This window comes from Acinetobacter sp. CY73 (genome assembly GCF_059515865.1).
In genome coordinates, this window is sequence record NZ_JCAKMZ010000026.1 from 1 (window position 1) to 53,053 (window position 53,053).

General features: G+C 39.0%; 48 protein-coding genes, 2 tRNA genes and 1 rRNA gene. 25 read left to right on the forward strand and 26 right to left on the reverse strand.

Annotation, left to right across the window (positions count from 1 at the left end):
- Nucleotides 1-472: 472 nt before the first annotated feature.
- Nucleotides 473-1,039, reverse strand: coding sequence for a peptidylprolyl isomerase (locus AC5YD2_RS12090; RefSeq protein WP_496126577.1), 567 nt, complete (start codon nucleotides 1,037-1,039; stop codon nucleotides 473-475).
- 358 nt (nucleotides 1,040-1,397) lie between these two features.
- On the reverse strand, nucleotides 1,398-2,468 hold the full coding sequence (locus tag AC5YD2_RS12095) for an alpha/beta hydrolase (RefSeq protein ID WP_496126578.1): 1,071 nt from the start codon (nucleotides 2,466-2,468) through the stop codon (nucleotides 1,398-1,400).
- 195 nt (nucleotides 2,469-2,663) lie between these two features.
- Here AC5YD2_RS12095 and AC5YD2_RS12100 point away from each other — a divergent pair, with 195 nt between their 5' ends.
- Complete coding sequence (locus AC5YD2_RS12100) at nucleotides 2,664-3,200, forward strand: hypothetical protein (RefSeq protein ID WP_496126579.1); 537 nt, start codon at nucleotides 2,664-2,666, stop codon at nucleotides 3,198-3,200.
- Nucleotides 3,201-3,599: 399 nt separating this feature from the next.
- Here the strand turns inward: AC5YD2_RS12100 and AC5YD2_RS12105 are convergent, their stop codons facing one another.
- A complete protein-coding gene (locus AC5YD2_RS12105) occupies nucleotides 3,600-3,863 on the reverse strand; it encodes a molybdenum ABC transporter substrate-binding protein (protein ID WP_496126580.1) in 264 nt (87 codons plus the stop codon).
- Nucleotides 3,864-4,601: 738 nt separating this feature from the next.
- Here AC5YD2_RS12105 and grpE point away from each other — a divergent pair.
- The 4 genes from grpE to AC5YD2_RS12125 all read left to right on the forward strand — a co-directional run bounded on the left by grpE (nucleotide 4,602) and on the right by AC5YD2_RS12125 (nucleotide 8,045).
- Complete coding sequence (grpE, locus tag AC5YD2_RS12110; protein ID WP_496126581.1) at nucleotides 4,602-5,135, forward strand: nucleotide exchange factor GrpE; 534 nt, start codon at nucleotides 4,602-4,604, stop codon at nucleotides 5,133-5,135.
- Between the two features lie 151 nt (nucleotides 5,136-5,286).
- Nucleotides 5,287-7,230: a molecular chaperone DnaK gene (dnaK, locus tag AC5YD2_RS12115; RefSeq protein ID WP_496126582.1), complete on the forward strand. Its 1,944-nt coding sequence runs from the start codon at nucleotides 5,287-5,289 to the stop codon at nucleotides 7,228-7,230.
- Between the two features lie 102 nt (nucleotides 7,231-7,332).
- Nucleotides 7,333-7,695 (forward strand): MerR family transcriptional regulator, encoded by a 363-nt coding sequence (locus tag AC5YD2_RS12120; protein WP_496126583.1) that lies wholly within the window; start codon nucleotides 7,333-7,335, stop codon nucleotides 7,693-7,695.
- 50 nt (nucleotides 7,696-7,745) lie between these two features.
- Nucleotides 7,746-8,045 (forward strand): putative quinol monooxygenase, encoded by a 300-nt coding sequence (locus AC5YD2_RS12125; protein WP_496126584.1) that lies wholly within the window; start codon nucleotides 7,746-7,748, stop codon nucleotides 8,043-8,045.
- 82 nt (nucleotides 8,046-8,127) lie between these two features.
- Here AC5YD2_RS12125 and AC5YD2_RS12130 read toward each other — a convergent pair whose 3' ends face one another.
- Together AC5YD2_RS12130 and tyrS are read right to left on the reverse strand one after the other, a co-directional pair.
- Nucleotides 8,128-10,065, reverse strand: a complete 1,938-nt coding sequence (locus AC5YD2_RS12130; protein WP_496126585.1) for an ATP-binding cassette domain-containing protein — start codon at nucleotides 10,063-10,065, stop codon at nucleotides 8,128-8,130.
- Nucleotides 10,066-10,215: 150 nt separating this feature from the next.
- A complete protein-coding gene (gene tyrS, locus AC5YD2_RS12135) occupies nucleotides 10,216-11,430 on the reverse strand; it encodes a tyrosine--tRNA ligase (RefSeq protein WP_496126586.1) in 1,215 nt (404 codons plus the stop codon).
- 81 nt (nucleotides 11,431-11,511) lie between these two features.
- Between tyrS and AC5YD2_RS12140 the strand changes: the two genes are divergently transcribed.
- Together AC5YD2_RS12140 and AC5YD2_RS12145 are read left to right on the forward strand one after the other, a co-directional pair.
- Nucleotides 11,512-12,639: an anhydro-N-acetylmuramic acid kinase gene (locus AC5YD2_RS12140; RefSeq protein ID WP_496126587.1), complete on the forward strand. Its 1,128-nt coding sequence runs from the start codon at nucleotides 11,512-11,514 to the stop codon at nucleotides 12,637-12,639.
- 145 nt (nucleotides 12,640-12,784) lie between these two features.
- Complete coding sequence (locus tag AC5YD2_RS12145) at nucleotides 12,785-13,642, forward strand: alpha/beta fold hydrolase (RefSeq protein ID WP_496126588.1); 858 nt, start codon at nucleotides 12,785-12,787, stop codon at nucleotides 13,640-13,642.
- A gap of 57 nt (nucleotides 13,643-13,699) precedes the next feature.
- Here the strand turns inward: AC5YD2_RS12145 and erpA are convergent, their stop codons facing one another.
- From erpA to dnaA, 8 genes are all read right to left on the reverse strand, one after another.
- Entirely contained in the window at nucleotides 13,700-14,035 is a 336-nt protein-coding gene (gene erpA, locus AC5YD2_RS12150; protein ID WP_496126589.1) for an iron-sulfur cluster insertion protein ErpA, read from the reverse strand.
- Nucleotides 14,036-14,176: 141 nt separating this feature from the next.
- Nucleotides 14,177-15,181 carry a putative solute-binding protein gene (locus AC5YD2_RS12155; RefSeq protein ID WP_496126590.1) on the reverse strand — a complete coding sequence of 335 codons (1,005 nt, stop codon included), beginning with the start codon at nucleotides 15,179-15,181 and terminating at the stop codon, nucleotides 14,177-14,179.
- Between the two features lie 287 nt (nucleotides 15,182-15,468).
- A complete protein-coding gene (locus AC5YD2_RS12160) occupies nucleotides 15,469-16,476 on the reverse strand; it encodes a putative solute-binding protein (RefSeq protein WP_496126591.1) in 1,008 nt (335 codons plus the stop codon).
- A 165-nt stretch (nucleotides 16,477-16,641) separates the two neighbouring features.
- Nucleotides 16,642-17,649, reverse strand: coding sequence for a putative solute-binding protein (locus tag AC5YD2_RS12165; protein ID WP_496126592.1), 1,008 nt, complete (start codon nucleotides 17,647-17,649; stop codon nucleotides 16,642-16,644).
- A gap of 262 nt (nucleotides 17,650-17,911) precedes the next feature.
- Nucleotides 17,912-20,380, reverse strand: coding sequence for a DNA topoisomerase (ATP-hydrolyzing) subunit B (gene gyrB, locus AC5YD2_RS12170; RefSeq protein WP_496126593.1), 2,469 nt, complete (start codon nucleotides 20,378-20,380; stop codon nucleotides 17,912-17,914).
- A 55-nt stretch (nucleotides 20,381-20,435) separates the two neighbouring features.
- Nucleotides 20,436-21,518, reverse strand: a complete 1,083-nt coding sequence (gene recF / locus AC5YD2_RS12175; RefSeq protein WP_496126594.1) for a DNA replication/repair protein RecF — start codon at nucleotides 21,516-21,518, stop codon at nucleotides 20,436-20,438.
- Nucleotides 21,519-21,539: 21 nt separating this feature from the next.
- On the reverse strand, nucleotides 21,540-22,688 hold the full coding sequence (gene dnaN / locus AC5YD2_RS12180) for a DNA polymerase III subunit beta (RefSeq protein ID WP_496126595.1): 1,149 nt from the start codon (nucleotides 22,686-22,688) through the stop codon (nucleotides 21,540-21,542).
- A gap of 105 nt (nucleotides 22,689-22,793) precedes the next feature.
- On the reverse strand, nucleotides 22,794-24,185 hold the full coding sequence (gene dnaA / locus AC5YD2_RS12185; protein WP_496126596.1) for a chromosomal replication initiator protein DnaA: 1,392 nt from the start codon (nucleotides 24,183-24,185) through the stop codon (nucleotides 22,794-22,796).
- 656 nt (nucleotides 24,186-24,841) lie between these two features.
- Between dnaA and rpmH the strand changes: the two genes are divergently transcribed.
- From rpmH to AC5YD2_RS12215, 6 genes are all read left to right on the forward strand, one after another.
- Nucleotides 24,842-24,976 (forward strand): 50S ribosomal protein L34, encoded by a 135-nt coding sequence (gene rpmH / locus AC5YD2_RS12190; protein WP_496126597.1) that lies wholly within the window; start codon nucleotides 24,842-24,844, stop codon nucleotides 24,974-24,976.
- 31 nt (nucleotides 24,977-25,007) lie between these two features.
- The gene (rnpA, locus tag AC5YD2_RS12195; protein WP_496126598.1) at nucleotides 25,008-25,400 is read left to right on the forward strand and encodes a ribonuclease P protein component; all 393 of its coding nucleotides are present in this window, start codon (nucleotides 25,008-25,010) and stop codon (nucleotides 25,398-25,400) included.
- A gap of 9 nt (nucleotides 25,401-25,409) precedes the next feature.
- Complete coding sequence (gene yidD, locus AC5YD2_RS12200) at nucleotides 25,410-25,730, forward strand: membrane protein insertion efficiency factor YidD (RefSeq protein ID WP_496126599.1); 321 nt, start codon at nucleotides 25,410-25,412, stop codon at nucleotides 25,728-25,730.
- 5 nt (nucleotides 25,731-25,735) lie between these two features.
- Nucleotides 25,736-27,493 carry a membrane protein insertase YidC gene (gene yidC, locus AC5YD2_RS12205; RefSeq protein ID WP_496126600.1) on the forward strand — a complete coding sequence of 586 codons (1,758 nt, stop codon included), beginning with the start codon at nucleotides 25,736-25,738 and terminating at the stop codon, nucleotides 27,491-27,493.
- Nucleotides 27,494-27,574: 81 nt separating this feature from the next.
- Nucleotides 27,575-28,939, forward strand: coding sequence for a tRNA uridine-5-carboxymethylaminomethyl(34) synthesis GTPase MnmE (gene mnmE, locus AC5YD2_RS12210; protein WP_496126601.1), 1,365 nt, complete (start codon nucleotides 27,575-27,577; stop codon nucleotides 28,937-28,939).
- 147 nt (nucleotides 28,940-29,086) lie between these two features.
- Nucleotides 29,087-29,449, forward strand: coding sequence for a NirD/YgiW/YdeI family stress tolerance protein (locus AC5YD2_RS12215; RefSeq protein WP_496126602.1), 363 nt, complete (start codon nucleotides 29,087-29,089; stop codon nucleotides 29,447-29,449).
- Between the two features lie 78 nt (nucleotides 29,450-29,527).
- On the opposite strand, the gene AC5YD2_RS12220 is transcribed toward AC5YD2_RS12215, so the two are convergent.
- Nucleotides 29,528-30,727, reverse strand: a complete 1,200-nt coding sequence (locus AC5YD2_RS12220; protein ID WP_496126603.1) for an MFS transporter — start codon at nucleotides 30,725-30,727, stop codon at nucleotides 29,528-29,530.
- 320 nt (nucleotides 30,728-31,047) lie between these two features.
- Here AC5YD2_RS12220 and AC5YD2_RS12225 point away from each other — a divergent pair, with 320 nt between their 5' ends.
- Nucleotides 31,048-31,743 (forward strand): DsbC family protein, encoded by a 696-nt coding sequence (locus AC5YD2_RS12225; protein WP_496126604.1) that lies wholly within the window; start codon nucleotides 31,048-31,050, stop codon nucleotides 31,741-31,743.
- A 213-nt stretch (nucleotides 31,744-31,956) separates the two neighbouring features.
- On the opposite strand, the gene AC5YD2_RS12230 is transcribed toward AC5YD2_RS12225, so the two are convergent.
- Both AC5YD2_RS12230 and hpt read right to left on the reverse strand, forming a co-directional pair.
- Nucleotides 31,957-32,208 carry a GlsB/YeaQ/YmgE family stress response membrane protein gene (locus AC5YD2_RS12230; protein ID WP_496126605.1) on the reverse strand — a complete coding sequence of 84 codons (252 nt, stop codon included), beginning with the start codon at nucleotides 32,206-32,208 and terminating at the stop codon, nucleotides 31,957-31,959.
- 208 nt (nucleotides 32,209-32,416) lie between these two features.
- On the reverse strand, nucleotides 32,417-32,944 hold the full coding sequence (gene hpt, locus AC5YD2_RS12235) for a hypoxanthine phosphoribosyltransferase (RefSeq protein WP_496126606.1): 528 nt from the start codon (nucleotides 32,942-32,944) through the stop codon (nucleotides 32,417-32,419).
- Nucleotides 32,945-33,412: 468 nt separating this feature from the next.
- Between hpt and AC5YD2_RS12240 the strand changes: the two genes are divergently transcribed.
- Nucleotides 33,413-33,886 carry a hypothetical protein gene (locus tag AC5YD2_RS12240; RefSeq protein ID WP_496126607.1) on the forward strand — a complete coding sequence of 158 codons (474 nt, stop codon included), beginning with the start codon at nucleotides 33,413-33,415 and terminating at the stop codon, nucleotides 33,884-33,886.
- 80 nt (nucleotides 33,887-33,966) lie between these two features.
- Here AC5YD2_RS12240 and AC5YD2_RS12245 read toward each other — a convergent pair whose 3' ends face one another.
- The 4 genes from AC5YD2_RS12245 to AC5YD2_RS12260 all read right to left on the reverse strand — a co-directional run bounded on the left by AC5YD2_RS12245 (nucleotide 33,967) and on the right by AC5YD2_RS12260 (nucleotide 38,263).
- Nucleotides 33,967-35,127 (reverse strand): glutathionylspermidine synthase family protein, encoded by a 1,161-nt coding sequence (locus tag AC5YD2_RS12245; RefSeq protein ID WP_496126608.1) that lies wholly within the window; start codon nucleotides 35,125-35,127, stop codon nucleotides 33,967-33,969.
- A gap of 3 nt (nucleotides 35,128-35,130) precedes the next feature.
- Nucleotides 35,131-35,499: a hypothetical protein gene (locus AC5YD2_RS12250; RefSeq protein WP_496126609.1), complete on the reverse strand. Its 369-nt coding sequence runs from the start codon at nucleotides 35,497-35,499 to the stop codon at nucleotides 35,131-35,133.
- A gap of 301 nt (nucleotides 35,500-35,800) precedes the next feature.
- On the reverse strand, nucleotides 35,801-37,117 hold the full coding sequence (guaD, locus tag AC5YD2_RS12255) for a guanine deaminase (protein ID WP_496126610.1): 1,317 nt from the start codon (nucleotides 37,115-37,117) through the stop codon (nucleotides 35,801-35,803).
- A gap of 90 nt (nucleotides 37,118-37,207) precedes the next feature.
- Nucleotides 37,208-38,263, reverse strand: a complete 1,056-nt coding sequence (locus AC5YD2_RS12260; RefSeq protein ID WP_496126611.1) for a Rieske 2Fe-2S domain-containing protein — start codon at nucleotides 38,261-38,263, stop codon at nucleotides 37,208-37,210.
- A 177-nt stretch (nucleotides 38,264-38,440) separates the two neighbouring features.
- On the opposite strand from AC5YD2_RS12260, the gene AC5YD2_RS12265 reads away from it, so the two are divergent.
- On the forward strand, nucleotides 38,441-39,025 hold the full coding sequence (locus tag AC5YD2_RS12265; protein WP_496126612.1) for a nucleotidyltransferase family protein: 585 nt from the start codon (nucleotides 38,441-38,443) through the stop codon (nucleotides 39,023-39,025).
- A 136-nt stretch (nucleotides 39,026-39,161) separates the two neighbouring features.
- Here AC5YD2_RS12265 and AC5YD2_RS12270 read toward each other — a convergent pair whose 3' ends face one another.
- Both AC5YD2_RS12270 and AC5YD2_RS12275 read right to left on the reverse strand, forming a co-directional pair.
- Nucleotides 39,162-40,124 (reverse strand): TerC family protein, encoded by a 963-nt coding sequence (locus tag AC5YD2_RS12270; protein WP_496126613.1) that lies wholly within the window; start codon nucleotides 40,122-40,124, stop codon nucleotides 39,162-39,164.
- A gap of 351 nt (nucleotides 40,125-40,475) precedes the next feature.
- Nucleotides 40,476-41,678, reverse strand: a complete 1,203-nt coding sequence (locus AC5YD2_RS12275; protein WP_496126614.1) for a sugar transporter — start codon at nucleotides 41,676-41,678, stop codon at nucleotides 40,476-40,478.
- Nucleotides 41,679-41,875: 197 nt separating this feature from the next.
- On the opposite strand from AC5YD2_RS12275, the gene AC5YD2_RS12280 reads away from it, so the two are divergent.
- A complete protein-coding gene (locus tag AC5YD2_RS12280; RefSeq protein WP_496126615.1) occupies nucleotides 41,876-42,163 on the forward strand; it encodes a GNAT family N-acetyltransferase in 288 nt (95 codons plus the stop codon).
- Nucleotides 42,164-42,200: 37 nt separating this feature from the next.
- Complete coding sequence (locus AC5YD2_RS12285) at nucleotides 42,201-42,485, forward strand: GNAT family N-acetyltransferase (protein ID WP_496126616.1); 285 nt, start codon at nucleotides 42,201-42,203, stop codon at nucleotides 42,483-42,485.
- A 34-nt stretch (nucleotides 42,486-42,519) separates the two neighbouring features.
- On the opposite strand, the gene AC5YD2_RS12290 is transcribed toward AC5YD2_RS12285, so the two are convergent.
- Together AC5YD2_RS12290 and mpl are read right to left on the reverse strand one after the other, a co-directional pair.
- Entirely contained in the window at nucleotides 42,520-43,164 is a 645-nt protein-coding gene (locus AC5YD2_RS12290; RefSeq protein ID WP_496126617.1) for a DUF4145 domain-containing protein, read from the reverse strand.
- Nucleotides 43,165-43,251: 87 nt separating this feature from the next.
- Complete coding sequence (gene mpl, locus AC5YD2_RS12295; protein ID WP_496126618.1) at nucleotides 43,252-44,616, reverse strand: UDP-N-acetylmuramate:L-alanyl-gamma-D-glutamyl-meso-diaminopimelate ligase; 1,365 nt, start codon at nucleotides 44,614-44,616, stop codon at nucleotides 43,252-43,254.
- 254 nt (nucleotides 44,617-44,870) lie between these two features.
- Here mpl and AC5YD2_RS12300 point away from each other — a divergent pair, with 254 nt between their 5' ends.
- From AC5YD2_RS12300 to AC5YD2_RS12315, 4 genes are all read left to right on the forward strand, one after another.
- On the forward strand, nucleotides 44,871-45,215 hold the full coding sequence (locus AC5YD2_RS12300; protein ID WP_496126619.1) for a DMT family protein: 345 nt from the start codon (nucleotides 44,871-44,873) through the stop codon (nucleotides 45,213-45,215).
- Nucleotides 45,216-45,408: 193 nt separating this feature from the next.
- Nucleotides 45,409-45,921: a 5-(carboxyamino)imidazole ribonucleotide mutase gene (gene purE / locus AC5YD2_RS12305; protein WP_496126620.1), complete on the forward strand. Its 513-nt coding sequence runs from the start codon at nucleotides 45,409-45,411 to the stop codon at nucleotides 45,919-45,921.
- Between the two features lie 27 nt (nucleotides 45,922-45,948).
- A complete protein-coding gene (locus AC5YD2_RS12310) occupies nucleotides 45,949-47,070 on the forward strand; it encodes a 5-(carboxyamino)imidazole ribonucleotide synthase (protein WP_496126621.1) in 1,122 nt (373 codons plus the stop codon).
- Between the two features lie 689 nt (nucleotides 47,071-47,759).
- Entirely contained in the window at nucleotides 47,760-49,067 is a 1,308-nt protein-coding gene (locus AC5YD2_RS12315; protein WP_496126622.1) for a lytic murein transglycosylase, read from the forward strand.
- 130 nt (nucleotides 49,068-49,197) lie between these two features.
- Here AC5YD2_RS12315 and AC5YD2_RS12320 read toward each other — a convergent pair whose 3' ends face one another.
- Nucleotides 49,198-49,572 carry a hypothetical protein gene (locus AC5YD2_RS12320; RefSeq protein ID WP_496126623.1) on the reverse strand — a complete coding sequence of 125 codons (375 nt, stop codon included), beginning with the start codon at nucleotides 49,570-49,572 and terminating at the stop codon, nucleotides 49,198-49,200.
- Between the two features lie 112 nt (nucleotides 49,573-49,684).
- Nucleotides 49,685-50,599: a matrixin family metalloprotease gene (locus AC5YD2_RS12325; RefSeq protein ID WP_496126624.1), complete on the reverse strand. Its 915-nt coding sequence runs from the start codon at nucleotides 50,597-50,599 to the stop codon at nucleotides 49,685-49,687.
- A 664-nt stretch (nucleotides 50,600-51,263) separates the two neighbouring features.
- Between AC5YD2_RS12325 and AC5YD2_RS12330 the strand changes: the two genes are divergently transcribed.
- From AC5YD2_RS12330 to AC5YD2_RS12340, 3 genes are all read left to right on the forward strand, one after another.
- Nucleotides 51,264-52,801 (forward strand): 16S ribosomal RNA (locus tag AC5YD2_RS12330).
- Nucleotides 52,802-52,862: 61 nt separating this feature from the next.
- A tRNA-Ile gene (locus AC5YD2_RS12335) sits at nucleotides 52,863-52,939 on the forward strand.
- Between the two features lie 38 nt (nucleotides 52,940-52,977).
- A tRNA-Ala gene (locus tag AC5YD2_RS12340) sits at nucleotides 52,978-53,053 on the forward strand.

Below are 53,053 nucleotides of genomic sequence, written 5' to 3' on the forward strand. Positions count from 1 at the left end.
TGCCGCCAGCGTTCAATCTGAGCCATGATCAAACTCTTCAGTTTAATATTGCTTAGTGCCTATAGGGCACCAATCTTGGCTCATCAATCTTCTGACAAATATTTCTCAAATAAACTTCGAGTCATTTCTACCATCAATCAATGAAAATAATTTCGATTAATCAATCAGTAAAAATCCACACAAGTTGTTCTTCATAATCTCTTAATGATCTTCTTGCTCTTCGTCAGAGACAAGTTCAACACAATACATCTCAACAACTTAACCTGTTCAGCTAAGTTCGTTTGCTGTATCGCGTCGGGATGAGCTCATTATAGGGCAATTTCCTACACACGCAAGCGCTTTTAACTGCTTGTTTTACTGTGTGTTCTTTTTTTATGCACCAAGCTGGCGCATTAATATACCAACTTAAACATAAACCTTTAATAATAAAGCAGAAATATGAATAAAATATTTCTGCTTTAATTTTGCAATATTATTTCTTTGTTGGAGCTTTAATCGTCACACTCAGGATTTTAATTGGATTTTTAGGTACATCTTGATGCATGCCAAAGTTTCCAGTCGGTACTTTAGTGATTTTATTGACGACATCCATGCCATTAACCACTTTACCAAACACCGCATAGCCTGCATTTGAGCCTGATTTATTCAAGAAATCATTATTAGCCACATTAATAAAGAACTGACTGCTTGCTGAATTAGGATTATTGGTACGTGCCATTGCCAATGTACCTACTGTATTTTTTAAACCATTATTTGCTTCGTTACGAATCGGCGCTCGAGTGGTCTTTTCAATCATACGACTGTCCATACCTCCCCCCTGAATCATGAAGCCTGGGATCACGCGATGGAAAATGGTTCCATTATAAAAATTAGATTGGGCATAAGTTTTAAAGTTCTTTACCGTGATAGGTGCTTTATCATCAAACAATTCAATATCTATATTCCCCGCAGAGGTCTTGATCTGCATTTGTGTATTTGCTGCAAGTACGACTGTGCTTGTTGCAAGAATGGCAACACCCGTGGCGATTTTATTTAACATATAGATAAACCTTCTCAGTTTTGAACGAATAATTAAGTTTAAGTTGGATGATATTTTAGTTCGATAATAAATGACTTGCGTATCTATTCTATATAGATGGATTGATTATCAAATTCAAATCTTATTGTGTTTCAGTCTAGATCAAGACTAAGTCTATTTTCGTTTTAGTTCTCATAATAAGATTAGACCGAATCTTAGTTAAATTTTCAAATATGAAAATGAATAAGCCCCAATTGAATTCAACTGAGGCTTATGGAATATAAATGCTTATGATGATCACATATCAATCATTAAAACTTTGCTACTCAAAATCATTGAGTAATCACATTTTCACATCATCTATATAAAAGAGTTGTTATCAACTCACCTTATCCCAAAATTTACGAAATGCTTTACTCATTTCAATCACATTCTTTTTAGACTTTCGAGAAATCAACGTTAGATTAATAAAGCCATGCGTTTGATCATCATAATCATAATACTCAGTCTTTGTTCCATTTTGACGAAGTTTATGTGCGTAGATCTTTCCTTCATCATGTAATACATCATGTCCTGCTGTTACCACAAAAGCTGGAGCAAGCTTTTTAAAGCTGCCAAAGATCGGCGAAATGAGAGGATCATCTAAGCCAACGCCATGCTGAGTCGCATAATAGTCAGTCACATAATCAATATCTTTACTGGTCAGGATCAATCCTTCGTTATATGCAAAAAATGAAGGATGGCGACTTTTGAAATCAACAGCGGGATAAATCAAAAACTGGGCTTGCGGTGCATAACTACTATTTGCGGCACGTTGTGAAACAACGGCACTGATATTACCGCCCGCACTATCCCCTGCAACTGCAATTCTGTTTTTTAAAATTTTAAATTGACGACGGTTTTGATAAACCCATGCCAATGCATCTTCACAAGATTGAATTAACGCTTGGGGTGAAGTTTCTGGTGCAAGTGGATAATCAATGCTGATCACTTGCACTTTGGCATGTACAGCGATCAGTCTACATACTTCATCATGAGTATTTACACTTCCCACCACAAAACCACCACCATGATAAAACACCACCATCGGTAATTTTTTATTCGGTGCTGGATGATAATGGCGTGCGAAAATACTGCCACTCTGTAGAGGTAATCGAATATCGTCGACAAACTGAACATGAGTCGATTTATGTGTAATGGATTGAATCTGAGTTTCAAAGGCTTTTCGTGAATAATCAACATTATCCCCAATAAAACCTGACTTCCCTTGTTTGAGTTGTGCAGCCATCAAACATTTGGTGAAACTGTCGAGTTGAGGATATTGATAAGGATAGCCCAAGACTTTAACAAGTGACTCTTGTACAACACTTGGTAAACGATCTAGCGTACGGCCTGCTGAACCTTGTCCATTTTCCATCAGTTGTTGTAATTTATTATTTAACGATCCCATGTTCCATCCTCATTCTTCATATTTCCTACATGATCAGGTTTTAGCTGACTATATTGTTATACAAGTCTATTCATTCATATACAAATTCAAAACATCAATACGCTAATCTGACCATAGCAGTCTTGTCATTGACTATTTATCTATTTATCAGGTTTTTTTTGTTATTCCTGATCATCTCATATAAAGGTGAACGCTATGACGATTAAAGTCGTATTTATCTCTATTGCTACAGCGGTGATGGCCGTCGGATGTGTCGCATTTCCTGATGATGGTCCTTACTATAATGGTAGCTATGACCGATCTGATCGCGATTATCGCTATGACCGTGATCGTTATGATCGTAGTAATCAAATCGATCGAGCACGTTGGGAGCGTGAACGTGCTCAAAGAGAGCATCAATCTCGCTTAGATCGTGAAAGACGTGACCGAGACTTAGACCGTCAACGTCATCAACGTGAGCTGAATCAAAAGCGCGAGCAAGACCGTCGTGATCAGTTTAAGCGTGATCAAGATCGTCGTGAACAAGCTAAAAATCAGCAGGATCATCGTAACCAAATGGAACAAAGACAGCGTGAGATCCAAAAGCAAAGAGCTGAAGATCGTAATCGCTGGAATAACCGCTCGACACCGGCTCGCCCAAGTTTCAATCATAATGACAAGCGTTGGGAACCGAAACGTGATCAAAAAAATGATCCTCGTCGTAAACGGGAAAATGCTCGAAAGGATGATTAAGTCATCATTTCACTTGCCTGTATTAATAAGTAAAGCCTAGAAAAAATCTAGGCTTTTTAAAAATGGTCGCTCATTTAATTAAGTCAGGTAATGAGTCAGGATTTACAAGCACTTTTATTTTGAGTCTCTACTTCACTGAGTTTAAATCTCTACCCACTGACAACTGAAACGACATCCTTTATATCGGCAATATGACATTCAACCTTAAACAAATGCACGATTTAAGACAAAGGCATAGTGCATAGAAAAATAGACAGTAGAGGCATCCGATCTACTGTCTATTCTTTAATGATTAGCGCTAAGAATAATGATCAGCAATCATAGTGCAACCATTGATTCCTGAATATCGCTATTCACTCTGCTACTATTTTTCTCATAGTCAAGTAGCAACACTCACCATTATTGTACTGGTTGTTCAGCTTGTGGCATATCGCCTGAAGGCGTTGCTTGAATAGGTTCAGCATTTTGTAGTGTAGGATCGGCTTGTACTGCAACGCCATTTTGAGCATCAACATCAGTTGTAGCAGACTGAGCAATTGATGTATCCGATTGAACTGGAGCAGGCGAAGATTGTGCAGTTTCAGGCGTTGAGTTAGAAGCACAACCCACCATTGTTAAACTTGCACCAGCCAAAATAAGCGAAAAAAGACCTAATTTATTCATACATATATTCCTTTGTTTAAAACAGCTTTTAAAACATCGAAGTCTGTTATTTGCTTCGAGTGCCTATCATTCCTAATTTTTTTATTTCTTGCGTGTACTCTTGGTTAGACTTTTAAAATGATCGAGTTGCAATTTTGCAAAATATGTTAAAAGGGCTAGACAGACTGAATAGTGAATTTTGAGCCAACTTAAAGTTTTATTATTTAAATGATTTTATGTGAATATTAGACTAAATAATTGGGCTTAAAATCTAAATTTGAATAACATTGGTAATATGAATCAGCCTTAACTTAACAATGTAATTTTCAGTTGAATAAAAAAAGCCCATTCAAGGAGGTTGAATGGGCTAGAAAAAGCAAAACTGCTAAAAATAAACAGAAACTACAGCGATAGAATCTGGTTAAAGAGAATACAGCGTTAAGAAAAACTAATGAAAGACTTATTTCCTATGTATTTATATTTTTTTTATATTTTTCTAATAGTTACATTTAAATATTAACATATTTTGTGATTTTTATCACACTTTATAATGATTAATTAATATACAAACAGCCTTAAATATCTCTATTATTTCATTTTTTATTAAATAAACAACTTATTAACTTGAATTTTTATGACTAGCCCGCATTTCTTGAGTATTGATGAATTAAACAATCATGGCAGTTCAGATTAACGCAGTTAACACTGCTGCCAAAAGGACTGTACATGTTTAAAAACCCATTTAAGCGGAGATCTTCCATGGCAAATGAGCAAAACCAACAAACTCAGGACGTTCAAACTGAACAAACTGAACAGCAAGTTGACCTAGAACAAGCTGAAGTTTCTGTTGAAGACTTACAAGCTCAAGTTGCATCGTTAAATGAAAGCTTAAAATATGAAAAAGCTGTAGCTGCGAATGCAAAGTATGAAGCTGAAAAAACAAAAGAGCGTTTAGAACGTGAAGCAGATACAGCCAAAAAATTTGCATTAGAAAAATTTGCGAAAGAATTGCTGGATTCTGTAGATAACCTTGAGCGTGCAATTGCTGCTGTAGGTGAAGAAAAAACTCCGCTTTCAGAAGGCGTTGAACTGACATTGAAATCATTATTGAGCACGCTTGAAAAATTCGGCGTTATCGCTGTAGATACCACTCAAGGTTTTAATGCTGATTTACATCAAGCTGTTGGTATCTCGCCAGATGCCAAAGCAGGTGAAATTGGTGCTGTTCTGCAAAAAGGCTACACACTTTCAGGTCGTTTGCTCCGCCCTGCAATGGTTATGGTTGGACAATAAAGCTCATTAAACCAAGTCATCTTGGTTAAAAGTTAAAGAATTCGAGCGTTTTTGATTTTTTTTAAAATTTTTACTTGAAAAAAAATCATTGGCTCTCATATCGGATAACAAGCATAAACAATTGCAATAATATTTTTGAGGAAACATCCAAATGGCTAAAATCATTGGTATTGATTTAGGTACTACAAACTCTTGTGTAGCAGTACTTGAAGGCGACAAAGTTAAAGTCATCGATAACGCTGAAGGCGCGCGCACAACGCCATCAATTATCGCGTATAAAGATGGCGAGATCCTTGTAGGTCAATCTGCTAAGCGTCAAGCAGTGACTAACCCTAAAAATACACTGTACGCGATCAAACGTTTGATTGGTCGTAAGTATCAAGACCAAGCGGTTCAAAAAGACATCGGTCTTGTTCCGTACAAAATCATCAAAGCTGACAATGGTGATGCTTGGGTTGAAGTCAACGACAAAAAATTAGCGCCACAACAAATCTCTGCTGAAATCTTGAAAAAGATGAAGAAAACAGCTGAAGACTACTTAGGCGAAACAGTAACTGAAGCTGTGATTACAGTTCCTGCTTACTTTAACGATGCACAACGTCAAGCAACTAAGGATGCAGGTAAAATTGCAGGTTTAGAAGTTAAACGTATTATTAACGAACCAACTGCTGCTGCACTTGCGTTTGGTATGGACAAGAAAGAAGGCGACCGTAAAGTTGCTGTATACGATCTTGGTGGTGGTACATTCGACGTTTCAATCATTGAAATTGCTGACCTTGATGGCGACCAACAAATCGAAGTATTGTCAACTAACGGTGATACATTCTTGGGTGGTGAAGACTTTGATAACGCATTAATCGAGTTCTTAGTTGAAGAGTTCAAAAAAGAACAGAACTTCAACTTGAAGCAAGATCCTTTAGCGTTGCAACGTTTAAAAGAAGCTGCTGAGAAAGCGAAGATTGAATTGTCTTCTTCTAATGCAACTGAAATTAACCTTCCATACATCACTGCTGATGCGACAGGTCCTAAACACTTAGTGATCAACGTGACGCGTGCAAAACTTGAAGGTTTGGTTGCAGACTTGGTTGCTCGTACAATTGAGCCATGTAAGATTGCGCTTAAAGATGCGGGTCTTTCGACTTCTGATATCTCTGATGTAATCTTGGTTGGTGGTCAGTCTCGTATGCCAATGGTTCAACAGAAGGTTCAAGAATTCTTCGGTCGTGAGCCACGTAAAGACGTGAACCCTGACGAAGCAGTCGCAATGGGTGCTGCGATTCAAGGTGCTGTACTTTCAGGTGACAAAACTGACGTACTTCTTCTTGACGTTACTCCGTTGACACTTGGTATCGAAACAATGGGCGGTGTGTTAACCGCAATCATTGAGAAAAACACCACGATTCCTGCGAAGAAATCTCAAGTGTTCTCAACTGCTGCTGACAACCAACCTGCTGTAGACATTTCTGTGTTCCAAGGTGAACGTAAAATGGCGCAGCAAAACAAATTGCTCGGTAACTTCCAATTGGGCGATATCCCACCTGCTCCACGTGGTGTGCCACAAATTGAAGTGTCTTTCGATATCAACGCTGATGGTATTTTGAAAGTATCTGCAAAAGACAAGAGCACAGGTAAAGAGCAATCAATTCAAATTAAAGCAAACTCTGGTTTGAGCGATGCTGAAATTGAAGCAATGATCAAAGATGCTGAAGCGAATGCTGAAGAAGATCGCAAGTTCGAAGAGTTAGCGAAAGCACGTAATGAAGCGGATGCACTCGTATCTTCTGCTCAAAAAGCGGTTAAAGATCTTGGTGAGCAAGTGACTGCTGATGAGAAAACTGCAATCGAAACTGCAGTTGCTGAATTAGAAACAGCAACGAAAGAAAACGATGTAGATGACATCAAAGCGAAAACTGAAGCGCTTCAAAACATCATCATGCCGATCAGCCAACGTGCTTACGAAGCTGCTCAAGGTCAAGGTGGTGCTGAAGGTTTTGATCCAAATGCATTCCAAGGTGGCGATGCTGGTCAATCTCAAAAAGCGGATGACGGCGTTGTAGATGCTGAGTTCACTGAAGTTAAAGATGACAAAAAATAATTTGTCGCTTTAATTTGACTCGAAAGAGTTAACAAAAAGACCGCGCGAAAGCGCGGTTTTTTTATGCATATAATTAGAAGACTATAAAAATAAGGATCCTCTATGTTAATTTCTGAAGTCGTTAAACTCACTGGTCTATCCATTCATACTCTTCGTTACTACGAGAAAGAAGGCTTACTTAAAAATATTTATCGGAATCAATCAGGACGACGTGAATATAATGAGCGTGATTTAGAGTGGTTAATTTGGATAAAACGACTTAAATCTACTGGAATGCCTCTAAGTCAAATCAAAAAATTTTCTTCCTTAAGACAACAAGGTGATCAAACATTAAATTTACGACAAAAAATTTTAATCGACCATTCTGAAGTTTTGAAGCTGGAAATACAGCGCATGAATGATGAATTGAGCATCGTGAATTACAAAATTGGATTTTATGAACAAAAAAGGCTTGAGCTAGAGTGAACTCTAGTTGATAGCATTTTTATTCCCTCATCTGAAAATGGATAATAAAAATGCTGAAATCAGGTTTCTATATCACAGCTGAATTAAAAATTACCAACCCCGATAAAATTGATGAAGCCAAACAGGCTTTAATAAAGTTATGTGAACAAACAATTCAAGAGACTGGATGTACACTCTTTCAATTACATCATTGTCTTGAACAACCTACACGATTATTACTTTGGGAAAGATATGATTCAGAAAACGACTACAATGATCATTTTGAACAAGATTACACAAAAGAATATCTAGCACTCCATTTGACTGAAATAGTTCAAGACTTTAAGTCTGATATTATTGTTAATAATTAATCATTTTTATCCTTAAAATCAAAAAATATTCAATTCCATAAAAAAGCCCAATCTACATTGGGCTTTTTAAATCTATTTTAAATTACTCATCAAACGAACTTTCTAACTCTTCCAGTTCCATCATCAGTTCAAGCATTTTTTCTTCTGCTTGTTCTAACTTGCCTTTCAGCTCAGTTTGTTCATTCATCAGCTTTAACAAATCATCCTTACGTGAAGCATCATATAGTGCAGTATCACCCAACAAGGTTTCAATCTCTGCCAAACGTGGTTGAGTTTTTGCAATTTCAGCTTCTAATTTTTCAATATTCTTACGTACAGGACGACTTAACTCACGGCGACGAGCAGCCTCTTTACGCTGTGCTTCTTTATCACCTTTTGCTGCCACAGGCTTAGCGACAACTTGAGATTTCACTGGTGCTGCAGGTTGTTGACCTGATTTGATCATATCGATACGTGCTTGACGTAACCAATCTGCATAAGCAACCAAGTCACCTTCAAACTCACGGCTGACGCCACCATGAACCAAAATCAATTCGTCACACACACTCGCAACCAATTGACGTTCATGCGATACCAGCACCACCGCCCCTTCATAATCTTGCAATGCCATCGTTAAAGCATGACGCATATCCAAGTCTAAATGGTTGGTTGGCTCATCCAGAATCAATACGTTTGGACGTTGCCATACAATCAAAGCCAATGCTAAACGAGCACGTTCACCACCAGAGAAGCTTTCACTTGGCGTATCCATACGTTCGCCACTAAAGCCAAAACTCCCTAAAAATGAACGTAAGCTTGCTTCACTGATCTTCTTGTCTGCGATACGAGCCAACTGCAACATTGGACTCGCGCTACCATCTAAAGCATCCATTTGATGCTGTGCAAAATAACCGATATTGAGCAATTCTGAATCTTTACGCTCACCTTGAATCAGCTCAAGATCGCCAACCAAAGACTTGATCAATGTGGATTTACCCGCACCGTTCATTCCCAGTAAACCAATACGGCTGGTCGGAGTAATTTGCAGATTTACATTGGTCACAATCAGTTTATCGCCATAACCAATATCCGCATGCTCAAGTTGTAACAGTGGCGAACTCATTTTAGTCGGTTCACGGAAGCTAAACGTAAACGGTGTATCGACATGCGCAGCTGAAAGTTCCTGCATACGCTCCAGCTGTTTAATACGGCTCTGTGCTTGTTTGGCTTTGGTGGCTTGCGCTTTAAAACGGTCAATATATTTTTGCAAATGCGCGCGCGTTTCCAACTGCTTTTCGTAGGCTTGTTGTTGCTGTGCTAAACGTTCACTACGGGTACGTTCAAAAGTCGAATAGTTGCCTGTATAGAGAACCAATTCTTGGTTTTCAATATGCAAAATATGATCGGTAATGGCATCTAAGAAATCACGGTCATGTGAAATCAGGACTAAAGTACCTTCATAGGCTTTCAGCCAATCTTCTAACCAAAGAATTGCATCTAAATCCAAATGGTTGGTTGGTTCATCAAGGAGCAATAGATCTGAACGGCTCATCAAAGTTCGCGCCAAATTTAGGCGCATACGCCATCCACCCGAGAAACTCGAAACGCTGAGGTCGGATTGATGTTCGAAGAAACCTAAACCCGCCATCAACTGAGATGCTTTTGATGCTGCTGAATAACCATCAATTTCATCAAAACGACCATACAAATGTGCTAACTCATCATCCGATAACTGATCTGGATGGTCCAATTTATTTTGAATATCCCAATATTCTTCATCACCTGAAAGAACAAAATCAATCGCTTTCATATCGAGTGCTTTGATTTCTTGCGCCATATGCGCCACAGTCCATACCGCAGGACGTGTCAGTGAGCCACCATCCGATTCCATACCCCCCAACAGTGCAGAAAACAGCGTTGATTTACCTGCACCATTGACGCCTGTTAGACCAATTTTCCAACCTGGATGCAATTGCATAGATGCTTTTTGAAATAAAACACGTCCACTGCGGCGTATCGTAAGTTGGTCTAACTGAATCATATATATTCAAACAAATAAGTTTTGGATGCGGCATTTTAAATGATTCTGTGGTCAACAACCAAAAATTTAAAAATTCTTTCGTGCATAAAAAAGAGCCATCATTTCTGACAGCTCTTTAGTGAATATTTTAAATGAATATATTTATAGAAATTAATCTGTGAATGTCACTTTCGCGATGGCTTTTTTACCCGCTTGAACGATCACTGTTTTGTTTTCTTTAATCGAGAATGATGCATCAACAACATTCCAATCCACTTTAACGGCTCCACGTGAAACAGCATCTTTGGCTTGAGCAGCATTTGAGGTTAAACCTGCAGCGCGAACGATAGAGGCAATAAACATTTCACCACCAAACTCAGCACGTGAAATCGTCACTTCTGGTGTGCCTTCAGGAAGTTCACCTTCAGTAATAATGTTGCCTGCACCTTTGTGTGCATTTGCTGCTGCTTCCGCTCCATGGAAACGTTCAACCAACTCAAGTGCAAGAATTTTCTTCACTTCTTGTGGGTTACGCCCGTCTTCAATCTCTTTCAACAATTGTTGAATTTCTTCGATTGATTTAAAGCTCAACAAATCAAAATAACGCTCGATCAGTGAGTCAGGCATCGAAAGTACTTTTTGGTACATCGCACCGGGTGCATCAAATACACCAATATAGTTACCCAAAGATTTAGACATTTTATTGACGCCGTCTAAACCTTCAAGAATTGGTACCGTAATACAGACTTGTGCTTCTTGGTCATAACGACCTTGCAATGTACGACCCATCAACAAGTTAAACGTCTGGTCTGTACCACCTAACTCTACGTCTGCTTCTAGTGCAACTGAGTCATAACCTTGAACCAATGGATACAAGAATTCATGGATCGCAATCGGTTGTTGGTTGTTATAACGCTTAGTGAAGTCATCACGTTCTAACATACGCGCCACAGTTTGCTGTGAAGCCAATTGAATCAAATCAGCCGCAGTTTTTTGTGCAAACCATTCAGAGTTAAACACCACTTTGGTTTTGTTTGGATCCAAAATTTTGAAGACTTGTTCTTGATAGGTTTTGGCATTTTCTAGAACTTGTTCACGAGACAAAGGAGGACGCGTTGCACTCTTACCTGTTGGGTCACCGATCATGGCAGTGTAGTCACCAATCAAGAAAAACACTTCGTGACCTAAGTCTTGGAATACTTTTAATTTATTGATTAAAACAGTATGACCCAAATGCAAATCAGGTGCAGTCGGGTCAAAGCCGGCTTTAATTTTCAAAGGACGATCTTTTTTCAGTTTCTTTAACAGATCTTCCTCAGAAATAATTTCATGAGTGCCTCGTTGGATGAGGGCAAGTTGTTCTTCAGCTGGCAGGAAATTTGACATCACAAAACCCAAATACGTCAGTTAATCAATTTGTGCGATATACTAACATTTTTTCAGCACAATGCAGGCGAAGTATCTTATATGACATCAATCTATATTGGCGTAATGACTGGAACCAGCATGGACGGCGTCGATTTTGTTGCTGCTTCATTTGATCCTTTACATATTCATGCCACATTGACGCTCCCCTTCGATCCAGATTTACGTGATGAACTGATGGCACTGACATTGCCTGATGACAACGAAATTGATCGCATGGGCAAAGCGGATGTGGCACTTGCACAAATGATTGGTCATGGCATTAATCAATTGATTGCTGAACATCATTTAGATAAAACACAAATTAGAGCCATTGGTTCACATGGTCAAACCATTCGCCATCGTCCTGAACATGGGTTTACCTTACAAATTGGTGATCCGAATATCATCACTGAAATTACCCAGATTCCTGTGATTTCTGATTTTCGTCGCCGTGATATGGCGGCTGGTGGTCAAGGTGCCCCCCTTGTCCCTGCTTTCCATCAAGCCTTATTCCAGCATCCAACCATTCACCGTGTGATTTTAAATCTGGGTGGCATTGCCAATGTCAGTATGCTACCTGCAGGTGATGAAAAAGGTGTTTATGGATTCGATACTGGCCCTGCAAATATCTTAATGGACGCTTGGTGTGAGCGCTATACAGGTCAGCCCTATGATGAAAATGGCAATTGGGCTGCCTATGGAACGCCAATTCGATCCCTACTTGATCGACTTCAAGAACATGAATTTTTTTCAAAAGAACCACCCAAAAGTACCGGTCGAGAAGACTTTAATCTTGATTGGCTGGATGAACAAATCGCAGATTGGCGTAATGATCATCAATATGATGAACTCGAAGATACGCCTGAAAATGTGCAAGCAACATTATTAAAACTCACTACACGCGCCATTAAAAAGGCCATTTATCGTTCAGATTTGGATACAGGTGAAGTATATGTCTGTGGTGGTGGCGCTTATAACTCCCATTTGTTAGAGCAGTTACGCTGGCGTTTACGCAAACACAATTGGTCAGTACAAACTACGACTGCTATTGGGCTATCACCAACATGGGTGGAAGCCACGGCCTTCGCTTGGTTAGCAATGAGATTTATCAATCAGCTTGCTGGAAACTTAGCTGAAGTCACTGGTGCTCAAGGCCCTCGTATTTTAGGCACCATGACTGCTGTGTAACTAACATTGATTCTCTTTTTAAGGTCGAACTTGTTTAACAATCTTCGACCTTTTTTCACTGATTACTGACCTTAATAGCAATTTTATAAGTTCGAAATCTATTTCAATATAAAGCTCATACATGGATATTGAGTGATACAAATAAATGACAACAAAAACAGAGAGAATCACTGAATTTCAACGAGACAATTTAAGCTTTGATGTGATTGATACAGGACCATTAGACGGTCATCCGATTGTGCTTCTACATGGCTTTCCTGAAACAGCAAGTATTTGGAAACAGAGCAGTGATATTTTAAATCAGCAAGGTTTTCGAACTTATGCGGTCAATCAACGGGGTTATAGTTTAAGAGCCCAACCCGTCGGGCGAAAAGCATATGCCATTCAACATTTGGTTGCTGATATTGATCAGCTTTTAGATTTGATCGATCAGCCCGTATCACTGGTCGGACATGACTGGGGAGCCGTTGTGGCTTGGGAGATGGCTTTGCAATATCCAGAGAAGATTAAGCATCTCACTGCGATTTCCGTTCCTCATAAAGTAGCATTTATGCGTTCCTTTTATAGCAGTACGCAACTGATTAAATCTTATTATATTGGCTTGTTTCAATTGCCTTGGGTCCCTGAGTTTTTATTTTACAAACTACCAAAATTTGGAGAAGCATTGCTTAAAGATTCTGGGATGACAAAGCAACAATTAGCAGACTTTAAACAGGAAATGCTGATTGAAAAACGTCTAGGATCATCCCTGAATTGGTACCGTGGATTGCCATTTAGTAGTAGCCGTAATCTTTTCAAGAAAGTGAAAGTACCGACTTTATTTATTTGGGGTAAACATGATTCGGCTATTGTAGAAAAAAGCGTTGATCTAAATCACCAGTATATAGATGCGCCTTATCACGAAGTTCGAATGGATGCCACACATTGGATTCCTGTACAAAATGCGGAAGCGCTGACACATCACATTTTACAATTCATTCGACAATCGCTTCCACAGTCATAAATAATCAAACATTAAAAAAACCCGCATCATGCGGGCTTTTTATATTCAAAGCTTGAATTAGATAGAGAAAGAAGAACCACAACCACATGTCGTCGTTGCATTTGGGTTTTGAACCACAAAACGAGAACCTTCTAAACCTTCTAAATAATCTACTTTAGAACCAACCAGATACTGGTAGCTCAATGAGTCAACCAACATCTTTACATCACCGTTAACGAATTCAGCATCATCTTCGTTTTGGCTTTCAGCAAACTTAAAGCCGTAAGAGAAACCTGAACAACCGCCACCAGTAACGTAAACACGTAACATAAGATCCTGATTCCCTTCGCTGTCACGAAGTTGGCGAACTTTATTCGCTGCATTGTCAGTCAGCTCAAGTGCTTGGGCAGTCATGATGTTTTCCTCAAAATTAGATTGGCTTCAAAATAAAAAGACCATATGCAAAGTATAACATACTCAATATATGGTCATAACTCGAACTTTAAAGTTTATTCTGAGTATTTTTATCAGGATTCAAATAAATCCCAATGACGCTTATTTATAGTTCTCTTCTTGCATACTACATTCGAAGTTTTTAGGTGAGTTCTTACAACGGAATTGCCACAATAACTTCATCATCTGCTTGTTATAAACACCTTGTTTAGTCAATGAAATACGAGATTCTCGCATAAGCTTTTGATAACCAGGTTGATCTCCCGCGGGTACATTCATCCAGTATTTTGCTGGAATATCCGCTTTCATTTTACCTAAGATTTGATTAGCACGAGGTAATTGCGTTTTGATCCAATCACGTGATTTTTGACCATAACCTGCTGGGAATTTATCCGCGCGGATAATCACATTACCTGTGACTTGCAGAATTGGATAATTCACAATTGCACCTTTCGTCCCTAAGCCTTTATGAAGCTCCAGTGGTCTAAATACGGCTGCTGGTGCACCAATAATATCGACCTGTCCATTGTTAAATTTACTACCAAAATTGGTTACGTCAGCGCTGACTGCTTGCGCACCAATTTGTTGAACCATAATTTTTTGCGCTTGGTCATAGTCAAGAACAGCGATTTTTTTACCGGCTGCTTTTGCTACAGTGTTGATACTACGATCACGTACCATTAAATACGCATCACCGACAGGGACGACCCCTGCAACTTCGTAATTGCCTTTCACCATATGCTTGGCAAACGTTGGGCTTGCCAAACCTTGCATCACTTGGACTGCCAATTTTAAATCAGGAATTGCACCAATCGCATCCAAAGAGCCTGTGAAATTGTTAAACTGACGACCACGCATCCCTGTAATGCTGACAGCATCACACTTGCCTGCTTTAAAGTCTTCAGCAATCACGCCCTCGTTTTGACCTACTTTTAATTCAATATCAGCCCCCCACTGCTTTGCAGCGAGTTGATAGTCTTTCATCAAGGCAAATACATCACCATTTTTGCCGACCAAGTCGAATACACACATCACTTGTTTGGCTTGAACTGTAGAAACAGCAGTCATCAAACCTGCAGTCATTAACATTGTTTTTTTTAAATTCATTTTATTCTTCCTTGTTCATCTTTTTTCTTGGTTTTTCAATATGTCAGTATATTGATTTAACGCTGAATAGCTTGATCGAGTTTTATAAAATATGAATATGGCTAAATGAGGCATGTCGTTCTTAAAATTGAATCAATATTTTAAGATTTTTATCGGCTGATCCATCAAGCATACTTTATTTTTAATTAAGAATACGTTCTTTTTATAAATCTACAATGGCAGATGTGACATCAAAATATATAAAAAAATCTTAGAAAATTTCTAAGATTTTTTTAGTTAAATCAAGATTATTCACCGCCAAGTGAACACTCAAAATTGGATTTTTCGACAGAACAACGTGCCTTTTTCAAAACAGACATCATTGAAGGATCGTAAATGCCTTGTTTGGTCAAATCCATACGACCTTCACGAAGTAATTTTTGATATTTCAATTTATCCTCAGGGCTTAAATTCATTTTATATTTGGCTGGAATACTTGATTCTAAGCGATTGATCATGCTGAAACTCTTCGGCAAATTCTTGACAAAATAATCACGAGATTTTTGACCAAAACCTTCAGGAAATTTATCTGGACGAATCACTAAGTCCGCCGTAATTTGCAATACTGGAAAATTAAACATTGCACCATTAGAACCTAAACCTTTTTGAATTTCTAATGGTTTATACGCATAGGCTGGCGCACCGACCATATCAACCTGTCCGTTATTAAATTTTGCGACAAAGTTCGAAATATCAGATGGAACCGCTTGAGCGCCGACACGTTGCACCATAATTTTTTGTGCTGCGTCGTAACTTAAGACTGCAAACTTTTTACCGGCAGCTTTTTCAATTGAATCGATTTTTTTATCCCGTACAAAAATGAAAGCCGAGCCTAGTGGTGCAATACCTGCAACTTCGTATTTCTTACCACCTAAATTCGTCACCATTTTCGCTGCATTACGTTTATCTAATGCAAAAGTAATCGCACGTTTTGCAATTTCATTGCTTGGTGCTCCACCAAGGGAATCAATTGAACCCACAAATTTATTGTATTGGCGAGCACGCATTGCTGTCATAAAAACAGCATCACATTTACCTGCTTTGAAATCATTATCAGCAACTGCTTCGTCCTGACGTGGAACAAGATTAATATCTCCTCCCCATGCTTTTGCAGCCAGCGCCCATTCTTGTGCCATTTGAAATGATTCACCTGATTTTCCAAGTAAATCAAAGACGCACACATCAACTTTTGCTTGTGCTGCAGTAGTAAAGCCAACGGTTGATGCTGCCATTAAAGCCAATGTAATTTTTTTCATTCCTTAGATCCTTATTTTTCTACTATGGATTGATTTCACTTCCAATTTTGCATCATAATCACATTTATGGTTAAAAAATAGAGTTATTACTCTATTTTTTTGTTTCTAAAATTTATAATTTAATTTTTTTTGCATTTTATCTTATTAACCATGCATTTTTGATTATTATTCCCCACCCAATGAACATTCAAAATTGGTTCTTTCAATTGTACATCGCGCACGTTTCAGGACACGCATCATGACTGGATCATAAACCCCACGCTCAGTTAACTCTATACGACCATCTCTTAATAGTTTTTGATATCGAATTTTATCTTCAGCAGATACATTTTGCTTATAACGTGCAGGAATTTCAGCCTCCAATCGGCGAATGGTATTCATTGCTTTAGGTAACTGCCGAAGTGACCATGCTCGAGAGTTTTGTCCAAAACCCTCAGGGAATTTATTTTGTCGAATAATTAAATTCCCTGTGACATTAATGAGAGGAAACGTAAACATTGCACCGCTTTTAGCTAGACCTTTATAAATTTCAAGAGGTTTGAACGCATAAGCAGGCGCTGCAATTGAATCAACTTCTCCCCGATTAAATTTAGCTACGAACGTTGAAATATCAGAAGGCACACCAATAGCCCCAACACGCTCAATTGCAATTTTTTGTGCAACATCGTAGTGTAAATAGGCAAACTTCTTACCGATGCCTTTTTCAATCGTGTCCATCGAACGATCACGGACAAAGATATAAGCAATACCTAAAGGAGCGATTGCAGCAACCTCAAATTTTTCACCTTTTATGGTCGTGACCAGACGCTTTGCATTTCTTTGATCCAATGCATAAGATATTGCACGACGTGCAATATCATTCGATGGGACCCCCCCTAATGCATCAATTGAGCCTGCAAATTTATTATACTCACGGGAACGCATCGTCGTCATAGCGACAGCATCGCATTTCCCATTTTTGAAATCACGATCAGCTTGTTCTTCTTTTTGATAGGCAACAAGTTTCACATCAGCACCCCAATTTTTGGATGCAAGCGCCCACTCCTCCATCAGCTTGTAAGACTCACCTGCACGCCCGAGCAAGTCAAAAATACACACTGTTTGCTCCGCTTTGGCTACATTCGAAAATAGTAAGGTGGTGAGAGCCGTTAATAATATTTTTTTGGCATTCATTGCGAGATAATCCATCAAATTTATTTTTATTTATGCACTAATATTCACACGAGAAGATTCTTACATCTATTATTAAGTAAATATTAAATATAACTTAAGTATAGTGAATAAATACGCTTATTCATTACTATTCTTCGAAAGAGATTAATTTTTAAATTTAATTTTGTCTATTTTTTTGTGACCATTCACACATTTTCTATCTGATTTATCAACGTGCACAAAAAAAGCATCCCAAAGGATGCTTTTTTGAACTTTTTAAGACTTATGCGTCAATATCTGCATTCAAAGCATTTTCTTCAATAAAGGCACGGCGTGGTTCCACATCATCGCCCATCAAACATGCAAACATACGATCAGCCTCAATCGCATCTTGAATAGTCACTTGAAGCATATTACGGTTTTCAGGATCCATTGTCGTTTCCCAAAGTTGATCCGCATTCATCTCGCCCAAACCTTTATAGCGCTGGATCATCATGCCACGACGAGAATCTGCCAAAATATGCGCCCAAGCATCATGGAAAGTCACAACATTGATTTTTTTGTCACCTTTTTGAAGGAATGCACCTTCTTCAAGCAACGTGAACCAACTTTTTGAGTTTTGTAGTAAACGCTTATACTCATTAGAAGCCAACAAGCCTTGATCCAATAAATAATGGTGTGGCAGGTTATGAACGTAAACCGTTACACGTGGCCAGAAGTGAGTCACTTTAGAACCATCTGCATGCTCTTTATCAAAGCTTTCAAGACTAATTTCTGGACGTAAACTTGGTTGCGTTTTTTCAATCGCTAAACGTAATTTCTCAGACCAATCTGATACATAAGCTTCATCATGGTTTTGATCAAGTTTGAACGCATCCAAGCCCAGTAAGCCATCCAATAAACTTGCAGGATAACGGACTGTTAATCGCTTTAAGCTCTTTTGAGACGTCTGATAATCTGCAATCACGCTTGCTAATGCTTCACCACGAATCGCAGGTGCTTCACCACTGACATGTAACTCAAGCTCATCAATCGCATTCGAGATGAGATAGCTCTCTAATGCATCATTATCTTTGATGTACTGCTCTTGTTTACCTTTCTTCAACTTATACAATGGTGGTTGTGCAATATAGATATAACCACGTTCTACAAGTTCAGGCATTTGACGGAAGAAGAAGGTCAACAGCAGCGTACGAATGTGCGAACCATCGACGTCGGCATCGGTCATGATGATGATTTTGTGATAACGTAATTTATCTGGATTATATTCTTCACGACCAATACCACAACCGAGTGCAGTAATGAGCGTTCCAACCTCTTGAGAAGAAATCATCTTGTCAAAACGGGCACGTTCCACGTTAAGGATTTTACCTTTCAACGGCAGAATCGCTTGCATCTTACGGTTACGACCTTGCTTCGCTGAACCGCCTGCAGAATCACCCTCGACTAAGTAAAGTTCTGATAAAGCTGGATCTTTTTCTTGGCAATCCGCCAATTTACCTGGCAGGCCTGCAATGTCTAAAGCACTTTTACGACGTGTCATTTCACGTGCTTTACGCGCAGCATCACGTGCACGTGCAGCATCAATGATTTTTCCAGCAATCGCTTTTGCTGCTTGCGGGTTCTCAAGCAAGTATTCAGAGAACGATTTATTCATCGCCTGCTCAACCGCAGACTTCACTTCACTAGAAACCAATTTTTCCTTGGTTTGCGAAGAGAATTTCGGATCTGGCACTTTCACAGAAACAATCGCCGTTAAGCCTTCACGTGCATCATCACCAGAAACAACAACTTTTTCTTTCTTCAAGATATTTTCGCTATCCATGTAGTTGTTCAAACCACGTGTTAATGCCGCACGGAAACCTGCTAAGTGAGTACCACCATCTTTTTGAGGAATGTTGTTAGTAAAGCAACGTACGTTTTCTTGATAGGTATCATTCCACTGCAAGGCAACTTCAACACCAATGCCGTTATCTGCCTGTACTGTAAAATGGAAAATTTCATTCAAATGCGTTTTACCCACATTGATGTATTTTACAAACTCAGATAAACCACCTTCGTAGTCAAAAACATGCTCAGCAGCAATACGTTCATCACGTAGAACAATACGAACACCCGCATTTAGGAATGACAATTCACGTAAACGACGGGCTAAAATATCAACATTAAAAATCGTTTGTGAGAAGGTCAATTCACTTGGATAGAAACGTACAGTTGTCCCCGATGTTTCAGTTTCACCAATCACTTTCAAAGGATAAACTGGATCACCATGTTGGTATTCTTGTTGGTGAATTTTCCCTGCACGATGAATCGTCAATTCTAATTTTTTAGACAACGCATTGACAACCGAAACACCTACACCGTGTAAACCACCCGATACTTTATAGCTGTTGTCATCAAATTTACCGCCGGCATGAAGAATCGTTAAAATCACTTCAGCCGCAGATACACCTTCCTCTGAGTGAATATCAGTAGGAATACCACGACCATTATCAGATACGCTAACAGATTCATCTTCATGGATCGTTACACAAATTTCGTCACAGTGACCAGCAAGTGCTTCGTCAATGGCATTATCTACAACCTCGAACACCATATGATGTAGACCTGAACCATCGTCAGTATCACCAATATACATCCCTGGGCGTTTTCGAACTGCATCTAAGCCACGTAATACTTTGATACTAGAGGAGTCATAAGTATTTTCATTGGTTTGTTCTGTTTGAGAAGCAGTTTGATCTTCTGAACTCATGGTTTCTCCCTAGCGAAAAAGGTTTATCCAAATATGGGTAAAAAAACTTAAAATATCATTGCACAACGACGTGAACTTGCCCGTTATCAACATTGAATAATTGGTAGGAAATAGACAGATCATGTAAATGCTTTTTTACTGATTCATGGTCTAATGTGGTCATAAAAACTTGACTACCAAGTTGGCTCAATCGCTCAATCAACCGTTGCTGTGCGGTTAAATCTAATTCTGCTGTCACATCATCTAATAATACCACAGTTTCCTTATTACAAGCATGAAGCATTGCAATCTGTGACAGTTTTAAAGCCATGATCAATAGCTTTTTTTGCCCCCGTGACAGCACCACATCCGCATCCCCTGTCGGGGTTTTCAACCTTAAATCTGCGCGATGAGGGCCATACTCGGTATATCGTCGGTCAACGTCTTTTTGATGATACTGGATCAAGTCATTCGCCAAACCATTTTCAGTATGAAAGCCTGACACATAGTCTAATTCTATACTGAGATCCGGCAGTAGTTGAGTTAACACCTCATACAAAAAAACTTTCCACTGCTCTACGATTTCGACCCGTTGCGAATGCAAAATTTCACCATATTCGCTGAGCATTTTGTTCCACGGCTCTAAGTCATTCAATGTTAAATTTCGTTTTGTTTTTAACAGGCTGTTACGTTGCTTTAACGCTCGTGAATAGTATTGCCAAGCATGATAAAATTCGGGTTCCACGTGAAACATGAGCCAATCTAAAAGTTGACGACGAGGCTTTGGACCATGATCAATAATATCTGTACTGAGTGGATCAATCAGTTGTAAAGGTAAAATCTTAGCCAGTTGACCTTGTGTCGCTACTGAGTCGCCATTGACCTTAATGAGTTGCTCACCCGAAAGCATTTTCTGCATACCAATTTTTTCAGTCGCTGACTGCGCAAAAACTACCGCATCATTACATTGGTTCTGAATATAGTTTTTGGGAATATGGGTACGAAAAGAACGTCCTGTTGCAAGCAGATGAATCGCTTCTAGTATCGAGGTTTTGCCTGATCCATTTTGTCCATAAAAAACATTAAACGGTTGCAACCCATGGAGCGCAACCGTTTTTAAATTTCTTACTCGCTGTATATTTAAACGCTGAATATGCATAGCGAATGAAATATCCTAAGCTTATACACGCATAGGCATGACTACATAGGTTTGATCTTTGTGAGATGGATCTTGTACCAATACCGATTGGTTTGCTTCAGTCATTGTCATCAATACATCATCCCCATCCAATACACTGAGTACATCGAGAATGTATTGCGCATTGAAAGACATTTCCATTGAAGTATTGTTGTACTGAATAGCAATATCTTCAACCGCTTCATCTTGCTCTGGGTTATTTGCACGCAACTGTAAAGAATCTTCGTTGAATTGCAGAAATACACCGCGTAATTTTTCATTACTTAAAATTGCAACACGCTGCAAAGATTGCTTAAAGACATCATGTGCAATCGTGACAGTTTTATCACCACCACGTGGAATCACACGACGATAATCTGGGAACTTACCATCGATGAGTTTGGTGGTAATTCGGACAGTAATCGCAGGCTGTTCTTTGTCACGACTTTCAGTTTGAAGCGTTACATTTAACAACTCACGCCCAATCAACAAACTGAGTTGTTTATCTTCAACACTTAAAAGACGCTGTAACTCACCGACTGCTTTACGTGGAACAATGGCTTGCACCAATTGTGTCGCATTGGACTGCGCCAAAGTTTCGCACAATGCTAAACGGTGACCGTCTGTAGTAACTGAGCGCAATTGATTTTGATCGATCTCTAACAAAGTCCCTGTTAAATAAAAACGAACATCTTGAACCGCCATTGCAAAAGACGTTTTTTCAAATAGACGTTTTAGTTCACGTTCAGTCACTTGAACCTGAGTACCTTGCGTATTTTCATTGCTCAGTAATGGATAATCTTCAGCAGGTAAAGTACCCAAAACAAATCGACTATTGCCAGATTTTAAAATACAACGCTGATCTTCAGAAATTTGTAAATCAATGAGTGCTGCTGTTGGCAAAGACTTACAAATATCCATGAGTTTACGCGCGGGAACAGTTGTATCGCCAGCTTCTAAACATGCGCCTTCAGCCAAAGTGGTACTTGCCACCAATTCAACCTCTAAGTCTGAACCCGTGATGGTCAAAGCCTGTTGAGTCACTTGAATTTTAACGTTTGAAAGAATGTTTAACGTGTGACGACGCTCAACAGCACCGACAACGTGAGATAAAACATTAAGTAAGCTTTCTTTCGCGATCTTCAAACGCACAGTGGAATTCCTCTAAAACAGAATATTTGGTATTAAAAAATATTTTTTAATTCTGTACTATGCGGTAGATTATACCGCATTGCAAGAATAGAATTTAATCAAAAATCAACTTTGAAGTAGTCGCAATAGGTTCTTGTAATCCTCATTAAAAATAGGATCTTCAGCTCTTAAACTTTGCACTTTTTCACAAGCATGCATCACCGTACTGTGATCACGACCACCAAATGCCATGCCAATTTCAGGAAAACTATCCCCCGTCAGTTCACGAGCCAAGCCCATCGCCAACTGACGTGGACGAGCGAAAATTCGCGTACGTTTTGGTCCCACCAATTCTTTCAATGGTACACGGAAGTATTCACTCACGACACGCTGAATATTTTCAGTACTGATGGTTCTTGCACGGATGGCCAAAACATCTTTCAATGATTCTCGCACTACTTCTAAATCAATTGGTGTACCTTTAAAACGAGATATCGCAACAACTTTATTGAGTGCACCTTCTAATTCTCGTACATTGGCAACCACCTGCTGTGCAATAAATAATGCACAATTTCGAGGTAAATCAATATTGTTGCTTTCCGCTTTTTTGAGCAAAATTTCAATACGTGTTTCAATATCTGGTGGCTCTACACCCACAGATAATCCCCAAGAGAATCGGGAGACTAAACGAGGATCAAGTTCAGTGAGTTCTTTTGGATAACGGTCTGAGGTTAAAATAATTTGTTTCGATTCATCCAATAAAGCATTAAACGTATAAAAAAACTCAACCAAACTTGCTTCTTTTCCAGCCAGCAAATGAATATCGTCGACCAGCAAAAGATCTAAAGAACGACAATTCTTTTTAAATTCTTCAACTTTACCTTTCTGCAATGAACTTACAAAATCTTGCACAAAGCTTTCAGCGGTCATATACATGACGCGCGCATTCGGTTTGGCTTGTAATAATGCATTACCCACGGCTTGCATCAAATGTGTTTTACCTAAACCCGTTGGTCCGTATAAAAACAGCGGATTATGCTGAGACTCGCCCAACTGGGTTAAAACTTTACGACAAGTTTCTGCTGCCATTTGGTTTGAACGCCCTTCAACAAACAGGGCAAAATTAAATAACGGATTGAGTAAGCGTTTTTTTGAGTGTTTAGTATTTGCAACATCTGACTCTTTTTCTTTTTTTACTTTGTTTGATGAGTTAATTGCAGGTACAGATTCTAATGCTGATGTCGTTGTTGCAGGTTGCTCACTGGCAGATAAAATTGCACCTGGACGTGAATCGACTAAAATTTCAATCTTTTTAACTCGACCTTCAGAAAGCTGCTCAGCCAGGATTGTTATTAACTCAAGATGATGTTCTTGAATATAACGAGTCCAATAGGGATTAGGAGCATAGAGTTTTAATACACCCTCTACTTCTTCCGCGATCAAAGGACGAATCCACATCGCAAAGACATTATCAGAGAGCTCTTGTCGCAAGCGAGTTAAGCAGTCCGTCCATAGCATGTGAAATCCCCTTTCTGTTTGAATTTAAAAAAACACCCTGAGCTATCAGGGGTTGCCATCATAACCAAGTTATCCACATCTGTCATGATAATTTCACATTGGAGTTAATAATTAATCATTAAATAGATTTGAATTTAAATTTAAAAGGGCGTGTGGATAAGGTTACACACATGCTGTGGATAAATATTTTACCTAAGTTACCCCCAATTTGTTTTGTTTATAAAAACAGGGTTATCAACAATCAAACTCATTGTTTATTAAAAGTAAAACAGCCTTTTCCACAGAAAAAAAGCCCCCTAATAGTAATAAATTTAAATTTATAAATTTGAATTTATATAATAACAAAGCTACTTTCTGTGGATATCCTAAGCAAATGAATTTAAATTCAAAAAAGTTATGCATAATTAAAACCAATCTAGGTATTGTGGGTATCTTTGTGTATATCATTGTTATTAACTATTTAATTTTAGTTTTTTCATATATTTACACTGTGCACTTTTGTTTAATTTAACAAAATATGATTTAAACTGAGTACACCCTCTTCTGGATACTTAGATTAGCTAATTTATGTAACATTCTCTTCAATTGATTGACAGCACAAACAATGCACAATACAATCGCGAACCTTTATAGAACACCAATTTTGGAGTTTCAAAATGAAACGTACTTTTCAACCTTCTGAATTAAAGCGTAAACGTGTTCATGGTTTCCGCGCTCGTATGGCAACTAAATCTGGTCGTCAAGTTTTAGCTCGTCGCCGTGCTAAAGGTCGTCATAGCTTAACTGTATAATTCAGTTAACTTGATCGACGAGTTGGGTCTTATGACATCTTATAGTTTTAGTCCAGAGGTTCGTATCCGCTGTGCTGCTGACTATAAATGTGTATTTGATGATGCGCTTTTTAAAGTGCATCAACCCCATTTCTTGTTTTTAGCAACATGTACTAAACAGCCTAAAAGCCGTTTAGGAATTGTTGTTGCTAAAAAGAAAGTGCGTAGAGCACATGAACGAAATCGAATAAAACGTATTGCTCGAGAAAGCTTCCGCTTACATCAGCACGATCTAGATTTATTGGATATTGTGGTCATGCCTAAATCAGGTATAGATGCAGTTGCCAATGTTGATTTGCATAAGCAATTAGAATTCGCTTGGCAAAAACTACAACGACTAGTCAAAAAACATCAAAAAATAGCTGTACCTTCCCCTCAAAATTAGAGATGGCCAATGGATCGTTTATTGCATTGGTTGATTCGTTTCTATCAAATTGCGATTAGTCCGCTCCTTGGACCACGTTGTCGTTATATTCCAACTTGTTCTCAATACTCGTTAGAAGCAATTCATACGCATGGCTCTATTCGGGGTGTATGGTTAGCTACCAAGCGTGTATGTCGATGTCACCCCTGGGGTGGAACTGGTTATGATCCTGTGCCGAAGAAACCAATTCGTTTTATTTCATTTCAGCAAATAGATTCTAAAATGACTCATGTTCATGTACCCTTGCGTGAGCGTTTTTTGAACCAAAATCACTCTAACCATTTGGGGTAATCGATATGCAACAATGGGCCAGGTTTGCAATTCTCGGGGCCATGTTTGTCACCGCATATTTGCTTATTTTAGCTTGGCAAAAAGATTATGGTCATGCTGACACTGCTGTACAGTCTAAACCGGCTGCAGTTGTTGCTCATGATGTATCTGCAGACTTGCCAAATAGCCAAGCAACAGCGGTCGCAGCGTCTGACATTCCGCAAGCAAATATTGCTACTGAACAACAAAATACAGTTGCACCTACCGCTTCTGTAAACCAACAACTGATTTCAGTACAAACTGATCTTTACCATGTTTGGATTAGTCCAAAAGGTGGTGATATCGTACGTATTGAACTTCTCAACCATGACAAAAGTAAAAACAGCGATGAATCTTTTGTTATGCTGGAAAATGATGCTAAACGTACTTACGTAGCTCAATCAGGTTTGATTGGTTTAAATGGACCAGACAGCAGTCGTAGCGGTCGTCCTACATACGAATTTGAAAAAACCACGTATACGCTTGCTGATGCTAAAGCTTTGACTAAAAAAGAAGGTCAAGCAGAAAAAGTACTTTCAGTACCGATGGTATTGAAAACAGCAGATGGCGTAGAAATTATCAAGACCTTCACTTTCAAGCAAGGTGAATACCCAGTTAATGTAAGCTATCAGGTGGTGAACCGTAGTGCGCAAAACTGGCAGGGTCAGATGTTTGGTCAGCTCAAACGCGATAACTCTGAAGATCCAGGCAAGACGGACCAAGGTATCTTTACGCTTGGTACATTCTTAGGAGGGGCTTGGGGCACACCTGACGAACAATACAACAAACTCAAATTTGATAACTTTACTGAAGAAAAACTGAATGTAGAAGCTCAAGGTGGTTGGGTTGCAGTTGTTCAACATTATTTCGTCAGTGCTTGGGTTCCAGGTCATTTTGGTACACAGCCTTATTCAGCGAAATTGGAATCACGTAATTCTCCAGATGGTATGAATATCATTGGTTTTACGTCTCCAACAATTAATGTACCTGCTGGCAAAACCATGACAGTCGATGCAACATTCTACTCAGGTCCAAAAATTCAATCTGAGTTAAAGGATTTGGCTGCGGGTTTAAACCAAACTGTTGATTATGGTTGGTTATGGCCAATCGCTAAGTTATTGTTCTTAGGCTTGCAATTTTTCCATGGCATCGTGGGCAACTGGGGCTGGTCAATTATCTTATTGACGATCTTGGTGAAATTGATTCTTTGGCCATTGTCGTCTAAGAGCTATCGTTCAATGGCGAAAATGCGTGTGATTGCTCCTGAAATGCAGCGCATGAAAGAAGAGTTTGGTGAAGACCGTATGCGTTTCTCTCAAGAAATGATGGCGCTTTACAAACGCGAGCAAGTTAACCCACTTTCTGGTTGCTTACCACTCCTTCTGCAAATGCCAATTTTCTTAGCATTGTACTGGGTGCTTATGGAGTCTGTAGAACTTCGTCATGCACCGTGGTTGGCTTGGATTCAAGATTTGTCTGCAATGGATCCATGGTTCATCCTGCCATTGTTGATGGGTGTAACGATGTATGTTCAACAAATGTTGAACCCTCAACCTGCTGATCCAATGCAAGCGAAAGTGTTCAAGTTTATGCCGATCATTTTCACTGTATTTATGTTGTTCTTCCCTGCTGGCTTGGTGTTGTACTGGATTGTCAACAACAGTATTACCATCTTGCAACAAGGTATGATCAATAAATCAGTTGAAAAACAAAGCGCTGAGAAAAAAGCGAATGAAGTCACCTAAGGGTTGCTGAATAGCTGAATCGATCCGCTTAAGATGATATTCTTAAGCGGATTTTTTATTGCCAAATTTTGAGAAGATTTCATGACGACTCCCCAGCATCTAACCACTATTGCTGCGATTGCAACTCCGCCTGGTCGCGGTGGCGTCGGGGTAATTCGTCTGTCTGGACCTAAAGCGTATGCGATTGCAGAGGCACTGACACAAAAGACTTTGCCCCAATCTCGATTTGCTGGATTTCGTCATTTTTATGATGAACAAAATGAAATTATGGATGAGGGGTTGGTGATTTGCTTTCCAAATCCAAACTCATTTACGGGTGAAGATGTTGTTGAGTTACAGGGCCATGGTGGTCCAGTGATTCAAAATGCATTATTGGGACGCTTATTGGCTTTGGGTGCGACCGCAGCTAAAGCAGGTGAATTTTCGATGCGTGCTTTTGAAAATGGCAAAATGGATTTGGTTCAAGCCGAAGCCATTGCTGATTTGATTGATGCGAGTTCACAGGCAGCTGCACGTTCAGCAGTTCGATCTCTGCAAGGCGCATTTTCTAGCAAAGTGAATACCGTTTTAGAAAAACTGATTCATTTGCGTTTGCATGTTGAAGCAGCCATTGATTTTCCTGAAGAGGAAATTGATTTCTTAGCTGATGGGAAAATTCTTTCACTGCTAGAAGACGTTCAAAGTTCGGTGTCGCAAGTGCAACAATCCGCACGTCAAGGTCAGTTGCTTCGTGAAGGCTTACAAGTTGTGATTGCAGGTAAACCAAATGCGGGTAAATCAAGTTTATTGAATGCTTTAGCTGGTGTTGAACGTGCCATCGTGACAGATATCGCTGGTACGACGCGTGATGTGCTGCATGAAAAGATCACGCTGAATGGTTTGCCGATTACGTTGACGGATACGGCAGGTTTACGAGAAACAGGCGATGTGGTGGAAAAAGAAGGGATTCGTCGTGCCATTAAAGAAATTGAAAATGCCGATTTGTTGCTGTTGGTCTACGATTTGAGCCAAGGTGAAGATCCGCTTGCTTTAGCGCATAACTATTTTGCAGAACATATTGAACCTAAGCGTTTGATGCTGATTGGGAATAAATGTGATGTCACAAATCAAGTATCAGAATTGTCCGATTTGAATGGTTTTAGGCATATCACGGTGTCGGCTAAGCAAGAAACGGGCGTTCAGGCGCTCATAGAGACGATTACAGCGCATGCAGGCTTCCAACCTGAAGAAGATACCTTTATTGCGAGAACACGCCATCTGGATGCAATGAAGCGCACACAGGTTTATCTTGCAGAAGCCCATGAGCAACTCACAGTGTATAACGCAGGTGAGTTGGTCGCTGAATCTTTACGTCTTGCTCAAAATGCTTTAGGTGAGATCACGGGTGACTTTAGTGCGGATGATTTACTTGGAAAAATCTTTGGATCATTTTGTATTGGTAAATAAAATTTAGTTACTAATGTAAAATTTGCAATGAAGAAGCTGACTCATGTCAGCTTTTTTAGTCTTCGCGTTATGCTTTGTTAAGTCCGATGTACTTGTTGGAAAATTATGCTTAAGGTGTTATCAAATTTAGTTTAGAGAGAATGAAAAATGAAAAAAACACCGATGATTGTCACGGCTATATTGATGGCTTTAACCACAAATGTTTGGGCGGGAAGTTCTGATCAAAAAGTGATTGATCAAGCAGCTAAAAATAGCGTGACTGTGGCGCAAGCAACAAGTTTGGCTGATGAGACAGCCGTTAGTCTTACAGGAACGATTATTCGTCATATTCAGGCAGATCATTTTGAATTGAAGGATGAAACAGGCTCTATTCATGTTGAAGTGGATGACAAACTTGCTTCAATCCATCAGCTTAAAGCGGGTACCAAAGTCAAAGTGTACGGCGAAGTGGATACACATCGTGAAAAAGCTACAGATATTGAAGTGTATAAAATTGAGATTTTAAAATAATATTTTTAAACGAGTGCCTATTTCTTCAAGTTTAAAAATGAACAATTGCATAGGTATATCGAGGATCAGTGTTTGGCTTTAGCTCCTCACTGATCCTTCTTTCATGCGTTCTACAATATTTTTGTGTCGAAAAAATAAAATCAGAAACAATAGACCAATACTGATACAAAAAATAATGACAGCGGGTGTTAGACCGAAATGATCTGCCAAATAACCCACCGCAAGAATCGGTAAAATCGTACCTAAATATGCAACAAATAGGTAGGTTGACATCACTGCAGCGCGGTTTTCTAAGGTCGTCATTTGGTGAATGAGCCCAAAAGCACCCAAAAGTGTTAGTCCATGTCCAATACCAAATAAAATATCGCTGACAAAGAACAAAAAACTCAATTTGAACCACATACATAAGATAAGCATGAATAAGCTGAGGGTGCTGACAAAAATTCCATAATTTAAGCTTTTCACTGGTCGAAGCGAGCGTGCAAAAAATTGAACAAATGCTGAAATAAATAAGATGGTTGTAATCGCTACACCGCTCACCAATGGACCATGCCAAGGTAAAATATCTTTCACAAATGAGGGAGATAACGATGCAAATAAACTAAAAGCAGCAAAAACACAAAATGCACTAACGCTCATGATCCAAAAGTGTGGACGATGTTCGTTGTTGGGTTGTAATAGTTTCGGAGAAAAGCTAAAAGGCTGAACGTCAAAAGGCTGTGCTTTAAGAAAAAATAGACCGAATAAGCTAAGAATCGAGCCAATCACAATCGGAATATAAGGGCTGACCAAGGGTGTTGACGAAAACTGGGCAATACTTCCACCCACAAGTGGTCCCAAGCCAAAACCAATTGACGTGATGATTGAACTGAGTTGAGGGGCAATATGTTTATGGGAATCTGGGACATTTTGGATTAAGCCTAATAATGCCGATGTGGTCATCAAACCTGATGCAATACCGATAATAAAGCGACCAATGCTTAGCCAAAGTGCATTTTGCGCATATATTGAAAATATCAATCCAATGATGATGAAAACCAATCCAATTTGCATGGTTTTGACATAACCAATCGTATTACTGGTTCGACCCAAAAACAGCAATGTGGTTAAGCAACCAAACATGTACGACACAAAAATCAGCGTAATATCACTCGGCATCAAATTCCAGAGATGCTGATAAATGGGATAGAGTGGGCTGGCTAAAGCTGTGCCAATTGTCCCAATACATAAAGCGAAGCTCACCAGTATAAAGGGTTGCCATGTTTGTTGATTTTTCATGAATATGTCGCTAGAGATGAGTTGTTTTAAAGCACTCATTTTTAAGATGATATTGAGCTTATATCTCACTAAGTTAATCCAAAATCGAATCACTCCGATGAACTTAGGCTGCTATGTTTGACGAATTTCAGCATAAATCATTCATTTGTAAATTTCAGTACTTATATTCAGAACAGATTATTCCAGAATTATAATGTTTCACGTGAAACACTAGTTGAATACCTGTTATGTAAAATTTTGGGATTAAATGATAAATTTTCAGCCCCTTTTAAGCATTCGGCAGTAAAATCATTCTATGATTTCACATGAGCCCCCATGTAATGAAAAAGACTTTGTTGATCATCACGACCCTGTTTTCAACATGGGCCAGTGCCGATATTGAAACAGTGAAAAAAAACTTAGCACAGCATTATCCCAATATAAAAATTGAAAAGATTCAAAAAACAGAAATGACAGGTTTATATAGTGGGGAATATGATCAGCAAGTGGTGTATTTGAATGAAAATGCCCAACATCTCTTTATTGGTTCGATGATCCGTTTAAAAGATCAAAAAAATCTAACCAAAGAATTGGTACTGTCTCAAAACTCAGTCGATTTTCAAAAGTTGCCTCTTCAAGATGCAATTAAAAGTGTCAGGGGGAATGGTAAGCGTCAGCTTGCCATCTTTTCTGACCCAAATTGCCCATATTGTAAGACGCTTGAAGGTCATTTGAGTCAGCTGACAGATGTCACGATTTATACTTTTATTTATCCAATTAAATCGCAATCTGTAAAGCCTTCTAAACAAGTTTGGTGTTCGAACAGTAAGGCTTTAGCATGGCAAAATTTGATTCAAAAAACGATAAAACCGACTGCGTCAGCACAATGTGAAAATCCGATTGAACGTAATTTAGCTTTGGGAAAACGATTAGGTCTACAAGGCACTCCAGTGATTATTTTTTCAAATGGATTTAAATTGACAGGTGCTTATCCAGCTCAAGATATTGAAAAAATGTGGAAACAGCTTGGTTTATAAAATTCTAAACATCATCTAACTTTAAACATCATCTAACTCTAAAGATCATCTAATTAAAGATGATCGGACTAAACAACAATGCACTGAGATGTTCTTCATTAGATGAATATTAGAATTTTTTAGGCATTGTTTAACGGCTGTTCTTATTAGAAATAAAGCACATCTATCGGGTGCTTTATTTATTTGCTATTTCTTCAATCTAAGTTTAACAAATTAGTTTTTCTTGACCACTAAATTGTAAATAAAGAGTACGATAATCGCGCCAATCACAGAAGCAATAAATCCTGCTGAAGAACCTTCTGGATACAGACCAAGTAAACGACCACCATAAGTAGCAAGTAGCGCCCCAACGATCCCTAAAAGGGTGGTCACAATAAAACCCGCTTTATCTTCACCTGGATGAATAGCGCGTGCTATGAGACCTGCAATAAAACCGATAACGATGGTAACAATGAGAGACCACATAAACATTCTCCTTGATTATTCTTCAAATTTTAATGTGTACAGGAAATGGAGTTGGTAACTTCATCATCGGTTTTTTCATAATGAGTGCATAGGGACAGATTGATAATTAATGTTGTTTTTTTGTTCGAGGTGATGTTGCAGAAAAATTTTTTAAATAAAAAAGCGACCGAAGTCGCTTAGAGATATTGGCTGAGATCGATTGACTGTATTACAGACCAATTTCACCAATAAATGGAATGTGACGATATTTTTGATCGTAATCCAGTCCGTAACCTACGATGAATTTATCTTCAACTTCAAAACCAAGGAATTTTACTTCAAGTTCAATTTCACGGCGTGAAGGTTTACTCACCAAAGTACACAGTTGAATTGAGTTTGGTTGACGCGTTTCTAAAATTTCTAATACTTTGCTCAAGGTATTGCCTGAGTCAATAATATCTTCAATGACTAGCACGTCTTTACCGCGAATTTCACCATCTAAATCTTTTAAAATTTTGACATCACGTGAAGATGTAGTACCACCGCCGTAGCTGGATACAGTCATAAAATCAAGCTCATGCGGTTTGCTAATCGTGCGACATAAATCTGCCATGAAAATAACAGAACCGCGAAGTAAGCCAATCAGAACCAATTCTTTATCACTGGTTGCATAATGAGCATTAATCTGTGTACCGAGTTCTAAGACTTTTGCTTGAATTTCTTCAGCAGAAATCATGACTTTCATTTCAACGGTCATGGGTAGATACCTAAAACAACAATTCAAAAATTAAAAAAGGCGTTGACTTGCAACACCTGTAATATGCGTTAATTTTAAAACATATCGAATCTAGATGCATTACTTTTACTCATAGAATATGTAAGTTTTGCTGATCTAGTGTGCGTCACGTTTTAAAATGACAGCACAAAGGATAAACAAGCTTCCCATTAAAATATATTTTTTCTTAGATGATTTCTTTTTACTGAGTTTGTTTTTTGGTTCAGCTGACATGAGACACCTTCGTTAATTTTTGGGATAAAAATAGGATGCAAATGATCTGATTCATATTGAATGGATCTGTATTTTTAACATAGGGATGTCTCGTCATGTGTAGTGTTATTGAATAATTGAGTTTAGTTTTTCGATAAATTAGTGTGGAAATTGACTTTAATTTTTAAACGTGAATGCGTAAAGTATGTGCAAACTTAAAATGAGATAACAATATTTATGTATTTTTGGAATACCAAAGCACTAGCACACGAGCTCTCAGCCAATACGCTTGAAAAAAAACATTATAAGAATTACTACTTAATGACCGCTTTGCTGGTCACTGTTGTTTATTACTATGGGATGTATTCACCTTATTACGATGTACGCGTGATTGGGGTTGAAGGCATTGTGACACTTTTGATCATGGGTGTTGGTATTCACAGTGCTTACAAAGCCAATGGTGGTGATGACGGTGAACACTTTGTAAGTCGTATTACAGCTTTGTCATTTCCTATCTTGGTACAGACCACCGTTGCAGGTGTGATCTTTGGCTTAATTTTATTGGCTGCATATTACGGTTTAAATGTAGATCAAACCAAATTTGACCAATGGTATGAATGGTTGATTTCTGCATTTACCATTTTTTTACAGATTTTATTTTTCACACGTTTGATTGCTTATATGAAACGAGTCAAAGAACATACCATTTAATGTTTAAACCTGATAAAAAAGCGACTGATTGAGTCGCTTTTTTTATCGATGAGAACATGGAAATATTCAGGAATCAGTCGTCATTCGACAAAATAATGCGCGGCAAAATGTGCATCATTACCAATCACATCGTACACGTCTTCACGGATGGATAATCCTGAACATTCATCACCGACCATCCATAAGCCTAAAGTGGGTAACATACCTTCATGGAGTGGCGTTGGCGCCCATTTCTGCATGATGTAGCCATACTTATCATAGTCTTCAAAATGGAAGCTACCAGAAGCTTCTCCGCAATCCACATTGTTTTGAATAATGTGAATATTCGCCCCTTCCCTCGCCAAAATGGGTTTACGAACCCATTTTCCATTGAATCGGTCATTGGGATTAAAAGCATGGCTTTCAAGTAATAAGGGATGATTTGGAAATTGCTTCCAAAGCGCTACTAAAATGGCTTTATTGGACAGTAACATTTTCCAACACGGTTCAATCCACTGTGTATCAGGTTTGATAAATGTGGAGAAATGCTCTTCCCAAATCCATTCCCATGGATAGAGTTTGAATAGATGATGGATCGCTTGATCATTTAAATCGACAAACTGAGTTTGATCCCAGCCCAAATTTTCCATAGAAAGTTCGCTGACATTCAAACCGGCTTGGAAGGCAGTATCCATCAAGTATTCTAAATTGCCCCAATCCTCTCGCCCTGCTTCTTGGCAAGCAGCAAAATGGACTAAGGTTTTTGGTACAAAAAGTTGTTTCCAGCGTTCGATCAGATCTTCATGGATACTATTGAATTGATCACGATGTGGGACATTTTGAACTTCTTCAATCCAATGCCACTGTGCAACAGAAGCTTCAAGCAACCCTGTTGGCGTGTCTGCGTTGTATTCCAGCATTTTGATATTTTGCCCATCATAGGCGAAGTCAAAACGGCCATACAGCATAGGTGCTTTGGTTTTCCATGAATGTTCTATGGAGGCAATTGCAGCCTGTGGAATTTGAAAATAATCTGGGTAATCACCCGATTGAATGATTCGATCGGCAACCTGTAAACACATTTGATGCAACTCATTGGCTGCATCTTCAAGTTGTTCGATTTGTTTTAAATGAAATTCATACGATACGCCTTCGGACCAATAGATTGATCCATCTGTCGAAGGAAGATTGTAATAATCAAAACCGATATCAAGGTGACGCTGTTGCCAGTTGTCGCGCTCAGGGTAAAGGATCCTTTTCAACGCTTATCCCCCAAAAGAGCTTCCGCCACGACCAAAGCCACCACGTATAGGTGTGGATTTGGCTTGAGTATGTACATGATTTGAAATTTTAGAGGAAATTGAACGATTCCCATAAGCTGTGATCACACGACCTGCACGTTTAACTTTACGATTATTTTTATAATATTGTGGACCAATGTATCGAGAAACATAAGCACCGCCACCAGAGCTTGAACTTTGATATTCTTCTTCTTCAGGCTCGCACAGTTGATAATCCCAATCTTGATAACAGTCGTACTGATTGCTATAGATATCTTGCTGTAAAGTTTTTGAACCGCTACACGCTGTAAGTAAAAGTGGAACAACAACTAATGATATTTTTTTTGTCCGCATTAATAAAAACCTTTTCGGTTTGGTTTTATAAAAAATAAAAATGAAATTTTTATGTGGGCTAATGATATTTAGTCAGTGGAATAAAGTACAGACCTGAGAATGACTTTATTTTAAAGATTTTAAAGTCTATTGAATATTTAGATTCTCAAAAATATTGGATGGATAAACCAACTGAAATCATATTTTGATAATGCTTTAAAAGTTCATTCAAAGCATAAAAAATAGCGCCGAAGCGCTATTTTTATGGATATTCGATTTTTATATCATCAAGATTTTCAGCATTTTTGAAATGCTTTTAGATCTAGGATTGTTCAAAGGCTTTTTGACCATAGACATAAGTGGCTTGAACATTTCGATCATCACCCATGGTGAATAGCGCAAATAAAGCATCTTCAATATTTTTAGCACGCTGTTGACGCAATGTTTGCAAGGCAGTGGCATTGAGATTTAGCACCACAAAATCAGCTTCTTTACCGTGATTAAAGTTGCCTAGCTTATCCTCTAGATTTAAGGCTTTTGCACCACCTAAAGTTGCGTGATACAGCGATTCAAATGCGGAGAGTTTATCACCTTGAAGCTGTTGCACTTTATAGGCTTCATTAATGGTCTGTAGCTGACTAAATGACGTCCCTGCGCCAATATCTGTACCCAACCCCACTTTGACTTTCTTTTCCCAAGTTTTTTTCAGTGGAAATAAACCACTGCCTAAGAACAAGTTAGACGTTGGGCAAAATGCGATTGCTGAATCCGTGTCATGCATACAATCCCATTCAGCATCTTCTAAATGGACACAGTGTGCAAATACAGACTGAGACCCTGTTAAACCATAGTGATGATAGACATCTAAATAACCTTTTTGCTCAGGGAACAGTTCTTTTACCCACGCGATTTCATTTTTGTTTTCACTTAAATGTGTATGCACATACACATCTGGATATTCAGCTTTGAGTTGCCCTGCTTTTTCCAATTGCTCAGGTGTAGACGTTGGTGCAAAACGAGGCGTGATGGCATAAAGGTTACGACCTTTACCGTGCCATTTCTCAATCAACGCTTTTGATTCGGTATAGGCTGTTTCAGCCGTATCACAGAGATCTTCAGGTGCATGACGATCCATCATCACTTTCCCTGCGATTAAACGCATTTGATGGCGTTCTGCTGCTTCAAATAAAGCATCGACCGATTGTGGATGTACGGTACAAAAGACCAAAGCGGTGGTCGTACCGTTTTTCAGCAACTCATTAACAAAGAAATGCGCGATTTCATCTGCATATTTTTTATCTCTAAACTGCATTTCAGTCGGGAAGGTATACGTGTTGAGCCACTCTAAAAGCTGTTCACCATAAGCCCCGACCATTTCTGTTTGTGGGAAATGAATATGCGTGTCGATGAATCCAGGCACAATCAGCTGATCGGGATAATGTGCAAACTGCATTTCAGGAGTAATGCGAGTCTGACCTTCTTGCCACGTTCCAAACCACGTTACTTTCCCTTGTTCAGTAATCAGTAAACCATCTTCTACATATCGCACTTGGTCGTGAATTTCACGCGCTTGGGCAACCGTATTCTGAATATCGAGGAAGCGACCGCGAATCGCCGTCGTTGCAATTACAGAAGACATTAAGTTTGATCCTACATTTTATTTTTTCGATTGATTGTACCCTAAAGCCATCACATTGATTCATTACACGATCGAAACTATTCAGTCTGATTAAACGGTATAACGTTGACTCAAGCCCCAATCTGCCAAGATACGGCGATAAGTTGTTGAAGAACGATCAGCCTCAAAATGTGCTTCCATCATCAAATCCAGCGGTAACTCTTCCGGTTTTTGAGATTCGACGATCTCCTGATCTTCAGCAAAGATTTGTGCATTAAAATCATAAACGGCTTGCAGGTCACCTGTTTGATCAAAATTACGTGTCAGTGGTACGAATAATCGAGTTTGATTGACTGAAACAGGACAGCACGCATTGAGAATTTTGAGTATGCCATTGTCAGGAAAATCCACGGTTAAAATCGCTGAAAATGGTGGATAAATTTCAAAGGTGCGCTTCCATTCGAAGCCTTTTGGTTCTAAATGTTTTAACGCATGTGGGTAGTTACTCACGCCACTGATGTATGTCGATTTCAAACCATAATCTGTTTTCTCTGTATGGTATTTGGGAACGACTGGATTATCACGGTCTGCAAAGGCTTCGTGGTGTACCCATGCAAAGTGTGCAACATCAATAAAACCTTCTAACTGACGTCCTGATGAACCTGCAATATCCACAAAAGGCGGCAAAATAGATTGATGTTGGGCGTCATCCCATGTGTTTAAAACAGGAATATTATTATGTTCAAAATCACGACCATGGACACTGGTCCATACGAGGCCATAACGAAGAATGACTGGAAATTGGGTTAAGCTAAAGCGATCAGATATTTTGGTTAAATCGGGCTGTGCGGGAATTTTGGTACATTTACCTTCAGCATTGAATCTTAAACCATGATAACGGCACACGATTTCTTCGCCTTCAACCCAACCTTTGGTTAAAGGCACACCGCGGTGTGGGCAGATGTCACGAACCAGTTTGATCGCACCACTTTCTGTTTGATAAAGTGCCATGTTTAGATCGAGTAAAGTCACTTGTTGTGGCGTGGTGGAAACATCTTGAACACGTGCAACGGGATACCAATACTGCGCTAAAATTCCCCAATCATTTAAATCAAAACTATTGTTGCACGGTGCGCTGATGGGATTCAATGTTGGAATCATATTCATGTTCGTTACTCCAAATCAGCCAATTTCCATTGCAGTGAGAAAAGACTGATTGGAAATATAAAATTGCTGAGACAAAAAATGATTAAGATATTTTTATGAGGGATGCAATTTTTTTGCCAACTTGAATTGTGAGCATGAATCCAGTGTATTTGTAATAGGCTCAGGTGTTTTTAGGAAATGGAAAACCAAGAAAAATCAGATGTTTTTGAACAAAAGATAAAAAAACTCATCATGGAAAATGCTTTTTTAAGTCAGCTATTACACGATTTAAAAGGGTTTGAACCTTTGGCTTATTTAAGTGCAGGTGTGATACGAAATTGGATCTGGTCGCATTTACATGGTCAACACTATGACTTTGATCAGACTGAAATTGATGTAATCTTTTATGATGCTGAAGAGATAAATCAGCAAAGAATGTTGAGATTACATTCATTTTTAAAAGAGTTTTATCCAAATCAAAGTTGGGATATCACCAATCAAGCACATGTACATTTCTGGTATAAGACTGAAAATGGGCACACTATTCCACCCTTAAAATCGATGAGTGAAGCGCTTTCCTATTGGCCTGAAACAGCAACGGCGATCGCGGTACGGATGGATAAAAAAGACGATATTGAAGTGATTGCGCCTTTGGGTTTGAGCGATTTATTTGAATTAAAACTGCGTTGGAATGATCGATTGGTTTCACGTGGAGTCTTTGAACACAGAGTTCAAAGCAAACGGTTTTTAGAACGTTGGCCACAATTAGAAATCATGAATTAAAAAACATATTTAATGATCAAGTTAATCAAATGAATGTCTATAGCTTGAATGTGTTGAAATGAATCACTTTTAAAAAGCTCATTTAGATAAAAAGCCTTCCGTTTGGAAGGCTTTTTTATGATTGATCTAGATCAAATTACAGCGTGGTTTCGTTATATTTCTTACTATGACGAATAGACAGGATCGCCGTGATTGCAAGTACAATCACAATGAAACTGAGAGAAATCCAAATCGGCATATGGAATACATCCAGCATCAACATTTTGAAACCAATGAAGACTAAGATCAAACCTAAGCCATAAGGTAGATAATGCATTTTCGATGCTGCACCAGACAACAAGAAGAACATGGCACGTAAGCCTAGGATTGCCATTAAGTTTGCGGTTAAAACAATGAAGGGATCTGTGGTCACCGCAAAAATTGCAGGGATAGAATCGACCGCAAAGATCACATCTGATGCTTCAACTAAAATCAGGACTAAGAATAAAGGCGTTGCCCATAACACACCATTTTGACGAACAAAAAATTTATTGCCTTCGAGTTGCGGTGTGATACGCATGTGTTTACGTAACCACTTTAGGATCGCCATTTCTTCAATATTGGGATCATCGTCTTGTCCTTTCAGGAATTTAAAACCTGTATAAACCAGGAATGCACCGAAGATATAAAGAATCCAAGAAAACTCTTGAACGAACCAAGCCCCAATGAAAATAAAAATGGTTCTGAGAACAATCGCACCCAGTACGCCATAGAGTAACAGCTGGCGTTGCAATGCAGGTGGAATTGCAAAGGCAGCAAAAATCATCAGCCAAACGAAGACGTTATCAATCGCTAAAGATTTTTCAAGTAGATAACCAGCGAAGTATTCCATGACTTTGGTATTCGCAACGGCCACACCAGCTGTTTGCTCAAGATAAAGCCACAAACCGCCACCAAAAAGACTGGCAACAGTGACCCAAGCAATACTCCAATATGCAGCCGTTTTAACTTTGACTTCTTGACCTTCTTTTTGCTTAAAGCCTAAAAAGTCGATGAGTAGCATGATGGTTACAATGCCGAAAAATGCCAAATAAAGCCATAGATTGCCTATGCTTTCCATATCACTCTTCCTTTCTGGCAAATGGAAGAGGCATAAAAAAACCTTGACCAGTCGCCAGATGAATTAATAAAACATCTGAAACAACATGATCAAGGTCTTGCCTACATCTTAATAAAAATACTAACTTAAGATGCTCGGATACCGACTTTTTTCAAAGCGTAATGACGATATTCCGACACATCATTTTCAAGGTGTTTTTAATAGAACTAGATCTCTTAAAAATCTCTTCGAAAATGATGTTTTGAGGAGGCTACTCCCCTTGTTCAATACGAATTTGTGCAGAAATACTGAGTATTTCTAAGTGAGAATAGGATCTCATATTTTTCATATCTGTGCAAATGTGGGCTGTGATTACGTTTTACGAATGAAGTCGGTTCTTTGTACCAGTACTATTGCCAAAAGCGTCCCGATCACAGCCAAAATACCGCCAAATAGTCCAATATGGTTTAAACCATATTGAACGCTGACAAAACCACCAAGTAAGGCACCGCTACCAATACCAACATTGTATAAGCCTGAATAAATGGCCATGGCGACGTCAGTTGCATCCGATGCCAAATTTAAAGTCTTAGCTTGAAGTGCCAAGCTGAACATGATGATACTCATGCCCCAAAATAAGCTGATCGTCGTTAAGGAAAGAACAGAACTGGATAAAGGTAAAATTAGTAGCATCGTGATGGCTAAGATCATGCAACTGAGCGGAATAAACAGTTTGGGAAATCTCTGTCCAAATTTACCAAATAGAAACGATCCTAATAATCCTGCACCACCAAAGCACAATAATAAAGTCGTGGTTTGAGCTGAAGTGAATTGTGCAATGTTTAAGCTAAAAGGCTCAATATAACTATAAGCGGTAAATTGGGCTGTAATGACGATAATCGTCAATGCAAATACAATCATCAAACTGGGGCGTTGTATAAAATCTTTGAGACTACTCATTGAACCTGAATTCAGACTCGGTAATTTGGGTAAACTTTTAGCCAAGATTAAACAAACCACTGCTGCACAAATTGCTATTAGTGCAAATGTATTTCGCCAGCCATACATCTCGCTGATCATGCGCCCAAATGGAATTCCCAGCACCATTGCCAATGCTGTACCTGTAGCCAATAAACCTAATGCCTGAAATTCTTTGCCTTTGGGTGCCACACGAACAGCAAGTGATGCAGTGATTGCCCAAAATAGCGCATGTGAAAATGCGATGCCGATTCGACTTAACAGCAGAATATCGAAACTCCATGCAAAATAGGACAGTCCGTGGCTCACAATGAAGACACTAAATAGCGCTATCAGTAAAAAACGACGTTCAATATTTTTAGTTAAAAGCATGATAGGAAGAGAAATGGGTGCAACGACCCATGCATAGAGCGTAATCATGATACCGACATCAGTTGCTGCCATATCAAAACTTCGTCCAATATCACTGAGCAATGCCACTGGAATAAACTCGGTGGTATTAAAGATAAATGCTGCAAATGCTAAACTGATGACACTGATCCATTGTTGAGTAGGATTCAATTGAGGTTCGGTATGGGGTTTTATGACAGCAGACATGAAAGGGAATTTTTGGAAAATTTAGGCCAGTGTATGGCTTAATCAGTGAATTGTTAAGTAATCTCTAAAAGCTTAGGTCTGATCGTTTGATTTAACGAAGCGGTCTTGCTTCTCATGAGTCTAATAATAAAAAATAACAGTATTCAAAATTAAAACATGGCAATTTCGAAGATGATTAAAATACTGGAAATATAAAAATGTTAGAAATCAAGCATCAAGATACTGGTTCTAAGGGTGAGTTTTATGTGGGCGAAGACGGTCATCATTTGGCCGAAATGACGTACTCATGGGCGGGAACAGATAAATTTATTATTGATCATACTTGGGTGGATGACTCGCTTCGTGGTCAAAATGTAGGTCGACAATTGGTTGATCGTGCGGTCGCATTAGCACGTGAAAAAAATGTAAAAATTTTACCTTTGTGCCCTTTTGCAAAGTCTGTATTTGATAAAGACGCCTCTATTCATGATGTGTTGTTCGGTTAAGTTTTCTATTTTATTCAAATTTCAACATAGGTGATTTATGCAGTTTCAACATTTTGATGATGGTCAACAAGGTGAGTTTTTTGCTGTAAATGAGTCAGGTCAAAGAATTGCAGAAATTAGCTATGTTTGGAGCGGTGAGCAGAAAATCATTGCCAATCATACATGGGTAGATGACTCTCTACGTGGGCAAGGTGTTGCACGTCAGTTGCTTGATGTTCTTGTTGTTTTTGCAAGAGAGAATAATTTAAAAATCGTGGCGACTTGTTCTTATGTTGAAGTGATGTTTAGACGAGATAAAAGTTTGGCAGATGTGATTGCCTAAAAATAAAAAAGCCCGCTTTGCGGGCTGAATTTATTTACGAATCTCTTTTTTCAATCGCCTTGCGAGCACCTTCGGGTAAGTTGGCAAAAAGCTCTAGGGCTCTTTTAGGTCGAGCAATTAATTCTTCAATTATTAAATTAATCATTTCAAATAAGGTGTTTGCTATTTCAGGTGAGTCATCTAATTTTATTTCCCCTGGATGTACAGCATTATTTCCAACCACACGACAATAATCTAATGCTTGTTGAATATGAGGATGTAGTCCTTTCTTAACCAAATTGGATATATCTTGATTAATATTTTCCCCTTTCTCACCTACTTCTTTCATTAGTTTTTGTAAAACTAGACGAAGTAAAGCAGCAGCACCTCTTGGAGATTTATTCACAATATTTACAGCTTCTTCAAAATCCTTTTTTAATTCTTCTGACATTTCTTGATGAGGGCGAATAGGAGAGTTTTTGATAGGGTAGATAATTTCATTATTTAACCATAGAGTACTTTGTCGACAATGCGTGCATAGACTGCTGATTAATGTATTTTGCTTATTAAAATATCGTGGATTATTAAATGGTATAGGAAATTTAGCATCATCACTCCAGATATGTTGCGAATAAACCTCACAATAAATGCAGTGAAAATTTTCTTTTTGGAAAGTTGGTTGGAAATATTTTTGTGTCATGAGTTTTTATAAAATTAGTAATATATTGATAATAATAAAAAAAGGACTAAAAACATAGTCCTTTAATTTTAAATATTAAGTGATTAGTTAAATTTTTAACGCAGCAATTAACTTCTGATGTAAACCACCAAAACCACCATTTGACATAATCACGACAGCATCGCCCTCACCTGCTTCAGCCACGACATTTTGAATGATTTCATCCAGTGTACGAGCCACTTTAGCGTTGTTGGTTGATGCATCAATCACAGGTTGTAAATCCCAATCCAAACCTTCAGGTTGATACCAAATCACTTCATCGGCTAAACGTGCCGAATGCGCTAAGCCATCTTTATGACTGCCCATACGCATAGTGTTTGAACGAGGTTCAATAATCGCCCAAAGTTTACGTTCGCCTAAACGTTTGCGCGCACCTTCAAGCGTGGTATCAATGGCGGTAGGATGATGTGCAAAGTCATCAAAAACTTCGATACCTTTTACGGTATCTAACAATTCCATACGGCGTTTTACACCACCAAAGTTTGAAAGAGCCTCACAAGCGATTTCAATCGAAACACCGACATGCTCTGCCGCGGCAATGGTGGCCAAAGCATTGGCAACAGAGTGCTGCCCTGTCATGCTCCAATTCACTTCGCCTTTGACGACACCATGTTCAAGCACTTTAAAATGCGAGCCATCCGCAACCAATTGTTCAGCAGATAAAGCTGCTTTTTCATGTGCTTCTAAACCTGTGCGTACCACAGGTGTCCAACAGCCCATGTCTAAGACTTCATCAATATTGGTTTCAGTAATTGGCGCAATAATACGACCTTCTGAAGGAATCGTACGAACCAAGTGATGAAACTGTTTTTGAATCGCAGCCAAATCATCAAAAATATCCGCATGATCAAATTCAAGATTATTTAAAATCGCCGTTTTCGGATGGTAGTGTACAAACTTAGAACGTTTGTCGAAGAATGCCGAATCATACTCATCTGCTTCTACACAAAAATATTTTCCAGCACCTAAACGTGCACTTTCTTTAAAACCAAGTGGCACACCACCGATCAAGAAACCGGGCTCTAACCCTGCTTGATCAAGTACCCATGCCAACATTGTGGTGGTCGTGGTTTTACCATGAGTCCCTGCAACACCCAGGACATGCTTACCTTGTAGCACATGATCTGCTAAAAATTGCGGACCTGAAATATAGGGTAAACCTTCGTTTAACATATATTCGACAGCATCAATACCACGCTTCATGGCATTACCCACAATCACTAAATCTGGATGCGGTTGCAAATGGCTACGGTCGTAACCCTGCATTAACGTAATGCCTGCATTTTCAAGTTGAGTAGACATTGGGGGATAAACATTTGCATCTGAACCCGTCACCTTATGACCCAAATCACGCGCTAATAACGCCAATGAACCCATAAAGGTGCCACAAATACCCAATATATGCAGATGCATGCTTTCTAACTCCACTACTCTTATATAGACACATCACTTTGTTTTTGGTGGTGTTGTCATGATTTATTCAATTTGAAGCCAACGATAGCAAGGGTCTGAATGAAAAGATAGTTTTTCTTGTATCAACAGCGCAATAAAAAAATTGAATTTATGTAGCAATATATATGCGAAATAATTACAGTTTTCTTGACAAACTCTGATGTGTTTTTTTGAATAAAACGTAAAATAATGCGAAATGAATTTTTGAGACATCGATGGTCTATTTGCCTCTGCTCCTTCTGATTTTAGCAAACTGTTTTATGACCTTGGCGTGGTACGGTCATTTGAAATTTTTGCCACATGATGCCCCACTTTGGCAAGCCATTTTATTCAGTTGGGTGATCGCACTGTTTGAGTACAGTTTGATGATTCCTGCGACTCGAATGTTGGCTCAACATGGTTGGGCTGTAGGACAAATGAAAATCACACAAGAAGTCGTGACCCTACTGGTCTTTGTGCCTTTTATGATTTTCATGTTTAAGCAACCTTTTAAGCTGGATTATATTTGGGCTGCTTTGTGTCTATGTGGTTGTGTTTATTTTGTATTTCGTACGCCATAAGAGTGATTATTTTTTGATATTTTAACTTTTAAGTCTTTTTTTCGAAATCCTATAAAAAAATAATAAAAATCGAGCCTTGTTTTAACCACTGAAATTTTATGAAGTTGAATTTTCAGTCTATAATACAGGGCTCTTATTAAAGCTTGGCTCTAGTCGAGATTTATCTCTCTTAATTATCTCTGGAAACATTGCAATGAATGCGGCCGCTTCACAAGACACTCCTCTCGTTGGAATTATCATGGGTTCTCAGTCTGACTGGGCAACCCTCGAACACACTGCCAATATGTTGAAACAACTTGGCGTACCTTTTGAAGCGGAAGTGGTATCTGCACACCGTACGCCAGATCGTTTATTCGAATATGCTGAACAAGCACGTGGTCGTGGTATCCAAGTGATTATTGCGGGTGCAGGTGGTGCAGCGCATTTACCAGGTATGTGTGCGGCAAAGACTGATTTACCAGTGTTGGGTGTACCTGTGAAATCCTCGATTTTAAATGGTGTTGATTCATTGTTGTCTATTGTGCAAATGCCTGCGGGTATTGCTGTCGGTACGCTTGCAATTGGTCCGGCTGGTGCGACCAATGCGGCAATTATGGCTGCACAAATTTTAGGTTTAACTCGTCCAGACATCGCAAAAAATGTCGCAGATTTCCGTGATGCGCAAACGGATAAAGTTGCGAGCAAAAATATTCCAGGTCAAATTTAAAGCCAAGCTTAATACGGGACATTCCTCATGGATAAAACCATTGGTATTTTTGGTGGCGGTCAACTCGGTCGTATGATGGCACAAGCTGCTTTACCTCTTAATATTCAGTGTACTTTCTTTGAAGCGAGTACAGACTGCCCATCGAGTGCTTTAGGCACAGTCTTTTCAACTAAAGCTGAAAATGGTTTAGCTGAGTTTATTCAAAGTGCAGATGTTTTTAGTCTAGAGTTTGAAAATACGCCATTGGCTGATGTTGATGTTTTAACAAAAAATAAAGACCTACATCCACCACGCCAAGCATTAGCGATTGCACAACATCGTCTTTCTGAAAAGGCTTTGTTTGATACGCTTGATATTCCTGTTGCGCCCTATAAAGCAGTAGATTCCTTGGAAAGCTTAAAACAAGCTGTTGCTGATCTAGGTTTACCCATTGTGCTTAAAACCGCAACTGGCGGATACGATGGCAAAGGTCAATTTGTACTGCGTCAACACGATCAAATAAATCAAGCATGGGTGGAACTGGGTCCTGCTGGCGAACTCATCGCTGAAAGTTTTGTGACTTTCTCTCGTGAAGTGTCAATTATTGCGGTACGTGGCCAAAATGGTGATGTAAAAACGTGGCCTTTGGCTGAGAACCATCATCACAATGGCATTTTATCGCACTCGATTGTGCCTGCACCCAACAGCGCAGACTTACAACCCGTAGCACAAGACTACATCACTCGCCTACTCAATCATTTGAATTATGTCGGTGTGCTGACCTTAGAGTTATTTGTAACAGATAAAGGTCTATATGCCAATGAAATGGCACCTCGAGTTCATAACTCTGGTCATTGGTCGATTGAAGGTGCAGTTTGCTCCCAGTTTGAAAACCACGTTCGTGCTGTAGCAGGTTTGCCTTTAGGTTCAACCGCTGTAGTACGACCAACGGTGATGGTCAACATTATTGGTCAATATCCTAAGACTCAAGATGTATTGGCTTTAGAAGGTGCACATTTGCATCTCTATAACAAGTCAGAGCGTGAAGGTCGTAAAATTGGTCACATCACATTGATGCCAAATGATGCTGCTGAATTGACTGGATTATGTCGTCAATTGGCGAAGATTCTTCCGAATCCATTGGCTTTGACACAAGATATGATCATCTAAGTTCAAGCCTGTATTAAAAAAAAGCGATCACACCTGTGGTCGCTTTTTTATTGTCTGATGTTCAGGCATCATTGCGCCTCTTTGAAAAATGTCTACTGATCATATCTATAAAAAGCACGGTTATGTTTTTATTGATCAATGATTTATAACTATAAAAAACCAAATTTTCTGAAAAGTACCTGTTGATAACTTTTTACAGAGCTTGTATTTTTTGAATTTAAATAGTGTCAACGAATTCATTACTTTGAATTTAAATTCAAAAAATAGAAAATAAATTCAAATTTTTTAAATTTAAAAATTTGGCTTTGAATTTAAAAGTTGTTTAATTTGAATTTAAAGTTCTAGATGAAAAGCATGGGTTTACTTCTATTTGTTTTTAAACAATAAATGATATGACGACAAGGAGGTTTTAGATTTTTAAGGTTGTGTATAACTTTTTAAAATATTTAAATTTAAACTGGGATATTTAAATTCATACACACTACTTTGTTTTGAATTTAAAAACTTGCTGTGGATAGATTGTTTTAAATTCAAAGTTTTTCAGTCGGAAGTGCATTTTTAAATTTAAAAGTCAAAATATGAATTTAAACAGAGAACAATGAATTTAAATTTACGATTTGAACCTTTAAATTTTTCCTCAGAATGCTATGTTGAGCTCATAAATTAAATTCAAAAATAATTGGAAGGTTATGCGTCGTTTATCTATTGTATTTGGTTCTGTGTTTTTAGCGATGACTCAGGCTCAAGCTGAATTATTAATTAATGGGCAACCTGCGGTCATTTCATCTTCTGAACAAGCATCTGTGCCTCTAAATAATCTAAATTCTAATGACACATCTCAAACGAGCTTTCAAAGTTGTATTGCAAATCTTAAAAGCAGAGCAATGTCTTCAGGTGTTTCTTCAACGACGTATGATCGTTATACCCAAAATTTAACACCTGATTATTCTGTGATTGAGAAACTCAACTATCAACCTGAATTTTCTACGCCTATTTGGGATTATTTATCGGGTTTGGTCGATGATGAGCGTGTTGCTGCTGGCAAACAAAAGTTAGTTCAACATCACGATGTATTGAGTCGTGCTGCTACGATCTACGGTGTGCCAGTGGAAACGATTGTTGCGGTGTGGGGTGTTGAAAGTAATTTTGGTGATATTTCGGGTAAATATCCTTTGTTGCAAGCTTTAGGTACATTAAGTTGTGAGGGGCGTCGTCAAAGTTATTTCCGTGGTGAGTTTTTTGCAACCATGCGCATTTTACAACGGGGTGATTTAAGAGAAGAACAGTTAAAAGGTTCATGGGCGGGCGCATTTGGTCATACTCAATTTATGCCAACCACCTATGAAGAATTAGCTGTTGATTTTGATGGTGATGGTCGTCGAGATTTGGTGTCGAGTACATCGGATGCCTTGGCTTCTACAGCAAACTTTTTAAAGAAACGTGGTTGGCAAACAGGGCAACCATGGGGATTTGAAGTGAGCATTCCTGCTGATTTATCTATTTCAGGAGAAGGCCGTCGTAATAAAAAATCACTCAGTTCGTGGGTGGATCGAGGTGTGGTTCGTGCGGATGGCTCTCCACTGATACAAGGTAATTTATCGGGTTCATCGCAAGCGGGTTTAATGTCACCAGCAGGTGCATCAGGGCCGACTTTCTTAGTGTTTAAAAATTTCGACGCTATATATAGTTATAACGCAGCTGAAAGTTATGCCTTGGCGATTGCGCACTTATCAGATCGTTTACAAGGCAAACCTGTCTTCAGTAAAGCTTGGCCGACTGCTGATGCAGGAACGTCACGTGCTGAAAGACGTGAAATTCAACATTTTTTGATTAAGCGTGGCTATGACATTGGTGATGCGGATGGTTTGATTGGTGATAAAACACGTAAAGCGATTGTTCAGGAGCAAAATCGTTTGGGTTTAAATCCGACAGGTCGTGCGGGGCAACAAATTTTACGTGCATTTAGAGATGAAAATGCCAAATTGATGATGAATTAATTTCTTAACTATACATATAAGTCATATAAAAAAAGGTCTGCTCAATTGCAGACCTTTTTATCGTTTTATGTGTATACCTATATATGGTAGGGATAAACCATAGCTATAGATCTAAAACGAAAATATGTATTTATGGTGCTGAGCGATCAAGTTTCACGGCTTCAAGCAAATCGAAAATAACATGGGTTACATCTTGACTGAATTCGCGGTCATTAAAAATTTCATAAGCCGTGATGGTGATGTCCGTATCGCTTGGAAGTTGTTTTTGTTCTTCTTCAATCAAATCTTGGATAGGCAATAACGTTTGTTTGATTTCTAAATGCAGAACATCTTCAAATTTAATGTTTTCATCATCAAGTTCAAGAAGTTGTTCATTGTAAAAAGGCAATAAAATAGAGTTGAGATAAGGTTGAAGCTCAACAATATCAAAAATTTCGATATCACGAGTCTGTTCAATCGTGCTGATATGATCATTTACTTCTAGGATAATATGATAATAACTCACGGCTTTCTCCTCTAATTCATGAGCATATACAATAGCATGAATCGTGCTAAACACACGGTTTAGTATATAAATACTTATAAAATATATGGAATATAAGTGTTCAATTTATGAATTAGTTTCGATTGTTTAAAAGAGCAATATCTGCCGCTTTAAGTCTGAATTGCTCAAAATCTTGCTTTTCTAAAATCGGGTACATCAGTGATTCAGGGTCATCCGAATGTAATATACCTAAACCATGTCCGAGTTCGTGTGCCAAAGTGAGTCTTAGGTCATTGATATTTTGGAATTCATAAATATTGATTTCACGACCATTAAATTGTCCTTTATCAAATTGACGCGCTTGGAAGCGTTGATTGAATTGAGCAACCGATTGATTGAACTGTTGATTGAGTTGATTAACCGTAGCCACGTGTTGATTGGTTTGTTGCACGTTTTGATTAAAAGTATCTATTTGTTGTTGTAATTGTTGCGCTGCAGCATCAAGTCGCTGTTTTTGATCCTGTAAATAGGTACGCATTACATGACTTTGATGTGTGGATTGATTAAATCTTTGCACCTCATTGTTATAACGGTCTAAACGATATTGATAATCTATCTTTGTTTGTTCAATCAAACGCTGTTGAAAATTTAAATCAGATTCAATTTGTCCTAATTTTTGAAATTCACTTTCATTTGAGCGCTGGGCTTGCTCTAGCCTATAAAGTTCAGAGCGACGTGCTTCGGAATCAGCTTGGCGATGATCATAAATCAGGTTAATGGTGAGCTGTGCATTTGGGTCATATATAAAGAGTGGCTGAGATGTGCCTAAGAACCAAATATCCGCTGCTTGTTGGGTGATTTCTTTTAATTGATCATGACTAATGTTGAAACGTGGGTCAATATGTCCAATTTTATAGCGCAGTCGATTATCGAAAGGGTGTTGAAGACGATCTAAAACTGAGTTGTGATTCAGTTGAGGGTTGAAAATCCGTTGAGATGCAAAAAATGCTAAAGCTATAAGTGAAATTATAAGAAGCAGGATTCGCATATAAAGGACATGTAAAAAGTTGTTGTCTAAATAATGTATAGCAAAATACAAATTAGGCAATAATTTAGCTGGGCTTTAGATTTAATACCTATCAATAAAGTGAATAGAAATTTCGCTGATGGAAAATAAATCAAATTAGAAAGTTGGAATGTCATTAAGGATAAAACTAAGTCCAAATCTCATAAGGAAAAGATCTGATTGATGATAAATTTGAGCTTAATGCAAAATTTTCTATGAAAAAGGAATCGCTGAAAAACGTGATAAATGAAAATAAAATAAGAAAAATGATTAAAAAATGAATGAAATACACAGTTTTTATCGAATTTGGTTGAAAAAACATACATACGTTAATTTTAAATGAAAATAGGGGTTGCAATGATTTCTAAATCCTCTAGAATGCACCCCATACCGACGAGATACACGGAAACGAACGAAGCAGATTGCTGAGTTGTTGAGGTGATCGAAGTCCAGCTTCTAATACTGACGAGGTATTAGAAAGATCATTAAGAGATTATGAAGAACAACTTGTGTGGATTTTTACTGATTGATTAATCGAAATTATTTTCATTGATTGATGGTAAAAATGACTCGAAGTTTATTTGAGAAATATTTGTCAGAAGATTGATGAGCCAAGATTGGTGCCCTATAGGCACTAAGCAATATTAAACTGAAGAGTTTGATCATGGCTCAGATTGAACGCTGGCGGCAGGCTTAACACATGCAAGTCGAGCGGGGAGATGTAGCTTGCTACATCACTTAGCGGCGGACGGGTGAGTAATGCTTAGGAATCTGCCTATTAGTGGGGGACAACGTTTCGAAAGGAACGCTAATACCGCATACGTCCTACGGGAGAAAGCAGGGGACCTTCGGGCCTTGCGCTAATAGATGAGCCTAAGTCGGATTAGCTAGTTGGTGGGGTAAAGGCCTACCAAGGCGACGATCTGTAGCGGGTCTGAGAGGATGATCCGCCACACTGGGACTGAGACACGGCCCAGACTCCTACGGGAGGCAGCAGTGGGGAATATTGGACAATGGGGGGAACCCTGATCCAGCCATGCCGCGTGTGTGAAGAAGGCCTTTTGGTTGTAAAGCACTTTAAGCGAGGAGGAGGCGCCCTGGATTAATACTCTAGGTGCGTGGACGTTACTCGCAGAATAAGCACCGGCTAACTCTGTGCCAGCAGCCGCGGTAATACAGAGGGTGCGAGCGTTAATCGGATTTACTGGGCGTAAAGCGTGCGTAGGTGGCCAATTAAGTCAAATGTGAAATCCCTGAGCTTAACTTAGGAATTGCATTCGATACTGGTTGGCTAGAGTATGGGAGAGGATGGTAGAATTCCAGGTGTAGCGGTGAAATGCGTAGAGATCTGGAGGAATACCGATGGCGAAGGCAGCCATCTGGCCTAATACTGACACTGAGGTACGAAAGCATGGGGAGCAAACAGGATTAGATACCCTGGTAGTCCATGCCGTAAACGATGTCTACTAGCCGTTGGGGTCTTTGAGACTTTAGTGGCGCAGCTAACGCGATAAGTAGACCGCCTGGGGAGTACGGTCGCAAGACTAAAACTCAAATGAATTGACGGGGGCCCGCACAAGCGGTGGAGCATGTGGTTTAATTCGATGCAACGCGAAGAACCTTACCTGGTCTTGACATACAGAGAACTTTCCAGAGATGGATTGGTGCCTTCGGGAACTCTGATACAGGTGCTGCATGGCTGTCGTCAGCTCGTGTCGTGAGATGTTGGGTTAAGTCCCGCAACGAGCGCAACCCTTTTCCTTATTTGCCAGCGGGTTAAGCCGGGAACTTTAAGGATACTGCCAGTGACAAACTGGAGGAAGGCGGGGACGACGTCAAGTCATCATGGCCCTTACGACCAGGGCTACACACGTGCTACAATGGTCGGTACAAAGGGTTGCTACCTAGCGATAGGATGCTAATCTCAAAAAGCCGATCGTAGTCCGGATTGGAGTCTGCAACTCGACTCCATGAAGTCGGAATCGCTAGTAATCGCGGATCAGAATGCCGCGGTGAATACGTTCCCGGGCCTTGTACACACCGCCCGTCACACCATGGGAGTTTGTTGCACCAGAAGTAGGTAGTCTAACCTTAGGGGGGACGCTTACCACGGTGTGGCCGATGACTGGGGTGAAGTCGTAACAAGGTAGCCGTAGGGGAACCTGCGGCTGGATCACCTCCTTAACGAAAGATTGACGATCGGTAAGAATCCACAACAAGTTGTTCTTCATGAAGATGTATCTGAGGGTCTGTAGCTCAGTTGGTTAGAGCACACGCTTGATAAGCGTGGGGTCACAAGTTCAAGTCTTGTCAGACCCACCATGACTTAAGATACATCGAATCTATATAAGTGATAAGCTGGGGACTTAGCTTAGTTGGTAGAGCGCCTGCTTTGCACGCAGGAGGTCAGGAGTTCGACTCTCCTAGTCTCCACCA

Coding starts and splice junctions, on each gene's coding strand:
- tyrS (WP_496126586.1), bottom strand. CDS start 11,430: ATGTCAAATTTCCTGCCAGCTGAAGAACAACTTGCCCTCATCCAACGA.
- purE (WP_496126620.1), top strand. CDS start 45,409: ATGAATGCGGCCGCTTCACAAGACACTCCTCTCGTTGGAATTATCATG.
- AC5YD2_RS12130 (WP_496126585.1), bottom strand. CDS start 10,065: ATGATTCAGTTAGACCAACTTACGATACGCCGCAGTGGACGTGTTTTA.
- yidD (WP_496126599.1), top strand. CDS start 25,410: ATGGATCGTTTATTGCATTGGTTGATTCGTTTCTATCAAATTGCGATT.
- mpl (WP_496126618.1), bottom strand. CDS start 44,616: ATGCATCTGCATATATTGGGTATTTGTGGCACCTTTATGGGTTCATTG.
- dnaA (WP_496126596.1), bottom strand. CDS start 24,185: ATGCTATGGACGGACTGCTTAACTCGCTTGCGACAAGAGCTCTCTGAT.
- AC5YD2_RS12230 (WP_496126605.1), bottom strand. CDS start 32,208: ATGTGGTCTCTCATTGTTACCATCGTTATCGGTTTTATTGCAGGTCTC.
- yidC (WP_496126600.1), top strand. CDS start 25,736: ATGCAACAATGGGCCAGGTTTGCAATTCTCGGGGCCATGTTTGTCACC.
- grpE (WP_496126581.1), top strand. CDS start 4,602: ATGGCAAATGAGCAAAACCAACAAACTCAGGACGTTCAAACTGAACAA.
- AC5YD2_RS12265 (WP_496126612.1), top strand. CDS start 38,441: ATGGAAAACCAAGAAAAATCAGATGTTTTTGAACAAAAGATAAAAAAA.
- guaD (WP_496126610.1), bottom strand. CDS start 37,117: ATGTCTTCTGTAATTGCAACGACGGCGATTCGCGGTCGCTTCCTCGAT.
- AC5YD2_RS12160 (WP_496126591.1), bottom strand. CDS start 16,476: ATGAAAAAAATTACATTGGCTTTAATGGCAGCATCAACCGTTGGCTTT.
- AC5YD2_RS12120 (WP_496126583.1), top strand. CDS start 7,333: ATGTTAATTTCTGAAGTCGTTAAACTCACTGGTCTATCCATTCATACT.
- AC5YD2_RS12090 (WP_496126577.1), bottom strand. CDS start 1,039: ATGTTAAATAAAATCGCCACGGGTGTTGCCATTCTTGCAACAAGCACA.
- AC5YD2_RS12270 (WP_496126613.1), bottom strand. CDS start 40,124: ATGGAAAGCATAGGCAATCTATGGCTTTATTTGGCATTTTTCGGCATT.
- gyrB (WP_496126593.1), bottom strand. CDS start 20,380: ATGAGTTCAGAAGATCAAACTGCTTCTCAAACAGAACAAACCAATGAA.
- AC5YD2_RS12280 (WP_496126615.1), top strand. CDS start 41,876: ATGTTAGAAATCAAGCATCAAGATACTGGTTCTAAGGGTGAGTTTTAT.
- AC5YD2_RS12260 (WP_496126611.1), bottom strand. CDS start 38,263: ATGAATATGATTCCAACATTGAATCCCATCAGCGCACCGTGCAACAAT.
- rpmH (WP_496126597.1), top strand. CDS start 24,842: ATGAAACGTACTTTTCAACCTTCTGAATTAAAGCGTAAACGTGTTCAT.
- AC5YD2_RS12095 (WP_496126578.1), bottom strand. CDS start 2,468: ATGGGATCGTTAAATAATAAATTACAACAACTGATGGAAAATGGACAA.
- hpt (WP_496126606.1), bottom strand. CDS start 32,944: ATGACCGTTGAAATGAAAGTCATGATTTCTGCTGAAGAAATTCAAGCA.
- AC5YD2_RS12165 (WP_496126592.1), bottom strand. CDS start 17,649: ATGAATGCCAAAAAAATATTATTAACGGCTCTCACCACCTTACTATTT.
- AC5YD2_RS12290 (WP_496126617.1), bottom strand. CDS start 43,164: ATGACACAAAAATATTTCCAACCAACTTTCCAAAAAGAAAATTTTCAC.
- erpA (WP_496126589.1), bottom strand. CDS start 14,035: ATGACTGCCCAAGCACTTGAGCTGACTGACAATGCAGCGAATAAAGTT.
- AC5YD2_RS12125 (WP_496126584.1), top strand. CDS start 7,746: ATGCTGAAATCAGGTTTCTATATCACAGCTGAATTAAAAATTACCAAC.
- dnaK (WP_496126582.1), top strand. CDS start 5,287: ATGGCTAAAATCATTGGTATTGATTTAGGTACTACAAACTCTTGTGTA.
- AC5YD2_RS12275 (WP_496126614.1), bottom strand. CDS start 41,678: ATGTCTGCTGTCATAAAACCCCATACCGAACCTCAATTGAATCCTACT.
- AC5YD2_RS12315 (WP_496126622.1), top strand. CDS start 47,760: ATGCGTCGTTTATCTATTGTATTTGGTTCTGTGTTTTTAGCGATGACT.
- AC5YD2_RS12215 (WP_496126602.1), top strand. CDS start 29,087: ATGAAAAAAACACCGATGATTGTCACGGCTATATTGATGGCTTTAACC.
- AC5YD2_RS12225 (WP_496126604.1), top strand. CDS start 31,048: ATGAAAAAGACTTTGTTGATCATCACGACCCTGTTTTCAACATGGGCC.
- AC5YD2_RS12310 (WP_496126621.1), top strand. CDS start 45,949: ATGGATAAAACCATTGGTATTTTTGGTGGCGGTCAACTCGGTCGTATG.
- AC5YD2_RS12285 (WP_496126616.1), top strand. CDS start 42,201: ATGCAGTTTCAACATTTTGATGATGGTCAACAAGGTGAGTTTTTTGCT.
- AC5YD2_RS12100 (WP_496126579.1), top strand. CDS start 2,664: ATGACGATTAAAGTCGTATTTATCTCTATTGCTACAGCGGTGATGGCC.
- rnpA (WP_496126598.1), top strand. CDS start 25,008: ATGACATCTTATAGTTTTAGTCCAGAGGTTCGTATCCGCTGTGCTGCT.
- mnmE (WP_496126601.1), top strand. CDS start 27,575: ATGACGACTCCCCAGCATCTAACCACTATTGCTGCGATTGCAACTCCG.
- AC5YD2_RS12220 (WP_496126603.1), bottom strand. CDS start 30,727: ATGAAAAATCAACAAACATGGCAACCCTTTATACTGGTGAGCTTCGCT.
- AC5YD2_RS12155 (WP_496126590.1), bottom strand. CDS start 15,181: ATGAATTTAAAAAAAACAATGTTAATGACTGCAGGTTTGATGACTGCT.
- AC5YD2_RS12240 (WP_496126607.1), top strand. CDS start 33,413: ATGTATTTTTGGAATACCAAAGCACTAGCACACGAGCTCTCAGCCAAT.
- recF (WP_496126594.1), bottom strand. CDS start 21,518: ATGCATATTCAGCGTTTAAATATACAGCGAGTAAGAAATTTAAAAACG.
- AC5YD2_RS12140 (WP_496126587.1), top strand. CDS start 11,512: ATGACATCAATCTATATTGGCGTAATGACTGGAACCAGCATGGACGGC.
- AC5YD2_RS12250 (WP_496126609.1), bottom strand. CDS start 35,499: ATGCGGACAAAAAAAATATCATTAGTTGTTGTTCCACTTTTACTTACA.
- AC5YD2_RS12325 (WP_496126624.1), bottom strand. CDS start 50,599: ATGCGAATCCTGCTTCTTATAATTTCACTTATAGCTTTAGCATTTTTT.
- AC5YD2_RS12105 (WP_496126580.1), bottom strand. CDS start 3,863: ATGAATAAATTAGGTCTTTTTTCGCTTATTTTGGCTGGTGCAAGTTTA.
- AC5YD2_RS12300 (WP_496126619.1), top strand. CDS start 44,871: ATGGTCTATTTGCCTCTGCTCCTTCTGATTTTAGCAAACTGTTTTATG.
- AC5YD2_RS12145 (WP_496126588.1), top strand. CDS start 12,785: ATGACAACAAAAACAGAGAGAATCACTGAATTTCAACGAGACAATTTA.